The organism is Parabacteroides faecalis (assembly GCF_022809355.1).
Classification (GTDB): domain Bacteria; phylum Bacteroidota; class Bacteroidia; order Bacteroidales; family Tannerellaceae; genus Parabacteroides; species Parabacteroides faecalis.
In genome coordinates this window covers 1-41,287 of the sequence record NZ_JAKZMM010000036.1, presented here as the reverse complement: position 1 = coordinate 41,287, position 41,287 = coordinate 1, and the positions used below count along the sequence as shown (strand labels likewise).

Genomic DNA, 41,287 nt, shown 5'->3' with positions numbered 1-41,287 from the left:
AAAGAACTTTCGTTCTCAGTTCAGAGGGGTGAAAGACAAAGCTTTCTTTCTCTTTAGACTTTGCAATATTTATGCTTAAATTTCTAATCCCTCATATTTTTACGTTGATCCCCTCATATTTTTACGTTGATCCTCTGTGTGTTGTGCAATTGTTGTGTAAGTAGATAAAAGAAAAAACGTGAATAACTTTGTTTCAGTTATTCACGTCTATATTTGAGTGATCGGGCTGGGATTCGAACCCAGGACCCACAGCTTAGAAGGCTGTTGCTCTATCCAGCTGAGCTACCTGACCATCCTTGTCAAATGCGTTGCAAAGGTACGCATTTTATTTGAATAAGCAAATATTTGTTCTACTTTTTTATTGATGCTTGATAAATAATTGATGAATCGTTTGTTTGTCAAGGAGATTTCTCGATTGCTCAAAAAGAGGAAACTTGACGATTTCTCTTAAAGATCATTTACTCTTAATACATTATAAGAAATATGTTCATCAAATACATCGCTACCATCTACTTTCTTAATGTAACGGACGATACAGATAGTAATAGGAAGAATGATAACTTCGTATAAAGATTTTAGTACGGCTTGAGTCATAATCATGATCAATAACTCATTCCCAGGTATTAATCCACCAAATGCGATGGGAAAGAAAATTAATGAATCTGCACTTTCGCCCACTAAGGTAGAAAGAACAGCTCGTAAGGAGAAGTTTTTCCCTTGAGATGCCAATTTCATTTTACTCATTACGTAGGCATTAAGAAAAGAACCTACCAAAAAGGCAAGTAAACTGGCTATCGCAATACGAGGAGCTAAACCAAATACGAAATTGAAGGCTTCTTCGCCATTCCAATACGGAGCTGCAGGTAAAGCTGTTGCAATTTGAGCGAAAGCAATAACCAAAAAATTGGAAGCAAAGCCACTCCAAATAATTAAGCGGGCTTTCTTAAATCCCCAGACTTCTGCAATACAATCGTTGATAATATAAGATACGGGAAAGACAATCAGACCGGCAGTCGCTGTAACTCCTGCGAATTGAATTACTTTTGTCTCTAAAAGATTGGCTGCAACTAGGCAGACATTAAAAAGAATGCCCAATAACATGAAGGGCACACTAACTGTTGTTCTTTGCATATATTCTTGTTTTTAACGAGGTTTATCAAGCACTCGACTGCAAAGATACGGGGTTTTATTCATACGTGCAAGAAATTTCTTCTCAGGGGAAGAATGTTGGCCGGCAGATAAAAATAATTCCGTATTTTTGTCCACTAGTTAATGCAAAAGATAAATGACGATGAAGAAGACTCTTTTATTTTCGTTGGCGATGCTGCCAATAGTGAATGGAATGGCTCAAGAGCAAGAAAAGAAACCGAACATCATTCTTTTCTTGGTGGATGACATGGGATGGCAGGATACGTCGCTTCCGTTTTGGAATCAGAAGACAATGTACAACGAGCGGTATGAAACTCCGAATATGGAGCGGCTGGCCCGACAGGGGATGATGTTTACGCAGGCTTATGCTTGTAGCATTAGTTCGCCTACTCGGTGTAGTTTGATGACAGGTTGTAACGCTGCCCGGCATCGGGTCACTAACTGGACTTTGGAGAAGGACAAGAGTACGGATGGAGAAACAGAGGTATTGAATCTTCCCGTATGGAATATTAATGGGATTGCGCAGGTGTCAGGGACAGAACATACTTTTGTCGGGACTTCTTTCGTTGAGTTGTTGAGGGAGAATGGTTATCATACGATTCATTGCGGAAAGGCGCACTGGGGAGCTATTGACACACCAGGAGAAAATCCTTGTCACTTTGGTTTTGAAACGAATATCTGTGGACATGCAGCCGGTGGTTTGGCTACTTATTTGAGTGAACGGAATTATGGTCATGATGAGAAAGGAAATCCTACTTCATTGATGGCAATACCGGGACTGGAGCATTATTGGCAGACGGGTACTTTCGCTACGGAAGCCTTGACTCAAGAGGCGTTGAAGGCCCTTGATAAAGCGAAGGCTTATAATCAGCCGTTCTATTTGTATATGTCGCATTATGCAATCCATATCCCGATTGACAAGGATATGCGGTACTATGAAAAGTACAAGCAAAAAGGGTTGTCGGATAAAGAAGCGGCTTATGCTTCTTTGATTGAAGGAATGGACAAAAGCCTGGGTGACATCATGGATTGGTTAGAGAAGAATGGCGAGGCTGATAACACGATCATTCTGTTTATGGGTGATAATGGTGGCTATGCCAGTGGATCTGGTTGGCGGGATGAGCCTTTGTTTACCCAAAACTATCCGTTGACAGCGGGGAAAGGTTCTGCTTATGAAGGAGGAATTCGTGAACCGATGATTGTGGCTTGGCCGAAGGTGGTGAAGCCAGGAACTCGATGCGATAAGTACCTGATGATTGAAGATTATTACCCGACGATTCTCGAGATGGCAGGTATTACAGACTATCAGACACCGCAGCCGATTGATGGTGTCAGTTTCGTGCCGTTGTTGAAGCAAACGGGTGATCCTTCGGAAGGACGTAGCTTGTATTGGAATTTCCCGAATATTTGGGCTGGTGAACATGGACCAGGCATCGCGGCCACTTGTACTATTCGTCAAGGAGATTGGAAATTAATTTATTTCTATGAGACAGGAAAGAAAGAACTGTATAACATTCCGGAAGATATCAGCGAGAAGCATGATGTGGCGGCTTCGCATCCGGATATAGTAAAACGTTTGTCGGCTGATTTGGGTAAGTATCTGCGGTCGGTTGATGCACAGCGTCCGGCTTTCAAAGCGACGGGGAAAGCAGTGCCTTGGCCGGATGAAGTAGAATAGGAATAAAAAAAGTCCGTTGGTTGTTCGTTCCAACGGACTTTTTAGTTTTTGTATGATTCTTTATTTCATCGGGAGAACTTCAATCCAATAGTCATCTGGGTCGTTGATGAAGTAAAGCCCCATGGCTTCATTCTCGAAGCATACACATCCCATCTCTTTATGATAAGCACGGACAGCATCGTAATCTCCAGCTACTCGGAAACATAAGTGGCTTTCGTTATCACCTAATTCATAGGCTTCCTGCCGGTCTCGTAGCCAAGTCAGTTCCAGAAGGAAGTTCCCTTGGTCGTCTGCCAGATAGACTAAGATAAAGGAACCATCCGAAGCTTCTTTACGATGGTGTTCTTTCAGACCTAATGCTTTCTCATAAAAAGCGATACTACGCTGTAAGTCCAATACATTGATGTTGAAATGGTCGAATCTTGCTTTGATTTCCATATATTGTCTGTTTTTATTGTTGTTGACTCGTTTTCAAATGTCTTTTATTTATTCCTTCTGAAGAGCTTATCGATCAGGTCTCGCCGTTTCATCTTCTGTAATTCCTTCATGATCTGTTGCCGGTATTCCGGTTTGTACCAGAAGAAAAATTGACGCTGAGCTAACTTCTGCTCTTTAGTCCGTGCCGTATAGACTTTCTCCAGGGTATAAGGATGGTAGCCTGTGTAATACATCTCGGTAGCCAGAGTCATGGGTGTAGGAGTGAAGTCCTGTACCTGTTCCAACTGGAAGTGGAGACCTTTCGTGATAACAGCCAACTCTGCCATATCGAGTTCGGTACAGCCCGGATGACTGGAAATGAAGTATGGGATGAGTTGCTGGTTCAGTCCCTGCTGCTTGTTCACCCGGTCGAAGATCTTCTTGAATTGTTCGAAGAGTTTGAACGAGGGCTTACGCATCTGTTTCAATACCTCGTCTTGTGTATGTTCGGGGGCGACTTTCAAGCGACCCGAAACGTGACGGGCTATCAACTCCTCTACATACTTATGTGCCGACTGGTTGAGGGCTTCATTATCATAACGATGGAGGAGCAGGTCGTAGCGCACTCCGCTTCCGATGAAAGATTTCTTGATTCCCGGAATCTTATCTACTTCTTTATATAGTTCCAGAAGTGGGGTATGATCTGCATTCAGGTTCTTACAGACTACGGGCGAGATACACGACGGCTTCTTGCATTTGGCGCAGATCTCCGGATTCAGTCCTTTCATGCGGTACATATTGGCCGAGGGTCCGCCCAAATCACTCAAATAGCCTTTGAAGTCCGGCATCTCGGTGATCGCCTTGACTTCTTTCAGGATGGATTCTTTACTTCGGGAGGCGATGAACTTCCCCTGATGGGCGGAGATGGTACAAAAGGCACAACCGCCAAAGCATCCGCGATGGATATTGACCGAAAACTTGATCATCTCGAAGGCTGGGATCACTTTGCCCTTGTACTTCGGATGGGGCAGGCGGGTATAGGGCAGGTCGAAGCTGGCGTCTATCTCGGCTTCTGTCATGGGAGGGAAGGGAGGATTGACGACAAGGGTCTGCCTGCCACATCGCTGCAGGATGCGCTGAGCATGCTGCTTATTCGATTCTTCTTCAATATGACGGAAGTTTTTGGCCTGCTTGAGTTTGTCTTTCAGACATTCTTCGTGGGAAAAGAGAAGGATATCATCTGCTTCTGGTTGAACCTTGGCAGAGAGATAGACAGTCTGTGGAATGTCATGAATCTCGTGAAAGGGTGTTCCAGTCTGCAGACGGCGTACCAGCTCCTGTATCGGTTTTTCTCCCATGCCATAGATCAGCAAGTCTGCCGGACTGTCGATGAGGATACCCGGCCGCAACTGGTCTTGCCAGTAATCGTAGTGCGTCAGGCGGCGCATGGAGGCTTCGATACCGCCTAATACGACTGGTACGTCGGGGTAGAGTTCCTTCAGTATCTTGGTATAAACAATGCTGGGGTAATCGGGCCGCATACCGGCACGGCGGTCTGGCGTGTAAGCATCATCGCTACGCAACCGCTTGTTGGCGGTGTAGTGATTGATCATCGAATCCATCGCTCCGGCCGAAACGCCGAAGAACAGACGGGGTGCTCCCAGCTTCTTGAAGTCGCGGAAATCACCCCGCCAATCGGGTTGCGGGACGATCGCCACCCGTAGTCCCATTGCTTCCAGTGTCCGTCCGATGACGGCGGCACCAAACGACGGATGATCCACATACGCGTCTCCGCTGAACAGGATCACATCCAGGTAGTCCCAGCCACGCGCTTCTACCTCTTTTTTTGTTGTAGGCAACCATGCCTCAGGTCTATACGTTTTCATGTTGCAAAGGTAATAATTTTCTTTCTGGCAGTCAATGGAGTTATCACGACCTTTCATCCTATCCGTGTAGTAGTTGTTATTTTTCTTGGAATAATAAAATATTCTTCTTGGAATATTTATTTATCTTTCTAAGAATAAAAATATATTCTTTCTGGAATAATTCTCTATCTTTGTAAAGATATTAACTAATAATAAGCTGTACAGATGAGAAAGAAAAGAGCTGAATGGAAAATCAGACTGGTACGGTCAAACTTAAAGCCTTCAGAGGGTTGTTTGTTCCCGCAAGTCGTATTGAAGGGTGCATATACACTCGACGATATCATTGAGCGTTTGGCGAAAGACCAGGCGTGCGGATTGAATGCCGAAACACTTCGTCATGCAGCTACCGCTTTGTTTAATGAGATGGAAGACTGCCTGTTGGACGGCTCGTCGGTTCATCTGCCGTTAGGGATACTGACTCCCAGTGTGACGGGCTTGTGGGATACCAATCGCCTCCAACCCGAGGCCCGGCGTAAGAACGAGGCTACAGTTCGCTTCTCATTAAGTCCGCGTTTAAAGAAAGCGTTGGCCGACCCACTTTTGCATGAAACAGATGCAGCAGCTTCACGGTTGGCCATCTACACGGTGGAAGATGCGGGTAGCCGAACGATCAATGAGCGGATTACGCGTGGGCTGAGCATTTCATTGACCGGTTCTATGCTGTTGATGAACGGAACTTCTCCTGAGCGGGGCCTTTATCTGCTTCGGGCAGGAACCGAGGAGGTGGTTTTGCACATTCCACCCGAGTCGTTTGTCCGTTGTACGCGTCGGAATATTATCGCCTTGATACCTCGGGATCTGCCGAAGGGAGAATATAATCTGCGTGTGGTGAGCCAGTGTACGACGAGCCCAAGACCTCTGAATACACCGGCCGTTTATACAATGCCTTCGGTACTGGTTGTTGCCGATTTGCAAGAAAACAAAGAATGATCTACTTTTGTGTGGAAAAAGAAATACATAAAACAAGAATATATGAAAAAGTTTTGGATTACATTAGCTGCCTGCTTCGGTCTGGCTTCGACCGCTGAAGTGATGGCATGTACGGGTCTCCTGGTGGGGAAAAAGGCTTCTGTCGATGGCTCGGTGATGATCAGTTATGCTGCCGACTCTTACACCCTTTACGGAGAGTTGTATCACTGGCCGGCTGCTGTCTGGCCCGAAGGAGCTATGCTCGACATCACTGAATGGGATACGGGAAAACCATTGGGACAGATCCCGCAGGTGCGTCAGACTTACTCGGTTGTGGGGAATATGAATGAACACCAGGTGGCAATCACGGAAAGTACCTTTGGCGGACGGCCTGAACTGGTTGATACGACCGGTATCATGGATTATGGAAGCCTGATCTATGTAGCCCTGCAGCGTTCGAAGTCTGCACGCGAAGCTATCCAGGTGATGACCGATCTGGTCGCTAAGTATGGTTACTATAGCGGTGGCGAGTCATTCTCGATTGCTGATAAAAATGAAGCTTGGATCATGGAGATGGTAGGAAAAGGTACAGGAAATAAAGGCGCTGTATGGGTTGCCATTCGTATCCCTGATGACTGTATCGCAGCCCACGCGAACCAGTCGCGCATCCAGCAAATACCGTTCGACGACAAAGAGAACTGTATGTATTCGCCCGATGTAGTATCGTTTGCCCGCGAGAAAGGATACTTCAGCGGAAAGGATGAGGATTTCAGCTTTGCAAAAGCTTATTGTCCGTATGATTTCAGTGCTCTTCGTATCTGCGAAGCCCGTGTGTGGTCTTTCTTCAACAAGTATAACAAGGATATGGGCAAGTACCTCGGTTTTGCCAAAGGTGATGTGAACGCTGAACCAATGCCACTTTATATCAAGCCCGACCGGAAGTTGTCGGTTGCCGATGTGCGTGATATGATGCGCGATCACTACGAAGGTACCGAACTCGACATGACGAATGATCCCGGAGCTGGTCCGTACAAGGCACCGTACCGTTTCCGTCCGCTTACCTATAAAGTAGATGGCGAAACTTATACAAACGAACGTCCGATTTCAACACAGCAGAGTGGATTCGTCATCGTTCCGCAATTGCGTAGTTGGCTTCCTGATGCCATTGGTGGTGTACTGTGGTTTGCTGTCGATGATGCCAATACGACTGTTTTCACACCGATCTATTGTTCATCAACCGACGTGCCCGAATGTTATCGCCAGGGAAATGGCAGCATGATGCAATTCTCATGGACATCTGCTTTCTGGATTCGTAACTGGGTGGCTAATATGGTATACGGACGCTATAACCAGATGATTGGAGACCTTCGCAAAGTACAGTCTGAGTTGGAAAACGGTTATCTGGACATGCAACCCGCCATCGACAAGGCTGCTTCCGAACTCTATCAGAAAGATCCGAAAGAAGCGGCGAAGTTCCTGACCTGGTACAGCACTACAACAGCCGATGAATCCGTTGACCGCTGGAAGAAATTAGGAGAATTCCTGATCGTGAAATATTCAGACGGTGTGGCTCGTAAAGAGAAAGACGGTAAGTTCCTCGACAATGGTTATGGTTTGGGTGCAGCACCCGATTCACCGGGATACAGCGAAGATTTTTATCGTGCTATCGTAAAATCAGCCGGCGAACGCTTGAAAGTGAAATAAAAGTCGTATATTAGGGCCTATTATTCATTAAAATAACTGCGATATGAAAAAGTTATTTCTTGTATTAAGTATGATTTGCCTGAGTTTAACCGTATTTGCTCAGGCGGATAAGGGCCGTTCTTCATTCGGCTTTAATTTAGGGTATGCATTCGATAGCGAACAAGCCACCTTAGGATTGGATTACCGGTATTGTCTGACTGACGAAGTACGATTGAATCCGGGGTTGACCTATCTGGTAAAGAACCATGGCGTGAGTGCCTGGATGATTGACGTGAATGCTCACTATGTGTTTAAACTGAGTAGTATGTTCGGATTCTATCCGTTGGCTGGTGTCAGCATGTCGTTCTGGGATTGGGATGGTCATCATGATGGCGTTACCCGTTTCGGTGCAAATATCGGTTTGGGTGGAGAAGTCTATGCAACTCCTGAATTTTCATTAGGACTGGAAGCAAAATACAATATCATCAAGGATTTGGATCAGGCGTTTATCGCTTTGCGTGCCGCTTATTGTTTCTAATCATTGAGTATTTGTTATAAAGATAAAAAAGGGAGCTTTTAGCTCCCTTTTTTGTTGGTATTAATCCATCTTCAATAGATCACTTTCACTAAGATATTCCATATTCTGCCGGCGGATTACTTCGCGCGCTGCCTCGCGGTTGTTGGTTCGCAGGATCAGAATGGATTTGTCTTTGATAGAGAAGCAGTACATATATTCAATGCTCAGTCCTGCTTTTGTAAATGCCTGAAGCGTTTGGGCAAATCCGGCAGCTTCAGAGTGAGTGACAATGGCCAGTACGTCCGTCAGATTGGCACTGACGTTATTCTCCTTTAGAATCTTGAATGCCCGCTGCGGATCATTTACGATGATACGAAGAATACCATATTCGGAGGTATCAGCTACAGTAGCTGCAATGATCCGGATCTTGGCTTCGGCGAGTAACATCAGTATTTCAGACAACTTGCCGTACTTGTTTTCCAAGAAAATTGATATTTGATTGACTGTCATAACGGATAGTATTTAGGATTGATACGAATGAACAATTTAACATAGCTTTCTTAAATCTTTTACGCGGACAGCTTTTCCACCTTCGGCAGAAGGTAATGAGCCTTTTCCTACAAGCTTAACGCGTGGTGTCAACAATAATTCATCTTTTAACTGACGGGTTACTTCCTTAGCCAAGCGCTGCAATGCACTGTAATCATCCGTGAACAGGTCGCTCAATTCTACTTCGATCAGCATCTCGTCGTTATAACCTACTGTCTCGATTGTAATCAGATAATTACTTCCCAGTTCTTTGAAGTTCATCAAGATCTTCTCAATCTGGATCGGGAAGATATTGACACCCTTCAGAATGATCATATCATCACTTCTACCGACGAAGCGGGCCAGACGGCGATGTGTTCTACCGCATGGACATTCACCCGGAATGAATCGGGTCAGGTCTCGTGTCCGATAGCGGAGCAATGGCATGGCTTCCCGATTAATCGTAGTTAAAACCAATTCGCCGATCTCACCTTCCGGAACGGGTTCCAAGGTCTGCGGATTAATGATTTCAGGAATAACATAATCTTCCCAAATGTGAAGACCGTTTTGTTCCGGACATTCGAATGCTACTCCCGGACCGTTCATTTCCGACATACCGAAACAGTTGTAAGCCTTTACACCCAGCAATTGCTCGATACGTTTCCGTTGTTCTTCCGAGTGCGGTTCGGCTCCGATACATACGGTATGCAGTTTGGTGTCGCGGCGTGGATCAATTCCCATCTCGTACATCACTTCTGCCAGACGGGTAGCGTAACTGGGAATGATATGAAGGCAAGTCGTACCAAAGTCGGTAATGAACTTGATCTGCCGTTTGGTATTTCCTGCTGCAGCCGGAACGGTCAAGGCTCCTAAACGTTCAGCTCCGTACTGGAATCCCAATCCTCCTGTAAACATACCATAACCGGATGTGTTCTGGAAAACATCAGTATCCCGTAGTCCGACCATATACATACAGCGAGCTACCTGGTTTGCCCATTGATCCAAATCCTTGGCAGAGTGAAGTACTACTGTCGGGTTTCCGGTCGTACCACTTGAAGAATGGATACGAACACACTTCTGAATAGGTATGGCTGCCATTCCAAACGGATAATGGCTGCGTAAATCATTTTTGGTAGTAAATGGAATCTTCCGTAAATCATCCAGTGTCTGGATAGAATCGGGTGTGATTCCGTTCTTCTCAAATACTTCCTTGTAGAAAGGAGAGTTGGCCGCATGTTTTACGGTCTCTTTCAGACGCGTCAGTTGAAGTTCCTGCAACTGATCGCGTCCCATCGTTTCGATGTCTTTTTGCCAGTATTCCATATATGCGATTATTTTTGTTTTACAATTCAGGTAATTTCCAAGGAGCTCTGTAATAAGCCTTCGATAGGGCAGTAGCTTCTTCGTCATTGATGAAGAGATGTTTCTCATCATCCCATCTAACTTCTCTGCCAAGCCGGCAAGAGATGTTGGCCAAGTGAGCCATCTTGGCTACGCGGGCACCGATTGCGATATCAGCGTTGGGTAATTCCCTGCTTTTGATGCAGGACAACATATTACCTACATGGTTATACAAACCTTTCCCTTCACCTTTCTTGAATGGAATGGCTTCCATGCGGGCTTCTTTATTGGCTACAACCGAGATTACTTCCCAACCGGCGCGGTCAAGAACTAATGTTCCGTTCTCGCCAAAGAAAGCCAGTCCTTCACGGCGGTCGTATAAGCCATGGTTAATGCCGCAGGCATGATCCCAAATGATATTGAAATCTTTATAGGTATAAGTTGCCATCAGGGTATCGGGCGTTTCCATTGCATCATTCGGATAAGCGAATTTCCCTCCACTGCCATATACATGACTGGGCAGGTCTGCATGCATACCTTCCAAAGCATAGTCCAGTAAATGCACGCCCCAATCGGACATCAATCCGCCGGCGTAATCCCAGAAAAAGCGGAAGTTATAATGGAAACGATACGGATTGAACGGACGCTTGGGTGCCGGACCTAACCACATATCATAATCGACTCCGGCAGGAGGCGGACAATCCGGTTTTACCGGTAAAGTTGGTTTCCCGTCTTGGTAAGCCCATACTTTAACGGTTCTGATACGACCTATTCCTCCTTTCTTCAGGAAATTGGCGGCTTCATCCCAGTGCGGATCGCTACGTTGCCACTGACCGACTTGTACAATGCGATTATATTTACGGGCTGCCTTTACCATCAGATCACATTCTTCGATGGTATTCGAAAGCGGCTTTTCGACATAAACATCCTTTCCTGCTTGGCAAGCCTCGATTGTCGGGAGACAATGCCAATGATCGGGCGTACCGATGATGACCAGATCCACATCTTTGTTGTCAATGACTTTACGCCAGTCTTTATAGAGGTTAGGGACTTTCTTCCCTGTTTTCTTCTCTACGTCACCGGCTCTCTTCTGCAGCCATTCATCATCTACATCACACAGGGCGACACATTCCACTTCCGGATATTGGAGAAATGTATTTAAGTCTGCAAATCCCATGCTTCTGCAACCGATAAGGGCTACTTTTACCTTGTTACTGGGAGCAGTAGCTCCGTATATAGATGAGTAGGAAGAACTGATGATCGGTCCTAAACCTAGACCTACAGCCGATAAAGCTGTCTTCTGTATAAAGTTTCGTCTGTTCATGGTAATAGTAAAAAGTGTTTATTACGTTGCAATGTTACAAAAAATAATTCTACTTTGATGTGTATTTGTCATAAAATCGTGAATTTCTCTTTTCTTTTCGGAATTGAGACGTTTTTCCGGGGTCGAAAACCGGTTATTTTGAATCGGAGTGTTACCTTTGTGGCTGGGAAGAAAGAAAAACAGAAAGCAATGCAACAGACAGAAGTAGATAATCAGAAATGGTATGTTCTATATACTGCTCCACGAGCCGAGAAACAAGTGGAAAGCCGTATCCAGGGGATGGGTGTGATTTGCTGGCTTCCGTTACATAAATCGCCTCGGGTATGGTCGGATCGGGTAAAAATTGTGGATATTCCTTTATTCCCTTCTTATATATTTGTGAAATGCGCCGAAACAGATCTGTATAAGTTATTACGCATTCCCGGCGTTTCCCGTATTGTATATTATAATGGTAAGCCGGCTGTTGTCCGTGAAAAGGAACTGGATTCTATTCGTACTTTCTTGGAAGAAGCAGCCAATCACCCTCTGATGGAAGGTGAAGAGGCTGAAATTGTTTGTGGGGTGATGAAGCATGTCTCCGGGAAAATCCGGCGTATCCGTAAGAAATACTTGTTGCTTTATCTGGCACAGCTGGGCGCTCACGTATGCGTGTCGCTCGAGAAAGTCTATCCTGTCAATCGGATTCGCTGACGGCTGCCGTACGGTAGATGTAATCCAGATCCGAGTGTTGGCGTACCCAATCAGCTAGTTTATCATATTGTTCTTCCTTGAATGCTGCATAATCAAAATGAGCAGTTCCTTGGGCTGTATCAAAACCTGCTGCCAGACTATCTAATACTTCCGGATTGTCTAAGATACCATGCAGGTAACTTCCCCAACAACGATCGTTCAGATAATACCCATCCAGGCGACCGTCTTCCAACAATGCAACAGGTCGTGGTTGAGCATCGCCCATCGTTTCTGTTTTTCCCATGTGGATTTCGTATCCTTTGCACGACAAGACCGGTTGTTTTCCTTTCATCTCTTGCAAGAAGGCAAAATGGCTTTGCTTGGTTACCTTCTCTTGTTCGATCGTGGTGATTTGAGGTAATAAACCCAATCCCGGGACAGCCTTTAAGCTTCCTTCCATTCCTTCCGGATCTTCCAGGCGTACACCCATCATTTGATATCCTCCGCAGATGCCAATCACCTTTTTCCCGTTTTTGTAAGCTCTGACAATGGCTTCGGCTGTACCGTTGGCCCGGATACTTTGCAAGTCGGCCAATGTGTTTTTGGTGCCGGGAAGCAGGATTATATCTGCTTTTTCTATTTCTTCTACATTATTAGTATAGTAGGCATTGAAGCGGCTGTCCATTTCCAGAACGTCAAAGTCGGTGAAGTTAGACATCCGTTTAAGCAGAATGATTGCTACGTTGATTTTCCCGTCCTGATAGGTATTTGTTTTCATTTCGAGCGCAACAGAATCCTCTTCTTCGATCTTGATATTCCGGAAATAAGGAATAATACCTACAACAGGAATACCCGTCAGCTTCTCAATAATCTTCCGTCCTTCCTCGAACAGCGAGATATCTCCCCTGAATTTATTGATGATAATACCTTTGACCAACTTTCGCTCTTCGGGTTTCAGCAAAGCAATGGTTCCATAAACCGAGCCAAACACGCCGCCCCGGTCAATATCGGCAACCAGATACGTATCGGCTTGGGCGTATATAGCCATCCGCATATTGGTAATATCCCGATCGCGCAAATTGATTTCGGAGATACTTCCGGCACCTTCCAGCACAATCGGATTGTATTGGCTTTTAAGCCGGTCGAAGGCCGCCTGCGCTTCTTTGAACAAATCTTCTTTCTGGAGTTTCATCCCAAAGTAATCATGAGCCGACATATTCCCGATAGGGCGTCCGTTCAAAATTACCTGCGAACCTTTATCACTGGTTGGTTTGAGCAATACCGGATTCATATCCGTGTGAGGCGCAATGCCGCAAGCCTCGGCTTGTACGACTTGAGCCCGTCCCATTTCGCCTCCTTCGGGTGTGGAAAACGAGTTAAGTGACATGTTCTGAGCCTTGAAAGGTGCAGGAGAATAACCATCTTGTTTGAAGATTCGGCAAAAGGCCGCATTGATTACGCTTTTACCGGCATCCGAACAAGTCCCTACAAACATGATTGGTTTTAATATCTTATGATTCTTCATGTGTCGTTTCTTTATTTTTTTTGCGGAGACAAACCTACAAAAAACTTTACTAAGCCGAAGGATTCCGCCGGATATTTTTGCAAAAATCGCTATTCATTTTGTCGGAGGTAACCGGAGAAAGATATAAATCCGGTTACAAATTCTTTAGTTCACGGCGTGAACTAAGTAATCCACGTCGAGAACTACTTAAACCACGGCGTGAACTAAGTAATTCTCGACGTGAACTAAAGAATATACGGCGGGTGAAATATTTAAAATGAAGAGCTTCCCTAAAAAAGTGTATGTAAAGAATCTTTATTCTATTCTGCAAACTTTTGTACGCTATTGCATGAAAAAAGAAAAACTCTTATATTTGCATGGTTTTACAAAAGAAGAGCGATATAAAGTTTTTATTATCATTAATATAATAAATTAGCGATTATGATTTATTCACATGAAGTTCAACACATGTGTGTTGTTAAGAAGGGCGCTAATCACCCTTGCGCTCCGATTCCAGAAGAAGGAAAATGGGTTAGAGCAACTCAGATCTCAGACATCTCAGGTTTGACTCACGGTATCGGTTGGTGTGCTCCAAAGCAGGGTGCATGTAAACTGACTCTGAACATTAAGGAAGGAATCATTCAGGAAGCTTTGGTTGAAACAATCGGTTGCTCAGGTATGACTCACTCTGCTGCTATGGCATCAGAAATTCTGCCGGGTAAGACATTGTTGGAAGCTTTGAATACAGACTTGGTTTGTGATGCAATCAATACAGCAATGCGCGAATTGTTCTTGCAGATCGTTTACGGTCGTACACAGTCTGCTTTCTCAGAAGGTGGTCTGCCTATCGGCGCAGGTTTGGAAGACCTGGGTAAAGGTTTGCGTAGCCAGGTAGGTACAATGTTCGGAACATTGGCTAAAGGAACTCGTTACTTGGAAATGGCAGAAGGTTATTGTACTCGCATGGCTTTGGATGCTAACGACGAAGTAATCGGTTACGAATTCGTACACCTGGGCAAGTTCATGGATATGGTTAAGAAAGGCATGGATGCCAATGAAGCTTTGGAAAAAGCAAAAGGTTCATACGGCCGCTTCAAAGATGCAGTAAAATATATCGATCCTCGTAATGAATAAGAAAACATTAACACGTGTCCTCATCGGGCTTATTATTCTGACGGCTGTTGGTTTTTCCATAGCCTACTTTGTCTTGAAAGGTGAGAAGCCTTGGTTGGCTTTCTTCGTAGCTTGTTGTGGTGGCGTGCTTGTTTTCAATTTTCTGATTTCATTATTTTTCGTAAACAAGAATTTTAAAAAGTAAAACAATATGGCTTTATTTGAAAGTTACGACCGCAGAATCGATCATATCAATGCGGTTTTGAAAGAATACGGTATCAATGGCATCGAAGAAGCAAAAGAAATTTGCGCAGCTAAAGGCCTTGATCCATACACAATGTGTAAAGAAACTCAGCCTATCTGCTTCGAAAACGCATGTTGGGCTTATGTAGTAGGTGCTGCTATCGCTATTAAGAAAGGCTGCACAAACGCTGCTGATGCTGCTGAAGCAATCGGTATCGGTTTGCAGGCATTCTGTATCAAAGGTTCTGTTGCTGATGATCGTAAAGTAGGTATCGGTCATGGTAACTTGGCAGCTCGTCTGTTGCGCGAAGAAACTCAGTGCTTCGCATTTTTGGCAGGTCACGAATCATTTGCTGCTGCTGAAGGTGCTATCAAGATTGCTGAAATGGCAAACAAAGTACGTAAATCTCCGTTGCGCGTTATCTTGAACGGTCTGGGTAAAGATGCGGCTAAGATCATTTCTCGTATCAACGGCTTTACATATGTTCAGACTCAGTTCGACTATATGACAGGTGAAGTAAACGTAATCGAAGAAATTCCTTATTCAGATGGTTTACGTTCAAAAGTAAAATGTTATGGTGCTGACGATGTACGCGAAGGTGTTGCTATCATGTGGAAAGAAGATGTAGATGTATCTATCACTGGTAACTCTACAAACCCAACTCGTTTCCAGCATCCGGTAGCAGGTACTTACAAGAAAGAACGTACATTGGCTGGTAAGCCTTACTTCTCAGTAGCTTCAGGTGGTGGTACAGGTCGTACTTTGCATCCGGATAACATGGCTGCTGGTCCTGCTTCTTATGGTATGACTGATACTATGGGTCGTATGCACTCAGACGCTCAGTTCGCTGGTTCTTCTTCAGTTCCTGCTCACGTTGAAATGATGGGCTTCTTGGGTATGGGTAACAACCCGATGGTAGGTGCTACAGTTGCTGTTGCCGTTGCTATCGAAGAAGCAATGAAGAAGTAATATAAGTTATTACTGATATATAAACTCCTGTAATCGTTATGGTTGCAGGAGTTTTTTTATTTGTATTATGGTATAATGTAAAACTTAACTATGAATATAGAGTTTTGATAAGATTTCACATATGGCAGGTGTCTAGACAATAAACTTTTAGGCCTCTGAATTGGTTATATTAATATAGAAACGCTTCAGGAAAATGTACATCTGTTTTCCAAACGTTCCTGACTGATTGTTGAACGTAAAAAGAGAAGAGCCATGGGAACAAAAAAGAATTTTGTACTTGACACGAATGTCATCCTGCATGATTACAAGTGCATTGAGAATTTTCAAGAAAACGATATTTACTTGCCAATTGTAGTACTGGAAGAGTTGGATCGCTTCAAGAAGGGAAGTGAACAAATTAATTATAATGCACGTGAGTTTGTGCGTGAGTTGGATACAATCACAACCAATGATCTGTTCACGAAAGGAGCTTCTTTAGGTCCGAATTTAGGCATGTTGCATGTAGTAACAGGAGAGCCGTATCAGAAAGAAGTGGCAAATGCCTTTTCGGAGAAAAATGCAGATCATCGGATCTTGTCGTGTACCTTGTATGTAGCACAACAGCATCCGGATATGCAAACCATTTTGGTAACAAAAGATATCAATCTGCGGATGAAGGCTCGTTCGTTAGGTATCAAGGTGGAAGACTATATTACCGACAAAGTAACGAATGTAGATATCTTTGAGCGTTCACAGGAAACGTATGAAGGAATCGACCCGGAACTGATCGATCAGATTTATGCAAATCCTGCTGGTATTGATGCCGACAAGCTTGATATTAGTGTTAAATTTTCGCCCAATGATTGTTTTATCCTGAAGAGTGAACGAAATTCAGTCTTAGCCCGTTTTAATCCATTTTCGCATAAGATTAAGCGTGTAGATAAAAGTACAAACTACGGTATCCAACCCCGGAATGCCGAGCAAAGTTTTGCTTTTGAAGTGTTAAATGACCCGGAAATCAAGTTAGTGGCATTGACAGGAAAAGCCGGGACAGGAAAGACTTTACTGGCTTTGGCATCGGCATTGAAACAGGCCGATTTATATAAACAAGTCTTGTTGGCTCGTCCTATTGTTGCTTTGGCCAATAAAGATTTGGGCTTTTTACCGGGAGATGAGAAGCAGAAAGTGGCTCCATATATGCAACCTTTGTTTGATAATTTGAATGTGATCAAAGGCCAGATACCAGTTAACGGAGCAGAAGCCCGTAAATTGGAAGAAATGCAGAAGAGTAACCAGCTGGTGATTGAAGCATTAGCGTTTATACGTGGTAGAAGCCTTTCTGAAACCTACTTTATTGTAGATGAAGCTCAGAATCTGACTCCTCATGAGATCAAGACGATTATCACACGGGCAGGCGAAGGAACCAAAATGGTTTTTACAGGTGATATCCAACAGATAGATTCTCCATATTTGGATGCCCAAAGTAATGGTTTGGCTTATATGGTTGACAAGATGAAAGGGCAGGATTTGTTTGCCCACATTAATTTAGTGAAGGGAGAACGTAGTCAGTTATCAGAGTTGGCTTCCAACCTGTTATAAAGAAAGAGTAGCAATGTATAAGCAAACAGCATAGGTAACTGGCGAATTTTGTGTACATTTGCTGTAAATAAGCCTATATAAATGGTATGAAAACAGATATTGAAATTGCAAGAGAGACACCTCTGAAAAAGATCAAAGAAGTAGCGACTCAGTTGGGAATTCCCCGGGAAGAAGTTCAGAATTATGGGAAATACATGGCTAAGATTCCGATTCATCTGATCGATGAAGCCATGGTTAAGGAACATAATCTGATCTTAGTTACGGCCATTACACCGAATAAGGCAGGAGTAGGAAAGACTACTGTTTCAATTGGATTGGCTTTAGGTTTAAACCGTTTAGGAAAGAAAGCTGTAGTGGCTTTGCGGGAACCGTCATTGGGTCCGTGTTTCGGTATGAAAGGTGGTGCTGCGGGAGGCGGTTATTCACAGGTATTGCCGATGGAGAATATTAATCTACATTTTACAGGCGATTTCCATGCTGTCACATCGGCTCACAATATGATTACAGCTCTGCTTGATAATTATATTTATCAGAATCGGAATAATTGTGCCGGTTTGAAGGAAATCAAGTGGAAGCGTGTATTGGATGTGAACGACCGTAGTCTTCGTAATGTAGTTACCGGATTGGGCGGAAGTGCAAATGGAGTTCCGACAGAAACCGGATTCGATATTACTCCTGCTTCTGAGATTATGGCTATTTTGTGTTTGGCAACGGATATCGACGATTTGAAGCGTCGTATAGGAAATATTCTGTTAGGCTACACCTACGAGAACAAACCTTTTACGGTACGTGATCTGGGAGTTGCAGGTGCGATTACGGTGTTATTGAAAGACGCTTTACTGCCCAACTTGGTACAAACAACGGAAAATACAGCTGCTTTTGTACATGGTGGTCCTTTTGCTAATATTGCACATGGTTGTAATTCGGTATTAGCCACTAAAATGGGCTTGACCTTTAGCGACTATACGATTACAGAAGCTGGTTTCGGTGCTGATCTGGGTGCTGAAAAGTTCTTTAATATAAAATGCCGTAAGGCTGGTCTATCGCCTAAAGTAACAATTCTTGTAGCTACGGCGCAGAGTCTCAAATTGCATGGCGGAGTGGCTGAAGCTGATATCAAACAACAGAATCTGGAAGGATTAAAGAATGGTCTGAAGAATTTAGATCGTCACATTGATAATTTACGTAGTTTTGGTCAGCAGGTAATTGTTACTTTCAATCGTTTTGCTACAGATACAGATGAAGAAATTGCATTAGTAGCCGAGCATTGTCGCGAGAAAGGTGTAGGATTTGCTTTGAACACTGTTTTTGCTGAGGGCGGAAAAGGAGGAGAAGAATTAGCCCGTTTGGTAATTGACACGATAGAAAAGCAACCTTCTGCTCCATTGAAGTTCACTTATGAAGATTCAGATTCTGTTCGTACGAAGATTGAGAAAGTAGCTAAAGGTATTTATCAGGCTGGATTGGTAACTTATACGACACTTGCTGAGAAGAAGATGAAACAAATCGATGAGTTAGGTATCAGTCACTATCCGATTTGTATTGCAAAGACACAATATTCTTTCTCTTCTGATCCTAAAGCATACGGAGATGTAAAGGACTTCGAATTAAAAGTACGTGATGTCATTATCAATAATGGTGCTGAGATGATTGTTGTGGTGATGGGTGAAATTATGCGTATGCCAGGTTTGCCTAAAGAACCACAAGCTAAACATATTGATTTAGTGGATGGTCTGATTGAAGGACTTAGCTAAATACGAGTGGTTTTGTTATAATGAGTGCAGAGGCGCGGATACACATTTTGCTGAATAGTAATTGTGTTTCCGGGCCTCTGTTTGTATAGTTAGGAAGCACTTTTCTGATTTTGGGATTTACGTGACGGACGTTTACGACTTTTGCTAGACGTATTTCCTCCTTTCTGTGACCGACCTTTCTTTCTGCTTCTGGTGACAGGCTTATATTCTGGAGTTTCTCCAAATGAAGGATCGATGGGTATTTTATAGACTTGTTTTCCCAAAAAGTCTTCGATTCGTTTGAATCCGGATTGTTCTTCGGGTGAGACAAAGGTGATTGCTAAGCCTTCTCCGTTTGTACCACGAGCTGTACGTCCGATGCGATGCACATAATCTTCTGGATCATGAGGTATATCAAAGTTAACAACCAGACGAATATCATTGATATCTATACCGCGAGCCACGACATCGGTTGCTACAAGGATATCTATTTTCCCGTTCTTGAAGTCTTTCATGACTTCTTCCCGTTGCGCTTGTTCCAAGTCCGAGTGCATTTGTGCTACGTTAAAGTTCATCCGACTCAATGTATTCGCCAGTTCTTTCACCTTAACTTTAGCAGAAGCAAAAATGATTACTCGTTGTGGGCGAGCTTTGCTGAACAGATCTTCGAGAATTTTGATCTTTTGGGCATCATAACAGATATAAGCTGTCTGCATAATAGTTTCCGGAGGACGGGAAATAGCCAGTTGAATTTCTTCCGGATTCTTTAGAATTGTTTCTGCAAGTGTCCGGATCTTCGGTGGCATCGTCGCCGAAAACATGATGATCTGACAAGTTGGAGGTAGTTGTTTGTAGATTTGCATGATGTCGTCATAGAAACCCATATCAAGCATTCTATCTGCTTCGTCAAGTACAAAATAAGAGACTTGTGAGAGATCGACTGTGCCAAGCTTAATGTATGAAAGCAATCGTCCTGGCGTTGCAATCACAATGTCTGCGCCCATTTCAAGTCCGCGTCGTTGTTGTTCCCAAGCAACGCCGTCTGTTCCTCCATAAATAGCGACAGCAGAGATCGGAACGAAATATGTAAAGCCCGCAATCTGTTGATCAATTTGTTGTGCTAACTCACGAGTTGGAGCCATAATAACGGCATTAACTGCATTTTCTGAGAATCCACCTTTGCTCAACTCGTTAATGATCGGCAATACATAGGCCGCAGTCTTTCCTGTGCCGGTTTGTGCACAAGCTATAATATCTTTCTTAGCTAAAATAACTGGAATCGTTTGTTCTTGTACCGGAGTCGCCTCTTGAAAGTTCATGGCGTCGAGTCCGTCCAAAATAGCATCTTCTAAATTTAATTCGTCAAATCTCATATCCGTACTTAAATGCGTTCAAAGATACATCATTTATTTCTGATTGTAGTACTGATTATAGATTTTCTTGTAAGTTCCATTGGCTTTGAGTTGCTCTAACCAATGATTGAGGCTATCACGCAAGATAGGAGAATCATTGCGCATAACCCATGATTCAAGTTGAGTAAAGCTAATATCTGTTTGGATATCTATTTCGGGATATTGGCTGAGCAGTTGCTCTGCATTTTGCTGGTTACAGACAGCATAGTCTATGTCTCCTTTGGCGACCAGAATAATAAGTTGCTCATCAGAATACAACTCGTCTTCGTGGATATAAATTGTATCACCGATCTCATGCTCTAGGTTTCGGATCCGTAATAAAGCAGGAGAGTTCTTGGGAAGATACAATTCTTTCTTTCCCAAATGTAACTGGTTTCGGATTGGTTTGATACCCTGATTAGCTTCTGCTGTACGCTGTACCAAGACTTGACGGTTAAGAATGATCGGATCTGTAAACAGGTAGTGTTCCTTTACTTCCGTCGTGATAGGAATGTTACGGGCTATGATATCAACTGTTTGTTGGTTCAATAGATCGAAACTTTTATCGAGTGTCATTTCAAGCTGCATCTGAACTTCTAATCCGGATATGAGAGCAATGGCCTGGCATAATTCGTATTGAAAGCCAAGTATTGTATCGCCGTCCACAAAGTATCCCGTAGGGTTATATTCTGTTACGACACGCAAGATTCCTTCATTGCAGATCTCCGGATAGTCCCGTGGTTGTAACGGTTGTTTTTTCTCCCGGTATGGCCATAATGAGATCATTGTGGCAACGACAAGCACAAGAAGAATACAATAAACAACTAGGATTTTCCGTGTCTTTTTCATTCCCATCAGTTATTGAATCGTACGGCAACTCCCATCTTCAATACCATCGGATTCAGCGGATAGTGTGCCAGTGAGAAATAATTGGGGGCAACAAACTTACTGCTCAGGTTGTAGGCAGTGACGAAGAAACGTGCTTGCTTCAAATGGAAATTGACATAGGCATTGATAAGTGGATAATTACCCACTTTCACTTCGTCCTGTACCTGAAACTGTTGGGTGGCTGCCTCATAATAAGGCGCATAATAAGCCGTGTTGTAGTGCATATCTGCTCCGATCTGAACACTCAAAACCTTGGCCAGTTTGAACTTCAGGTATAAGTTGGTATATACACTTAAGTCGGGCAGCGGAAGAACACTTTGGTTACTACTGATCTGATAAGCCAGTTCGTTTTCCCAACCTAAAGCCCGAAAATGGAAATCTTGCTTGAGACGGGCAGTGATTACCTGAATGTTACTATCGTGTTGTTCCGGTTCTCCATTCTTTCCGAAGTAAACATAATTCTGAATACTTTCGACTCCTGCAGAGATACGTGTTTCTGTCGAAGCTAAATTGATTTCACCTCCGGCATAAAACTGTTGTATATTGTTCAAGTCTTTATCCCACCAGAAATAGCGCGAATGATAATGCCGCTGGAAGAATGCCGGCGTTGTATTCTTAATATACGCATTCGCTTTGATATACGCATCTTTCTTGAAGAGCTTGAATGAAGTCTGTAATTCACCATTGGCACGAAATTCACCTACATCATCACCCACTACACAGAGTTCGCCTCTGGCGTTGTAGGTGAGGAGTTTACCTTGTCGTTTGTAAAGTTCTGCTCCAATGAAGGTCGAGAATTCATCGTAGGTGGCAATACTTGATCCTTGTATAAAAGGAGAAGAGAAGGAACTTTGGCTGGAATTCCCTTCTTGTGTGTAATCTCGTTTGCCATCCTGCATCTGGTAACGACGTTTTTCAAGGTCTATGAAAGCTGTCAGTCCGAATTTAACCCAGTTTTGGAATCCTTCCCGCAGCGACAAAGCAAATGTATTCTTCATTTGCCAGTAATAGGTAAGGTCATTGAGGTTCTCATCATAATTAAATGGCATACCTTGATTATAGAGAGTGTCGATACCTGTGCTGTTGGGTGCCGTAAACTGCCGGTTCATGTCTTCATACTGAAAGGTATGAATGATACTTGAGACCGGAACGAATACTTCTTTGGCATAACCTTCTTCGTCCGTTTCATCGAGTTCGCGGATAAAACCGAGATTATAACGATGAGTCAGGAATAGTTCTTTTCCCTGGATACGGTTGAAAACATCGGTGTATTTGACCGGAAAGTCTTTCGACATCATCTGTTTTTTCCCTTCGGCATAATCATCCGGATTTGTCAATACGGCATCGTTTGTCAAGCCACCGTTTTCGTGTGTTACATAATTGAGCCCTCTGAAGTAAGCATTTAATTCATAACGGTCAGAACGATAACTGCCGAAAACGCGGTAATTGACGAGTTTGTTTCCGTTGGAATTATAATGACCACGGCCATAGATATAGTCGAAATCTCCACCCACGTTGATTTTCTTCCCAAAGTTGATGGCTAATGTACCGACCAATTGCTCTTCCTTGTTGGTACTGCTTCCACCCGTTGTGTACATAATGTCGGTGAAAGGCGTTTTAGTATCATAGAAGCGGGCATTTTCGGGTGTTGTGATATAGTAATCGTAAGCATCGGCAAAGATAAAGTCGCGTGCTTCCTTCCGTTCTGAGAAGATACGTGTCTGAGCTGCCGATCCAAGATTCGCCAGATAACCGATCGCCAGCCCTTTCCCTTCTACTAAAGTACTGTTGGCTGTATTGAGGATACTGGTATCCATAGGAGCCATATAAGAATCACCCAACAATGGTGTCAGGCGATAAGCAATAACTTTCTTACTTTTAAGTTCAGTACTATCGGCAATCAGCAAACTATCCGGAACCTTATTGCTTCCTTTGGATAAGTTTGATAGAGAAAATCCACCTTTGCCTCCTCGCGGAGCTTGCGCAAGAAGACATGTGGGTATAAGAGTCAATATGAATAAATACAAACTGCGTTTCATCGGGGCAAAGATATAAAAAAGGCGTTTCTCTCGAAAGAAACGCCTTATCTTTATCATTTTTTGTCGAACTCAGACTTTCTGAATGATCTCCATGCCTTTGAGGATGGCTGCTTCGTTCATCGGAATCAGGTTATGATGCCGTTCGGGTAATGATTTCTTCAAACCTAACAGTACATTTTCCATCTTTACCATCGGAACAACTTTCAGCAGACCACCTAAGATCAGCATGTTGAAAGCTTTTGCATTATTCATTTCGGCTGCTGCATCCATGGCATCTACGCGATAGACCTGAATGTCTTTGCGTTTGATTTCTGAGTGAATGCCGTAGCCGTCATAAATCAGGATACCGCCCGGCTTTACTTTGCTTTCGAACTTATCGAGTGAGGGCTGGTTCAGAATGATGGCGATATCGTATTCGTTCAGAATCGGAGAACTGATCGGATCATCGCTCAAAATCACGGTTACATTGGCTGTTCCACCGCGTTGTTCGGGTCCGTAAGAAGGCATCCAGGTTACTTCTTTGCCTTCCATTAGTCCGGAATAAGCCAGAATCTTACCCATTGACAAGACTCCCTGACCACCAAATCCTGCTATAATTATTTCGTGTTTCATCTCTTTTTCCGTTTATTATTCCACATTCTTTAAATCACCCAGCGGATAGAAGGGGAACATGTTTTCTTCCATCCATTTGTTGGCTTGTTCGGGCGACATCTTCCAACCAGAAGAACAAGTCGAAACAAATTCGACTACCGAAGTTCCTTTTCCAGCCATAGAGTTTTCGAATGCCTTGCGTAACATTTTCTTGGCTTTCCGTACGGCAGCCGCGTTGTGTACGCTTTGACGAGTTACCAGACAAGTACCTTCGAGTTCGGCCAACAGGTTGCTGATCTTCAAAGGATAGCCATTAAGTGCTACGTTACGGCCGTAAGGACAAGTGGCAGTCTTCATGCCAACCAAGGTTGTCGGAGCCATTTGTCCGCCAGTCATACCATAGATGGCGTTGTTGACGAAGATAATTACAATATTCTCTCCGCGGTTAGCTGCGTGGATCGTTTCTGCTGTACCGATAGCAGCCAAGTCGCCGTCGCCCTGATAAGTGAATACCATCTTCGACGGATTCAGTCTTTTGATGGCTGTTGCAATGGCTGGCGCACGTCCGTGGGCTGCTTCTTCCCAGTCAATATCTATATAATTGTAGGCAAACACTGCGCAGCCTACCGGAGACACACCTATAGTCTTGTCTTCCATTCCCATTTCGGCAATCACCTCAGCAATAAGCTTGTGGATGACACCATGACTGCAACCGGGGCAGTAGTGCATCGGATTGTCGTTCATTAACTTGGGCTTTTCATATACCAAGTTTTCCGGTTTTATGATTTCGTTTATTTCCATAATCAATCCAGCTTCTTCTTTAATAAAAATATCTTAGTATGTATTGTGCGATCCGGATCACCACAGCGATACCTCCGATAACAAGTACTTCGGTCCGATAGGCTGCGCCCAGAAAGAAACATACAACCGTCCCTATTGCCAAAAGCATGAACAACAGAGTCAGTATTTCATCTAATTTGCTTCCTCGCATCATGGCTTTTATCCGATGATTTTCTCTTTCAAAGCATCTAATACTTCATTCGGAGTGAATACGATTCCACCCAAGCGACCGAAGTGTTCTACTTTCACACGACATTCAACGGCCAGACGAACATCTTCTACCATTTGTCCGGCGTTCAGCTCAACAGATAGCATACCTTTTACCTGATCTGCATAACGGGCAATTTGCTTTGTCGGGAACGGCCACAAGGTGATCGGACGAAGTAATCCGAGTTTGATACCTTCAGCGCGGGCCAATTCAACAGCCTTTTGGCAGATACGAGCCGACGAACCAAAGGCGATCAGCAGATATTCGGCATCTTCGCACATGAATTCTTCGTAACGGACTTCGTTTTCTTCTATCTGACGGTATTTAGCCTGGAAACGGATGTTGTTTTCTTCCATGCGAGCCGGATCTAATTCCAAAGAAGTGATGATGTTCGGCTTGCGGTTTGCCTTTTTACCTTGTACTGCCCATGGACATTCTGCAATGATTTCTTCTTCGGTACGGCGCGGATGGAAAGGAGGAAGTACTACTTTTTCCATCATCTGCCCAACGATTCCGTCGGCCAGAATAATAGCCGGATTCCGATACTTGAATGCTAATTCAAAACCAAGGCCTACGAAGTCTGCCATTTCCTGTACGGATGAAGGAGCCAAAGCGATTAACCGGTAATCTCCGTGTCCGCCACCTTTTACAGTCTGGAAATAATCGGCCTGACTGGGCTGAATGGTTCCTAAACCCGGACCTCCACGCATGACGTTTACAATCAGACAAGGAAGTTCGGCACCTGCCAGGTAAGAAATACCTTCTTGCTTCAGACTGACGCCCGGACTTGACGAAGATGTCATGACTCTTTTACCGGTTCCGGCTCCGCCATATACCATATTAATAGCTGCTACTTCACTCTCTGCCTGCAAAACCACCATACCAGTTGTTTCCCACGGCATTTCAGCCATGAGTGTTTCCAGGACTTCCGACTGTGGAGTGATAGGATAACCGAAATATCCGTCCACACCATAGCGGATAGCTGCACGGGCGATTGCCTCGTTGCCCTTCATAAGTTTTATCTCTTCAGCCATAGGTCAATCAATTTTCTTTTTATAGATCGTTAAACATCCGTCCGGACATACTAATCCACAACTTGCACACCCGATGCAGTTGTCGGGATGCTTCATATATACATAATGGTAACCTTTGTTGTTTACTTCCCGCGGGTGTAGTTCCAATACATCGGCCGGACAGGCTACTACGCAAAGATTACAGCCTTTACACCGCTCTGTATTGACTACGACGGCGCCTCTGAATTTTGCCATATACCTTTATGATTAAACGATTGTAACACTTTTATTCGGTTGCCAAAGGTAATAAAAACTTTGAATACTGTTTTCTTTTTCTCCTTTTTTAGTGAAAAATACTTCAAGATGTCTGCAAGAAAAGTTTATTCGCCCTTGTTGAATATATGTTCACCCTAGGCGAATATGTATTCGCTAGTGCAGTTTATATATTCGCCCTGGGCGAATAAAGATTTCCATAAGAAAATCTCAAAAAGATGTCATGACATCCATTTCTTTACTTGGGGGCTGGCGAAGGATAATAAGGTGTATGGCAGAGCCGGAACAGCCTTGCGGAAGTACGATTTTTCTTAATTTTCGAGAATTAGGATGGGACGATGGTGCGTGAAGCCTGGAAAAAATGTATCTTTACGGGTCAAAATAGAAATGAGCTAATCTGTTATTTTAACGTATGGCGATAGACAAGGATGCATTAGAGACAGGTAAAATTTCCGTTTGGGGAGCTAGGGTTCACAATCTGAAGAATATAGACGTTGAGATTCCGCGTAATACACTGACGGTGATTACGGGAATGAGTGGCAGCGGAAAGTCTTCGTTGGCTTTCGATACGCTTTTTGCCGAAGGTCAGCGGCGCTATGTGGAAACCTTTTCGGCTTATGCCCGGAATTTCCTGGGAAATATGGAACGCCCGGATGTGGATAAAGTCACCGGGTTGAGCCCTGTCATCTCAATTGAGCAGAAAACTACCAATAAGAACCCGCGTTCGACCGTGGGAACAACGACAGAAATATACGATTTCCTGCGCTTGTTGTATGCCCGTGCCGGCGAAGCCTGGTCGTACCTGAGCGGAGAGAAGATGGTTAAATATACCGAAGAGCAGGTTTTGCACCTGATTCTCGAACGTTATAAGGGGAAACGTACCTATATCCTGGCACCTGTTGTGCGCAACCGTAAGGGACATTATAAGGAATTGTTCGAACAGTTGCGGAAGAAAGGGTATCTGAATGTGCGGGTGGATGGCGAAATGCGTGAGATTATCCACGGGATGAAGCTCGACCGGTACAAGATGCACAACGTAGAAGTGGTGATCGACAAGTTGATTGTTTCCGACAGTGACGAGCGGCGTCTGAAGGAAAGTCTGCAAGTGGCGATGAAGCAAGGCGACGGACTTATTCTCGTCTTGGATGCCGACTCGGGCGAGGCGCGTCATTACAGTAAGCGATTGATGGACCCGGTAACGGGACTTTCATACAGTGAGTCGGCGCCGCATAACTTCTCGTTTAATTCGCCACAAGGAGCTTGTCCGAAGTGTAAAGGGCTGGGACAAGTCAATCTGTTGGATATGGAGAAAATCGTGCCTGATCCGTCGGTAAGCATCTATAATGGTGGTATCGTGGCGTTGGGTAAATATAAAAATACACTGATCTTCTGGCAGATTGAAGCTATATGTCAGAAATACGGACTAACGCTTAAGACGCCTATTCAGGAGATTCCGGAAGAAGCAATGGATGAAATCATGAACGGAACCGACGAGCCGTTACAAATCAAAGGAGAACTGCTGGATACGTCGCGTTATTTCCTTTCGTATGAAGGGGTGGCCAAGTATATCATGATGCAACAGGAGATGGATGCATCGGCTTCTGCCCAGAAGTGGGCGGGACAGTTTATCAAGATGACGGTCTGTCCGGAGTGTAAGGGGCAACGCCTGAATCAAGAGGCTTTGCACTATCGCATCGCCGGCAAGAACATTGCCGAGCTGGCTGCCATGGATATTTCGGAATTGAAGGAATGGCTCGACGGACTGGAAGATAAACTGGATGGAAAACAACGGACGATCGCAGTCGAAATCCTGAAAGAAATCCGTTCGCGTTTGAATTTCCTCCTCGAAGTAGGACTGGATTATTTGTCACTGAACCGTTCGTCGGGGAGTTTGTCGGGCGGAGAAAGTCAGCGTATCCGGTTGGCAACGCAAATCGGGAGTCAGCTGGTGAATGTGCTTTATATCCTCGACGAGCCCAGTATCGGATTGCACCAGCGGGATAACATCCGTTTGATTCATTCGTTGAAGCAGCTTCGCGACTTGGGTAATTCGGTGATTGTGGTGGAGCACGACAAAGACATGATGCTGAATGCCGATTATATCATTGATATGGGACCACGGGCCGGACGTTTGGGTGGTGAAGTCGTCTTTGCCGGAACTCCGGCAGAGATGTTGAAGTCGGATACCTTGACTTCGGCTTACCTGAACGGGAAGTCGGAAATAGCCGTACCGGAGACACGCCGTCCGGGTAATGGGAAATTCCTGAAGATTATCGGGGCAAGCGGAAATAACCTGAAGCATGTTACGGCATCTTTCCCCTTGGGAACCTTTATTTGTGTGACCGGTGTGTCGGGAAGTGGTAAATCTTCTTTGATCAACCGGACCTTGCAACCGATCTTGAGCCAGCATTTCTATCGTTCACTGGAAGATCCGTTGCCTTACGAAGCCATTGAAGGATTGGAATACGTGGATAAGATCGTGAATGTTGACCAGTCGCCGATCGGTCGGTCGCCACGAAGCAATCCGGCTACTTATACCGGTGTCTTCTCCGATATCCGCAATCTCTTCGTTGAGTTGCCCGAAGCTAAGATGCGTGGTTACAAACCAGGGCGTTTCTCGTTCAATGTATCTGGCGGACGTTGTGAAACCTGTAAAGGGAATGGCTACAAGACAATCGAAATGAATTTCCTTCCGGATGTTTTGGTTCCTTGCGAAGATTGTCAGGGAAAGCGTTATAACCGGGAAACATTGGAAGTCCGTTTCCGAGGAAAGTCAATTGCCGACGTATTGGATATGACCATCAATATGGCCGTTGAATTCTTTGAGAATATACCTTCCATCTTGTCGAAGATAAAGGTGCTGCAAGATGTAGGATTAGGATATATCAAGTTGGGGCAGCCATCTACGACACTTTCCGGTGGAGAAAGTCAACGCGTAAAACTGGCTACCGAACTGGCCAAGAAAGATACCGGTAATACTTTATATGTATTGGATGAACCGACAACCGGATTGCATTTCGAAGACATCCGTGTATTGTTGGGAGTCTTGAATAAGCTGGTAGAGAAAGGCAATACCGTCGTTGTGATCGAGCATAATCTTGACGTAATCAAGTCGGCCGATTATATCATTGACCTGGGACCGGAAGGCGGACGGCGCGGAGGAGAAATCCTGTTTGCCGGAACACCCGAAATGCTGGCAGCGCAGCAAGTAGGTTTTACGGCACCTTATCTGAAAGAAGAACTGGAATGGTCGAACAAACATAAACAGAAATGACATGAAGAATCCGATACAGATGATTAAGCAGTGTGTAGAGAAAGACGAACCCTATTTCGTCCTTCGCGGACAAGACCGCTGTGCACTGGCTGCCATCGAAGCCTATTATAACGAAGTAAAGGAACAAGTCAAGAATCCTTATTTTGTGGAAGAGATAGAAGAGATCATGAAAGACTTCCGGGCTTATCGGGAAGAAGTGGAACGTACCAAAATACCGGATTGATATGGCAGAAGATACTTATAAAACGATTACAGGTTTGGCGGAAGGCTATTATACGGAAAAGCGAAGCCGTTTTATCTCGTATGCTATTCCGGTCAGAACCGTTGACGAAGTAAAAGCAGAATTGGTGAAATACCGGAAGGAATATTATGATGCCCGCCATGTGTGTTGGGCTTATATGCTGGGTTCCGACCGGAAAACCTTTCGGGCAAACGATGATGGCGAGCCTTCATCTACGGCAGGAAAGCCGATCTTGGGACAGATCAATTCGAATGAGCTGACGGATATTCTGGTAATTGTCATCCGTTATTTTGGAGGAATCGAATTAGGTACAAGCGGACTGATTGTTGCTTACCGGACAGCCGCCGCCGAAGCCATTGCGGCTGCAACCATCGAAGAACGAACCGTGGATGAAGACATTACCGTTGTATTCGAATATCCTTATCTGAATCAGATCATGCGGATTGTAAAGGAAGATGGTCCGACTATTATTTCCCAGCAGTTTGATATGGACTGTGTGATGACCTTACGCATCCGGAAAGGAGAAGCCGAACGCCTGCGAAACCGTTTGCAAAAGGTAGAAACAGCATATCTGAAAGAAGACGAATAAAGAACCAAAACAGAATAATGATGGAAAAGGAAGAAGACGATATATTGCGGAAATACCAACATTCCTTCAGAAACATGAAGGGAAAGATTCATATACTGGAACAACAGGTGCCGGTAGAAGAACAGATGCGTTATTTCCGTGCTTCCGAACGGTGGAAGAAGAATGCGGGTGGTTTGCTGCCGGCATACGATGAAGAATGTAATCATTGGTTTCGGAAACTGACGGATCAGGAAGAGATAAAGTCGGTAGAGGAGAAGAAAGAGCTTTTACTCAATCTGGCTAACTCAAAGAATCCTGTTTCATTCCGGTTGTTGAAGCAGTATGTCGCCGACGGACCGGATCCGGAAGTGGCCAATTGGGCATATCTGGCGTTGATGGAAATTCAGATAGCCCTTGAGTCTGATTATTCTGAAGAACGGCAGATTTATATTTCTACCGGAATGGGCGGCAAAGGGACGAAGCTTCGTTTCTATGTTTTGCTGGTTTCAGCTGGGCGGAAACCGTTCGAATCCTATCAGCGACAGGTAATCGAGCGGGAGTTCACGTATGCTTTCTCACAAGCTGGTTGGGAAACTGAAACTTTGCATGTGGCAGAAAACTATGTGGAATTACTGTTACTGATTCCGATTGCCGGAAATATCAAGAAAGTAATGGGTGATACCATCCGGGAATGTAATGAATACGGTCATTTTCTGTCTGACCGGTATACAATTACCAACGTGAAACCATTGTCAGAACAGGAGATTCAGGAGATATTGGAAAAGGCAGATGAAAACAGTCAGACAAGCGATTAAATATGGTATTGTAGGAGTCAGTAATACCTTGATCACGGCTTTGGTGATTTGGGTAATGATGAAAGGATTGCATTGCTCGGATGTATTGTCGAATGTGGTAGGTTACATTGCCGGAGTCGTCAATAGTTTTATCTGGAATAAGCAATGGACATTCCAAAGTCAGGTGGGTTGGGTGAAGAGTGCCGTTCGTTTCGGATTGGTATTCGGTATCTGTTATTTCCTGCAATTGGGATGTCTGTTCCTGCTGAATGCTTGGCTTCCCATTGATCCGTATTATAATCAATTAATAGCAATGGCGTTTTATACAGTCATTAATTTTATCTTTAACAAAGTCTATACATTTAAAGAGTAATAAGCAACGAGAGATATGGCAGAACAAATACGTAAAACAACAGGTCGTTCGCAACAGAAGACAGTCGTTGTTCCGGAAATGGGACGATTGCAGCCGCAGGCGCCTGAATTGGAAGAAGCAGTTTTGGGTGCTTTAATGCTGGAAAAGGATGCGTATTCGATTGTCAGTGAAATATTAAAGCCGGAATGCTTTTACGAGAAAGCGCATGAACTGATTTATGCAGCCATCGTTGATCTGGCTGTTCAGCAGCTTCCGATAGATATGATGACCGTGACGGAACAACTTCGGAAGCGGGGAGACTTGGATCAGGTGGGCGGTCCTTATTATATAGCTCAACTGACAAGTAAAGTAGCAAGTAGCGCGCATATCGAATACCATGCCCGGATCATTGCCCAGAAATACCTGGCACGCGAACTGATTTCTTTCTCTTCGCAAATTCAGTCAAAAGCATTCGATGAGACCACTGATGTGGATGATCTGATGCAGGAAGCCGAAGGAAAGTTGTTTGAGATTTCGCAGCGAAACGTAAAGAAAGACGTGACGCAGATTAATCCGGTTATCAAGGAAGCCTTGAAGATGCTGGAAAATGCAGCCAATCAGAAAGAAGGTTTGAGTGGTTTGCGTACAGGCTTTGACGGACTTGACAAGATTACTTCCGGTTGGCAAAATTCAGACTTGGTTATTATTGCTGCCCGTCCGGCTATGGGTAAAACGGCTTTCGTCCTTTCGATGGCCAAGAACATGGCTGTCAACTTCAATACGCCGGTAGCTTTGTTCTCGTTGGAAATGAGTAACGTCCAGCTCGTAAATCGTCTTATTGTGAATGTCTGTGAGATTCCGGGTGAGAAGATCAAGAGCGGACGGTTGGAGAAATACGAATGGGAACAGATGGACTATAAGATTAAGGAACTTTATGATGCTCCGATTTATGTAGATGATACACCAAGTTTGTCGGTCTTCGAGTTGAGAACCAAGGCGCGTCGTCTGGTTCGTGAGCATGATATCAAGTGTATCATCATCGACTATTTGCAGCTGATGAATGCAAGTGGTATGAGTTTCGGTAGCCGTGAGCAGGAAGTCAGTATGATTTCCCGATCATTGAAAGGACTGGCGAAGGAACTGAATATTCCGATCATTGCTCTTTCGCAGTTGAACCGTGGTGTGGAAAACCGTCAGGGAGCAGAAGGAAAGCGTCCGCAGCTAGCAGACTTGCGTGAATCCGGAGCCATCGAGCAGGATGCCGATATGGTTTGTTTCATCCATCGTCCGGAATACTATAAGATCACAGAAGACGAACGCGGTAATTCATTGGTTGGACTGGCGGAAATTATCATCGCCAAGCATCGTAATGGTGCGACGGGAGATGTCCGTTTGCGATTTAAGAGTGAGTTTGCCAAGTTCATGAATATTGAAGATGATATTCCAGTGCAGGAGTTCCGTTCCGGAAATCAGTTGCCACCTGATACGACAGGAGCACAGGAACAAGCTTTGCCGCCAACAGAATTGCTGACGAGTTCAGGAAACAACGATTTTCCATTTTAGTGTAATACGCCGAAAACGAATGGATATATGAAGCCTTTTTTATATCAGGTAGCTACCTTGTTTTATCAGCAGTACGGAGCAGAGATTCATCGGTTGGCATTTGTCTTTCCCAATCGCCGAGCCGGTCTGTTCTTCCAGAAGTATTTGTCGGAAATTTCAGAGAAACCTTTGTTTTCTCCTTCAATCCTCACGATAAATGACCTCTTCATGCAGCTCTCGGGTAAGCATCCGGCGGATAAGATTCAGATGCTGTTTCGACTTTATGAGCTTTATAAGCAGCGAAGTGGTTCTTCCGAGTCGTTCGATGAGTTTATCTATTGGGGAGAAATGTTGCTCAACGACTTTGATGACATTGATAAATATATGGTAGATGCCCGGATGTTATTCCGGAATGTTTCCGACCTGAAGAGCTTGGATGACGACTTCAATTATTTGTCTCCCGAACAAGTGCAGGCAATCCGTTCGTTTTGGTCCTCTTTTTATCCGAAAGGTGATTCACCGAATCAGCAACATTTCCTGGAATTATGGGAAATCTTATATGATCTGTATGCCGGTCTGCGTACATCGCTGGTGAAAGATGGTTGTGGTTACGACGGAATGATCTTTCGGGAAGTTGTGGAACAGCTGGAGAAAGAATCGATGTCCGATTTCCCGTTTGACCAAGTGGTGTTTGTCGGACTAAATGCTCTTTCGGTCTCGGAAGAACGGTTATTACTGGCGTTGCAGAAGAAAGGTGTGGCAGATTTCTATTGGGATTATGTAGGACCATGGGTAACAGATCCGGATAATAAGGCTTCGTTTTTCCTGGAACGAAACCTGAGACTTTTCCCTTCCCGTATGGAGTTACCGGCAACCGAACCGGTTCAGGCGGAGATTCGGGTGATGGGTGTTCCATCGGCTATCGGACAAGCCAAGCAAGTTTATCCTATCCTCCAGGCTCTTGCAGATGAGCAACAGCTAACTGATGAATCGGCTTTACGGACAGCAATTGTCTTGCCGGATGAACATCTACTTGTTCCGGTATTAAATGCGATTCCGGAAGCTATCCAACATATTAATGTGACAATGGGTTATCCGCTGACAGGAACGCCGGTGGCTGCCTTGATGGAATATATCCTGACATTGCAGAAGAACATACGTTATATTGATCGTGTTCCGGTTTTCTACTTCCGGGATGTATTACCAATCTTGAATCATCAGTATGTGATGGCGGCTGCACCTGAAGAAGTATCGCAGCTGGTGAAAGATATGACAGCCGGAAATCGGATTTATGTTCATGCGGCTGATCTGAACAGGCATGAGCTGTTGTCAATTCTTTTTACTCCGGTACAAAATACGGAAGAATTGTCGGACTATCTGATTCATGTACTCGAAGCCTTAAATGCCTGTTTGCGTAATAATCGTCCGAATCCGGATGATGAGGAGATGATTTCCAACAGTACTCAAACAACTGCGGACATTGAGCAGGAATTTATCTTCCATTACTTTGCTACCGTGAATCGGATGAAGGAGGTTATGCGTGAAGCCAAGATTGAAATGCGTCTGGATACGTATTTCCGCTTATTGAAACGAATGACTGATCTGATCATGATTCCGTTTGAAGGCGAGCCGTTGTCGGGACTTCAGGTCATGGGTGTGCTGGAAACGCGTGCTCTTGATTTTGATCGGTTGATTATTCTCTCCATGAATGAAGGTATTTTCCCACTGAAGAAAGCTGCCAACTCGTTTATTCCATATAACTTGCGCCGTGGATTTGGCTTGCCTACGTATGAACATCAGGACAGCGTGTGGGCTTATCATTTCTACCGACTGATCCGGCGGGCTAAACAAGTTACGTTATTATATGATACGCGGACGACCGGATTACAAACGGGCGAAGTAAGTCGCTTTGTGCATCAGCTTCGTTATCATTATCAATCTCCGCTGATAGATGAACTGGTAGTTTATGATGTCGCTTCATCGGCTGTTCCTCCGATTTCCGTACAGAAGACAGCTGAAGTAGAGAAGTTATTGTCTGACTTCCTGTCTGGTGGACCGCGAGCTTTATCTGCCAGTGCAATCAATACGTATCTGGATTGTCCGCTGAAGTTCTATTTCTCAGTACTTGAACAGATTCAGGAGGAAGATGAAATTACCGAAACAGTCGAGCGTGATGTCTTTGGTAGTATCTTGCATAAAGTGATGGAAGATTTGTATGCTCCGTTCAAAGGAAAGTTGGTGACAGCAGATTTATTGAAGTTGTTGCGTAAAGACCAGCCATTACTTACAGGAACAATAGCAAGGGCTTTTGCGGAATTGTTCTTCAAGTCGCCTGTTGTCCGTCCTTTGGAAGGTGAGAATTTCCTGACAGGTGAGATGATCCGTAAGTATGCTGAGAAGATTCTGGAACAAGATGCCCGTTTCACGCCATTTCATTATATAGAGTCGGAGAAAAAGGTTCGGGCAACGATAACTTTGAGTGATAAAAGAGTCGTTCAGCTAAAGGGTTTCATTGACCGGGTAGATTCATTGGATCGGGTATTGCGTATTGTAGATTATAAGACGGGTAGCGGCAAGCTGGAGTTTGAATCGGTGGAAGGCTTATTCGACAAAGAGGCAAAAGATCGTCCTAAAGCTGTTATGCAAGTTTTCCTTTATGCTTGGATGTATCAGCAATTGCCTGAATATACCGGAATGCTGATCCAACCGGCCATTTATTATCTGCGGACATTATTTCAGCGTTCGTTTAATCCTGTTGTGGAACAGAAAAAAGGTCGGGGAAAAGCAGATAAAGTAAATTCATTTCAAGACTTTGCATCTGACTTTGAAGACAAGCTTCGCCAATGTCTGGACGAAATATTCAATCTGGATATTCCTTTTACTCAAACGGAAACAGGAAAAGCATGCGCTTATTGTTCTTTCCGTGGATTGTGCGGTAAGTAAAAAGATAGATGCCGGATTAGAAAATCATTCCTAAGGAGAAACTCAAGGCATTGCGCCGCTGTTGGATCGAAAGTGTTCCTGCCCGATCTTGTGTCAGACATTGATAAGCGTATGTAGATTGCGTCTTGTGCAGTTCGAATTCGTAAGAGAAATCGAGAAAGAGACGACCGATTGTGACACCAACTGCCGTTACGAAGTCAATGGCATAGTTGATATTATCGTCCTGATGCGTGATAACGGCTTGCGGACCTGAGCCGGTTTGTTGTTTCTTGTAATGATAGATACCTTTGGGTCCTAACTTAATGTTTAATCCGTAAGGTCCTTCTTTTACCAGGTGATAACCAACCAATACCGGTACAGCCACCGAATTGTATTCAGCATCCAGTTTATGATCGTATTGGATAGTATTTCCTGACGGATAAATCTCATCTGTTTGAGGCCAGGCAAATTGAATCTCTGTGCTGCATCTTTCCCAATTCACGGCTGGTTGGATGAAGAACTGATTCATATTGACACTGAAAGAGACGGAAGCCATATAACCTACTTTATAATGTAGGCGGAAATGATCGATAGGTTGGTCGTCAAGCATGAACGAATGGATCACTGGAAAGGTAGAATTGAATCCGACACGCACGCCAACACTACATGGTTTGTCATAGACTTCCATGATACTTTGTGCTGGTGCTGCCCATGAAGCCAGAGCCAGACAACTTCCTATGAGCCATTTGCCGTATTTCATATTTACTTCTTCTTTTGGACAGACCAGCCGAATTTACCTATAAACTCACCTAGTTCATAATATTTCCCATGTGAGTAGGCCATCAGATTGGCTTTCTGCATATCGAAAGCTCCTGTTTCCGGATTCAGGTATTTGTCGTCGGCCAAAACGTTGACAACATCTGCAATGAACATATCATGACTACCGAGTGCAATGATTTCTTTCACCCGACATTCGATGCAAAGCGGCGACTCCTCAATGATAGGAGCATTTACCATGCCTGCCTTTCCGGGCGTCAGCTTCATTTCATCGAATTTATGATGATCTTTGCCTGAATTGACACCACACCAATCGGTTGCATAAGCCAGATCTTTCGTTGTCAGGTTAATCACAAACTCCATGTTCTTCTTGAGAATCGGGTAGGAGAAACGTTCCGGTCGGACAGAAATATAACACATGGGCGGATTGGTACAGATGGTTCCCACCCAGGCAACGGTTATGATGTTGTATTCTTCGGGACAACTTCCGCAACTGATCATGACGGCCGGAAGCGGATAAATCATGGTTCCCGGTTTCCAGGACTGTTTCATACAATGGAATATAAAAAGAAAACAGAGAAAAAATGTACAGGCCTTTGCTGTTGCTTACGCAAGGCTTCGGCCTGTACCATTCGAATGAGTAATAACTTATTTGATAATGATGTCGTCTTTATTGATCTTGCGTTCGCAATAATGACATTTGATCGTACCAGCTTCCTTGTCGATGACTTCGAAGCGAGTCGGCATCGGTTCGTTGTTGGTGATACACTTCGGGTTGTTGCATTTCACCAGTCCGATAATTTCGTCTGGCAAGGCTACCCGTTTCTTTTCTACCACTTCGTAATTGCGGATGATATTCAGAATTACATTTGGGGCTACCAGAGCGATGCGGCTGATCTCGTCATCGTTGAAAAACTTGTCTGATATCTTGATCATTCCCTTGAATCCGCATTTCTTGCTCGGCAGATTATTGGCAATCGTAATGGTGTTTCCTTCCATCTTGTCCAGTTCCAGCAAGGAAGCTACCTTGAATAACTGGTTAGAAGGAATATGATCTATGACTGTACCGTTTTCGATAGCGGCCACCTGCAATTCTTTATTATTTTTAGCTGCTGACATAATGATTTTCTTGTTTAATCGATAGAAATACCCAATACTTCACAAATGATAGCCTGACGTGCGAATAGGCCGTTACGTGCCTGCTGGATGTAGTAGGCTTTTGGATTATCGTCCACATCATATGCAATCTCGTTGACACGTGGCAGCGGATGCAGGATACGCAAGTTGTCTTTGCTGTTAGCCAGCATAGCATTCTTTAGAATATACACATTCTTTACACGTTCATACTCTTCCAGGTCTGTAAAGCGTTCGCGTTGTACGCGGGTCATGTACAGAATATCACTTTGGTTAATGATATCTTCAGTGAAGTCGGTATGTTCGTAATATTTCAGTCCGTGCTTGTCACAGAAGTTCTTTTGTTCATCGGGCATGCGCAATTCATCCGGTGCAACAAAATGGAATGTCGGATTGAAGTGAGACATACCAACGATTAATGAATGAACCGTTCGGCCGTATTTCAAGTCGCCAACCATGGTGATGGTCAGGTTTTCCAGCTTTCCTTGTGTCTTCCGGATTGAATACAAGTCGAGCATGGTTTGTGACGGGTGCTGGTTAGCTCCGTCTCCGGCATTAATAATAGGAATTTGGGTGACTTCAGAGGCATAGCGGGCAGCTCCTTCCAGATAGTGACGCATGATGATCAGGTCTGCATAATTACTAACCATCAGAATGGTGTCTTTTAATGTTTCACCTTTGGAAGAACTGGTCGTTGAAGCATCTTGGAAGCCTATGACACGTCCGCCTAAACGATTGACAGCTGTTTCAAAACTTAATCGGGTACGCGTAGAAGGTTCGAAGAATAAAGTGGCGGCTACTTTCCCTTCCAGCAGACGCCGGTTCGGGTTTTCTTCAAACTTGGCTGCGTTGTCCAGAATACGAAGAATGTCTTCTTTAGAACATTGATCGATTGATACTAAACTTTTACTTTTCATAGATTTGTGTATATTCTGTCTTTTATACTATGCAAACTTACATAAACATTTCCGAAAGTGGATGCTTTTTGTATTTGAAAATACATATCTGCCTGTTATTTTTTTTCTTGGTACGAATGGAGTGAAATATCCTCGCAAAAATACGATAGTCTGATTAAAATCTATTATCTTTGAAAAATCAATATGTCGTTTGCTTTCGATTAGCAGGCAACAAGGACGTTTGTTTTTGAAAGAAAGGGTTACGTTATGATTATAAATGAAAGAGATATAAGACATCAATTGGTGCTGGAAGCTGTTCATCGGATGATGGTTGCTGCCCGGACAGCTCCGAAAGGAAAAGGAATAGATATTGTGGAAGTGGCCTTGGCTACTGATGATGACATCGAACGCCTGTCGGTCGAAATGGTTCGTATTGCCGAAGAGACCGGACTGAAATTCTTTTTACGCGACGCCGAGAATATAAAGAGCGCCGAAGCAATCGTTTTATTAGGTACGCGCCAGCAAGTACAGGGATTGAATTGTGCGCATTGTGGTTTCGCTACTTGTGCAGAGAAACCGGAAGCCGTTCCGTGCGCCATTAATGCCATTGATTTGGGTATTGCCATAGGTTCGGCCTGTGCCATGGCTGCCGATCTTCGTTTGGATACGCGGGTTATGTTCAGTGCTGGTCTGGCCGCTCAGCATTTGCATTACCTGGGCAAAGAAAGTAAATGTGTGATGGCAATTCCGGTAAGTGCTTCTTCCAAGAATCCTTTCTTCGACCGGAAACCGAAAGAAAACAAATAACCCTGTCTATTACAGAAAAGCATTGGTATGAAATTCTTGAATAAACTTGAATTGCGATACGTTTTCAACGAGAAGTCTAATTATATGGATGCCGTGATCCGGAATCGTTGTGAGAAGGAGATTCTGACGATGGTCCGTGCGTTGGCGGATATGTTGGATGTCCGTCTGATGGTCTATAATGAACCGGTGGCAGCTGCTCCGGACAGTTACCGGGAAATTTGGGCTGTAGCAGGTGAGGACGCTCGTTGTATCTCTGTCATCTTGAATCTGATGATGCAGGTGTTGGTCCGGAAAACTTTATCGGTGGGTGGACAGCCACTGAGTGAACGCTCGGCAGATGATGACGTTTTGTTGCAGCGAGAGACAGCTTTGTTCCGTAAAGACCTGAAGTTGCGGGCTCAAGGTGTTCCACATAAGCTGGTAGAATTGCTGAGTTCTTCCCCTCGCTTCTGCAAATATAAATCGAACTTCTTCGAAGCTATCAAAGGATTCCCGAAGATTTCCAAAATTGTGGTGCGCGAATTGAATGAAAACAACCGTATCCGTTCCGGATCGCTTGAGGTGAAACGGGATCAGTTTGACTATTATATTCTTCGTACCGACGAATTGACTCCAGTAGTTGACCAAAAGGCAACGATCGAGATTATATCACCGGTTTTGAGCGATGCCCGCTATCGTTGGAAAGGTATTTATAATAAAGGTGGAATCACCATCGATTTTTATATGCAGGACGAAGACTTCAAACGGCAGATGATTGACGATAAAATCGCCTTTGCCAGCGGTATGTGTATCGATTGTGTGTTGGAGATTTCCCGTCGTTTGTCTGAATTGGGTGAAGTGGTTAATACTTGTTATGCCGTTAAAACCGTAGTTCGTACGCGGGTAGACAAGATGGAAATCGTTACTCCGCAAGGAAAGAAACATCTGCGAAAGCTTCAGGCAGAACGGGAACAACTTACATTGGATTTATTTGGATAACTTTTATACGTCTCCAACGGTTTATCAATTTGTCAATAATAACAAAATGTCATTTTAACCCCTTTCAGATTCGTCTATTTCGGATCCCATTACAGCAGTGACGAAAATATTCGAGTTTTAAAGGGGTTAAAATATACTGATTGGACTCTTAATGCATTGCTGAACAGCGTTCTAAGGGGATTGAAAAGTGATAAAATCGGGTTGTGTTTATAGTCATAAAAAGTGTTAAAATGCCTCTCTGAACCTCTGAAAAACGAAATTCTCGGCTTCAAAAACCTCTTCAACGGTACCTTTTGGTGAAAATACCCAGTCTTTTTATCAAAACACGCCAGCTTTTCTTACAAAAGTAACGAGCTTTTTCGTAAAATATGTCATGCTACAGATTTACTTTACACCCATTTAACAAAAAAAGAGAAAGCAATGGGAAAGAAAGGAATCAGTCATCGCAAATTCAGTATTGAGTTCAAATTGTCCGTTT

The 41,287-nt window shown here is 44.1% G+C and carries 38 protein-coding genes and 1 tRNA gene; 19 read left to right on the top strand and 20 right to left on the bottom strand.

The features are described 5' to 3' along the window. Window positions 1-218: 218 nt before the first annotated feature. Both MUN53_RS13235 and MUN53_RS13230 read right to left on the bottom strand, forming a co-directional pair. Window positions 219-292, bottom strand: a tRNA-Arg gene (locus MUN53_RS13235). 155 nt (window positions 293-447) lie between these two features. Beyond that, on the bottom strand, window positions 448-1,131 hold the full coding sequence (locus tag MUN53_RS13230; protein WP_243325953.1) for a queuosine precursor transporter: 684 nt from the start codon (window positions 1,129-1,131) through the stop codon (window positions 448-450). Window positions 1,132-1,291: 160 nt separating this feature from the next. Here MUN53_RS13230 and MUN53_RS13225 point away from each other — a divergent pair, with 160 nt between their 5' ends. Beyond that, window positions 1,292-2,827: a sulfatase gene (locus MUN53_RS13225; protein ID WP_243325952.1), complete on the top strand. Its 1,536-nt coding sequence runs from the start codon at window positions 1,292-1,294 to the stop codon at window positions 2,825-2,827. Window positions 2,828-2,887: 60 nt separating this feature from the next. Here MUN53_RS13225 and MUN53_RS13220 read toward each other — a convergent pair whose 3' ends face one another. Further along, on the bottom strand, window positions 2,888-3,265 hold the full coding sequence (locus MUN53_RS13220) for a VOC family protein (RefSeq protein ID WP_243325951.1): 378 nt from the start codon (window positions 3,263-3,265) through the stop codon (window positions 2,888-2,890). A 44-nt stretch (window positions 3,266-3,309) separates the two neighbouring features. Continuing rightward, a complete protein-coding gene (locus tag MUN53_RS13215; RefSeq protein WP_243325950.1) occupies window positions 3,310-5,130 on the bottom strand; it encodes a YgiQ family radical SAM protein in 1,821 nt (606 codons plus the stop codon). A 204-nt stretch (window positions 5,131-5,334) separates the two neighbouring features. On the opposite strand from MUN53_RS13215, the gene MUN53_RS13210 reads away from it, so the two are divergent. The 3 genes from MUN53_RS13210 to MUN53_RS13200 are packed head-to-tail and all read left to right on the top strand — an operon-like array spanning window position 5,335 to window position 8,299. Continuing rightward, window positions 5,335-6,099, top strand: a complete 765-nt coding sequence (locus MUN53_RS13210; RefSeq protein ID WP_243325949.1) for an HU family DNA-binding protein — start codon at window positions 5,335-5,337, stop codon at window positions 6,097-6,099. A gap of 42 nt (window positions 6,100-6,141) precedes the next feature. Continuing rightward, a complete protein-coding gene (locus MUN53_RS13205; RefSeq protein WP_243325948.1) occupies window positions 6,142-7,782 on the top strand; it encodes a dipeptidase in 1,641 nt (546 codons plus the stop codon). Between the two features lie 43 nt (window positions 7,783-7,825). Then, window positions 7,826-8,299 carry an outer membrane beta-barrel protein gene (locus MUN53_RS13200; protein WP_243325947.1) on the top strand — a complete coding sequence of 158 codons (474 nt, stop codon included), beginning with the start codon at window positions 7,826-7,828 and terminating at the stop codon, window positions 8,297-8,299. Window positions 8,300-8,359: 60 nt separating this feature from the next. On the opposite strand, the gene MUN53_RS13195 is transcribed toward MUN53_RS13200, so the two are convergent. Genes MUN53_RS13195 through MUN53_RS13185 form a run of 3 tightly spaced genes read right to left on the bottom strand, consistent with a single transcriptional unit; the run spans window position 8,360 to window position 11,471 of the window. Continuing rightward, window positions 8,360-8,788 (bottom strand): acetolactate synthase, encoded by a 429-nt coding sequence (locus tag MUN53_RS13195; protein ID WP_243325946.1) that lies wholly within the window; start codon window positions 8,786-8,788, stop codon window positions 8,360-8,362. 36 nt (window positions 8,789-8,824) lie between these two features. Continuing rightward, window positions 8,825-10,129, bottom strand: coding sequence for a phenylacetate--CoA ligase family protein (locus tag MUN53_RS13190; RefSeq protein WP_243325945.1), 1,305 nt, complete (start codon window positions 10,127-10,129; stop codon window positions 8,825-8,827). Window positions 10,130-10,148: 19 nt separating this feature from the next. Beyond that, window positions 10,149-11,471: a Gfo/Idh/MocA family protein gene (locus MUN53_RS13185; protein ID WP_243325944.1), complete on the bottom strand. Its 1,323-nt coding sequence runs from the start codon at window positions 11,469-11,471 to the stop codon at window positions 10,149-10,151. Between the two features lie 138 nt (window positions 11,472-11,609). Between MUN53_RS13185 and MUN53_RS13180 the strand changes: the two genes are divergently transcribed. Continuing rightward, a complete protein-coding gene (locus MUN53_RS13180; protein ID WP_243325943.1) occupies window positions 11,610-12,161 on the top strand; it encodes a UpxY family transcription antiterminator in 552 nt (183 codons plus the stop codon). Here MUN53_RS13180 and MUN53_RS13175 read toward each other — a convergent pair. Then, entirely contained in the window at window positions 12,145-13,665 is a 1,521-nt protein-coding gene (locus MUN53_RS13175) for a cobyric acid synthase (protein WP_243325941.1), read from the bottom strand. The genes MUN53_RS13180 and MUN53_RS13175 overlap by 17 nt on opposite strands. A gap of 420 nt (window positions 13,666-14,085) precedes the next feature. Between MUN53_RS13175 and MUN53_RS13170 the strand changes: the two genes are divergently transcribed. The 5 genes from MUN53_RS13170 to MUN53_RS13150 all read left to right on the top strand — a co-directional run bounded on the left by MUN53_RS13170 (window position 14,086) and on the right by MUN53_RS13150 (window position 19,302). After that, on the top strand, window positions 14,086-14,778 hold the full coding sequence (locus MUN53_RS13170; RefSeq protein ID WP_022454917.1) for an iron-sulfur cluster assembly scaffold protein: 693 nt from the start codon (window positions 14,086-14,088) through the stop codon (window positions 14,776-14,778). Beyond that, window positions 14,771-14,962: a hypothetical protein gene (locus MUN53_RS13165; protein WP_243325939.1), complete on the top strand. Its 192-nt coding sequence runs from the start codon at window positions 14,771-14,773 to the stop codon at window positions 14,960-14,962. The genes MUN53_RS13170 and MUN53_RS13165 overlap by 8 nt, the downstream gene beginning before the upstream one ends. Window positions 14,963-14,968: 6 nt before the next feature. Continuing rightward, complete coding sequence (locus MUN53_RS13160; RefSeq protein ID WP_022454918.1) at window positions 14,969-15,970, top strand: GGGtGRT protein; 1,002 nt, start codon at window positions 14,969-14,971, stop codon at window positions 15,968-15,970. Between the two features lie 252 nt (window positions 15,971-16,222). Beyond that, window positions 16,223-17,548: a PhoH family protein gene (locus MUN53_RS13155; RefSeq protein ID WP_022454919.1), complete on the top strand. Its 1,326-nt coding sequence runs from the start codon at window positions 16,223-16,225 to the stop codon at window positions 17,546-17,548. An 86-nt stretch (window positions 17,549-17,634) separates the two neighbouring features. Continuing rightward, window positions 17,635-19,302, top strand: a complete 1,668-nt coding sequence (locus tag MUN53_RS13150; protein ID WP_243325937.1) for a formate--tetrahydrofolate ligase — start codon at window positions 17,635-17,637, stop codon at window positions 19,300-19,302. Window positions 19,303-19,391: 89 nt separating this feature from the next. Here MUN53_RS13150 and MUN53_RS13145 read toward each other — a convergent pair whose 3' ends face one another. From MUN53_RS13145 to MUN53_RS13110, 8 genes are all read right to left on the bottom strand, one after another. Continuing rightward, window positions 19,392-20,654 carry a DEAD/DEAH box helicase gene (locus tag MUN53_RS13145; protein WP_243325935.1) on the bottom strand — a complete coding sequence of 421 codons (1,263 nt, stop codon included), beginning with the start codon at window positions 20,652-20,654 and terminating at the stop codon, window positions 19,392-19,394. Between the two features lie 33 nt (window positions 20,655-20,687). Then, window positions 20,688-21,521: a transporter substrate-binding domain-containing protein gene (locus MUN53_RS13140; protein ID WP_243325933.1), complete on the bottom strand. Its 834-nt coding sequence runs from the start codon at window positions 21,519-21,521 to the stop codon at window positions 20,688-20,690. Between the two features lie 5 nt (window positions 21,522-21,526). After that, entirely contained in the window at window positions 21,527-23,599 is a 2,073-nt protein-coding gene (locus tag MUN53_RS13135) for a putative porin (protein WP_243325931.1), read from the bottom strand. Between the two features lie 69 nt (window positions 23,600-23,668). Continuing rightward, complete coding sequence (locus tag MUN53_RS13130) at window positions 23,669-24,211, bottom strand: 2-oxoacid:acceptor oxidoreductase family protein (RefSeq protein WP_022454924.1); 543 nt, start codon at window positions 24,209-24,211, stop codon at window positions 23,669-23,671. Between the two features lie 15 nt (window positions 24,212-24,226). Then, window positions 24,227-24,991 carry a thiamine pyrophosphate-dependent enzyme gene (locus MUN53_RS13125; protein WP_243325928.1) on the bottom strand — a complete coding sequence of 255 codons (765 nt, stop codon included), beginning with the start codon at window positions 24,989-24,991 and terminating at the stop codon, window positions 24,227-24,229. Between the two features lie 19 nt (window positions 24,992-25,010). Then, window positions 25,011-25,184: a hypothetical protein gene (locus tag MUN53_RS13120; protein ID WP_022454926.1), complete on the bottom strand. Its 174-nt coding sequence runs from the start codon at window positions 25,182-25,184 to the stop codon at window positions 25,011-25,013. A gap of 5 nt (window positions 25,185-25,189) precedes the next feature. Further along, window positions 25,190-26,272 carry a 3-methyl-2-oxobutanoate dehydrogenase subunit VorB gene (locus MUN53_RS13115; protein WP_022454927.1) on the bottom strand — a complete coding sequence of 361 codons (1,083 nt, stop codon included), beginning with the start codon at window positions 26,270-26,272 and terminating at the stop codon, window positions 25,190-25,192. A gap of 3 nt (window positions 26,273-26,275) precedes the next feature. After that, window positions 26,276-26,506 (bottom strand): 4Fe-4S dicluster domain-containing protein, encoded by a 231-nt coding sequence (locus tag MUN53_RS13110; RefSeq protein WP_022454928.1) that lies wholly within the window; start codon window positions 26,504-26,506, stop codon window positions 26,276-26,278. 430 nt (window positions 26,507-26,936) lie between these two features. Between MUN53_RS13110 and uvrA the strand changes: the two genes are divergently transcribed. The 7 genes from uvrA to MUN53_RS13075 are packed head-to-tail and all read left to right on the top strand — an operon-like array spanning window position 26,937 to window position 36,238. Further along, the gene (gene uvrA / locus MUN53_RS13105; RefSeq protein WP_243325926.1) at window positions 26,937-29,798 is read left to right on the top strand and encodes an excinuclease ABC subunit UvrA; all 2,862 of its coding nucleotides are present in this window, start codon (window positions 26,937-26,939) and stop codon (window positions 29,796-29,798) included. Window position 29,799: 1 nt separating this feature from the next. Beyond that, window positions 29,800-30,021, top strand: coding sequence for a hypothetical protein (locus tag MUN53_RS13100; RefSeq protein ID WP_022454753.1), 222 nt, complete (start codon window positions 29,800-29,802; stop codon window positions 30,019-30,021). 1 nt (window position 30,022) lies between these two features. Next, window positions 30,023-30,628, top strand: a complete 606-nt coding sequence (locus MUN53_RS13095; protein ID WP_243325924.1) for an IMPACT family protein — start codon at window positions 30,023-30,025, stop codon at window positions 30,626-30,628. A 20-nt stretch (window positions 30,629-30,648) separates the two neighbouring features. Further along, on the top strand, window positions 30,649-31,422 hold the full coding sequence (locus tag MUN53_RS13090; protein ID WP_243325923.1) for a hypothetical protein: 774 nt from the start codon (window positions 30,649-30,651) through the stop codon (window positions 31,420-31,422). After that, window positions 31,397-31,774, top strand: coding sequence for a GtrA family protein (locus tag MUN53_RS13085; protein WP_243325921.1), 378 nt, complete (start codon window positions 31,397-31,399; stop codon window positions 31,772-31,774). Before MUN53_RS13090 ends, MUN53_RS13085 begins: the two co-directional genes overlap by 26 nt. A gap of 15 nt (window positions 31,775-31,789) precedes the next feature. Next, a complete protein-coding gene (dnaB, locus tag MUN53_RS13080; RefSeq protein WP_243325920.1) occupies window positions 31,790-33,316 on the top strand; it encodes a replicative DNA helicase in 1,527 nt (508 codons plus the stop codon). A gap of 27 nt (window positions 33,317-33,343) precedes the next feature. Further along, complete coding sequence (locus MUN53_RS13075) at window positions 33,344-36,238, top strand: PD-(D/E)XK nuclease family protein (protein WP_243325919.1); 2,895 nt, start codon at window positions 33,344-33,346, stop codon at window positions 36,236-36,238. 16 nt (window positions 36,239-36,254) lie between these two features. On the opposite strand, the gene MUN53_RS13070 is transcribed toward MUN53_RS13075, so the two are convergent. The 4 genes from MUN53_RS13070 to pyrB form a co-directional block, all read right to left on the bottom strand. Further along, a complete protein-coding gene (locus MUN53_RS13070; protein WP_243325918.1) occupies window positions 36,255-36,977 on the bottom strand; it encodes a porin family protein in 723 nt (240 codons plus the stop codon). Window positions 36,978-36,979: 2 nt separating this feature from the next. Continuing rightward, window positions 36,980-37,546 carry a flavin reductase family protein gene (locus MUN53_RS13065; RefSeq protein WP_243325916.1) on the bottom strand — a complete coding sequence of 189 codons (567 nt, stop codon included), beginning with the start codon at window positions 37,544-37,546 and terminating at the stop codon, window positions 36,980-36,982. Window positions 37,547-37,642: 96 nt separating this feature from the next. After that, the gene (gene pyrI, locus MUN53_RS13060; RefSeq protein ID WP_022454745.1) at window positions 37,643-38,113 is read right to left on the bottom strand and encodes an aspartate carbamoyltransferase regulatory subunit; all 471 of its coding nucleotides are present in this window, start codon (window positions 38,111-38,113) and stop codon (window positions 37,643-37,645) included. Between the two features lie 14 nt (window positions 38,114-38,127). Continuing rightward, on the bottom strand, window positions 38,128-39,045 hold the full coding sequence (pyrB, locus tag MUN53_RS13055; RefSeq protein WP_243325914.1) for an aspartate carbamoyltransferase: 918 nt from the start codon (window positions 39,043-39,045) through the stop codon (window positions 38,128-38,130). Between the two features lie 246 nt (window positions 39,046-39,291). Between pyrB and MUN53_RS13050 the strand changes: the two genes are divergently transcribed. Beyond that, window positions 39,292-39,831 carry a ferredoxin domain-containing protein gene (locus MUN53_RS13050; RefSeq protein ID WP_243325912.1) on the top strand — a complete coding sequence of 180 codons (540 nt, stop codon included), beginning with the start codon at window positions 39,292-39,294 and terminating at the stop codon, window positions 39,829-39,831. Window positions 39,832-39,858: 27 nt separating this feature from the next. Beyond that, on the top strand, window positions 39,859-40,809 hold the full coding sequence (locus tag MUN53_RS13045; protein WP_243325911.1) for a hypothetical protein: 951 nt from the start codon (window positions 39,859-39,861) through the stop codon (window positions 40,807-40,809). Window positions 40,810-41,287 lie beyond the last annotated feature (478 nt).

Excerpts from the sequence above, each read along its gene's own strand:
- MUN53_RS13115 (WP_022454927.1), bottom strand. The coding sequence starts at position 26,272 with ATGGCTGAAGAGATAAAACTTATGAAGGGCAACGAGGCAATCGCCCGT.
- MUN53_RS13125 (WP_243325928.1), bottom strand. The coding sequence starts at position 24,991 with ATGGAAATAAACGAAATCATAAAACCGGAAAACTTGGTATATGAAAAG.
- MUN53_RS13155 (WP_022454919.1), top strand. The coding sequence starts at position 16,223 with ATGGGAACAAAAAAGAATTTTGTACTTGACACGAATGTCATCCTGCAT.
- MUN53_RS13220 (WP_243325951.1), bottom strand. The coding sequence starts at position 3,265 with ATGGAAATCAAAGCAAGATTCGACCATTTCAACATCAATGTATTGGAC.
- dnaB (WP_243325920.1), top strand. The coding sequence starts at position 31,790 with ATGGCAGAACAAATACGTAAAACAACAGGTCGTTCGCAACAGAAGACA.
- MUN53_RS13140 (WP_243325933.1), bottom strand. The coding sequence starts at position 21,521 with ATGAAAAAGACACGGAAAATCCTAGTTGTTTATTGTATTCTTCTTGTG.
- MUN53_RS13075 (WP_243325919.1), top strand. The coding sequence starts at position 33,344 with ATGAAGCCTTTTTTATATCAGGTAGCTACCTTGTTTTATCAGCAGTAC.
- MUN53_RS13145 (WP_243325935.1), bottom strand. The coding sequence starts at position 20,654 with ATGAGATTTGACGAATTAAATTTAGAAGATGCTATTTTGGACGGACTC.
- MUN53_RS13100 (WP_022454753.1), top strand. The coding sequence starts at position 29,800 with ATGAAGAATCCGATACAGATGATTAAGCAGTGTGTAGAGAAAGACGAA.
- MUN53_RS13195 (WP_243325946.1), bottom strand. The coding sequence starts at position 8,788 with ATGACAGTCAATCAAATATCAATTTTCTTGGAAAACAAGTACGGCAAG.
- MUN53_RS13135 (WP_243325931.1), bottom strand. The coding sequence starts at position 23,599 with ATGAAACGCAGTTTGTATTTATTCATATTGACTCTTATACCCACATGT.
- MUN53_RS13150 (WP_243325937.1), top strand. The coding sequence starts at position 17,635 with ATGAAAACAGATATTGAAATTGCAAGAGAGACACCTCTGAAAAAGATC.
- MUN53_RS13205 (WP_243325948.1), top strand. The coding sequence starts at position 6,142 with ATGAAAAAGTTTTGGATTACATTAGCTGCCTGCTTCGGTCTGGCTTCG.
- pyrB (WP_243325914.1), bottom strand. The coding sequence starts at position 39,045 with ATGAAAAGTAAAAGTTTAGTATCAATCGATCAATGTTCTAAAGAAGAC.
- MUN53_RS13230 (WP_243325953.1), bottom strand. The coding sequence starts at position 1,131 with ATGCAAAGAACAACAGTTAGTGTGCCCTTCATGTTATTGGGCATTCTT.
- MUN53_RS13190 (WP_243325945.1), bottom strand. The coding sequence starts at position 10,129 with ATGGAATACTGGCAAAAAGACATCGAAACGATGGGACGCGATCAGTTG.
- MUN53_RS13085 (WP_243325921.1), top strand. The coding sequence starts at position 31,397 with ATGAAAACAGTCAGACAAGCGATTAAATATGGTATTGTAGGAGTCAGT.
- MUN53_RS13090 (WP_243325923.1), top strand. The coding sequence starts at position 30,649 with ATGGAAAAGGAAGAAGACGATATATTGCGGAAATACCAACATTCCTTC.
- MUN53_RS13110 (WP_022454928.1), bottom strand. The coding sequence starts at position 26,506 with ATGGCAAAATTCAGAGGCGCCGTCGTAGTCAATACAGAGCGGTGTAAA.
- MUN53_RS13065 (WP_243325916.1), bottom strand. The coding sequence starts at position 37,546 with ATGAAACAGTCCTGGAAACCGGGAACCATGATTTATCCGCTTCCGGCC.
- MUN53_RS13070 (WP_243325918.1), bottom strand. The coding sequence starts at position 36,977 with ATGAAATACGGCAAATGGCTCATAGGAAGTTGTCTGGCTCTGGCTTCA.
- MUN53_RS13200 (WP_243325947.1), top strand. The coding sequence starts at position 7,826 with ATGAAAAAGTTATTTCTTGTATTAAGTATGATTTGCCTGAGTTTAACC.
- MUN53_RS13175 (WP_243325941.1), bottom strand. The coding sequence starts at position 13,665 with ATGAAGAATCATAAGATATTAAAACCAATCATGTTTGTAGGGACTTGT.
- MUN53_RS13215 (WP_243325950.1), bottom strand. The coding sequence starts at position 5,130 with ATGAAAACGTATAGACCTGAGGCATGGTTGCCTACAACAAAAAAAGAG.
- MUN53_RS13225 (WP_243325952.1), top strand. The coding sequence starts at position 1,292 with ATGAAGAAGACTCTTTTATTTTCGTTGGCGATGCTGCCAATAGTGAAT.
- pyrI (WP_022454745.1), bottom strand. The coding sequence starts at position 38,113 with ATGTCAGCAGCTAAAAATAATAAAGAATTGCAGGTGGCCGCTATCGAA.
- MUN53_RS13185 (WP_243325944.1), bottom strand. The coding sequence starts at position 11,471 with ATGAACAGACGAAACTTTATACAGAAGACAGCTTTATCGGCTGTAGGT.
- MUN53_RS13095 (WP_243325924.1), top strand. The coding sequence starts at position 30,023 with ATGGCAGAAGATACTTATAAAACGATTACAGGTTTGGCGGAAGGCTAT.
- MUN53_RS13170 (WP_022454917.1), top strand. The coding sequence starts at position 14,086 with ATGATTTATTCACATGAAGTTCAACACATGTGTGTTGTTAAGAAGGGC.
- MUN53_RS13165 (WP_243325939.1), top strand. The coding sequence starts at position 14,771 with ATGAATAAGAAAACATTAACACGTGTCCTCATCGGGCTTATTATTCTG.
- MUN53_RS13130 (WP_022454924.1), bottom strand. The coding sequence starts at position 24,211 with ATGAAACACGAAATAATTATAGCAGGATTTGGTGGTCAGGGAGTCTTG.
- MUN53_RS13120 (WP_022454926.1), bottom strand. The coding sequence starts at position 25,184 with ATGATGCGAGGAAGCAAATTAGATGAAATACTGACTCTGTTGTTCATG.
- MUN53_RS13050 (WP_243325912.1), top strand. The coding sequence starts at position 39,292 with ATGATTATAAATGAAAGAGATATAAGACATCAATTGGTGCTGGAAGCT.
- MUN53_RS13210 (WP_243325949.1), top strand. The coding sequence starts at position 5,335 with ATGAGAAAGAAAAGAGCTGAATGGAAAATCAGACTGGTACGGTCAAAC.
- MUN53_RS13045 (WP_243325911.1), top strand. The coding sequence starts at position 39,859 with ATGAAATTCTTGAATAAACTTGAATTGCGATACGTTTTCAACGAGAAG.
- uvrA (WP_243325926.1), top strand. The coding sequence starts at position 26,937 with ATGGCGATAGACAAGGATGCATTAGAGACAGGTAAAATTTCCGTTTGG.
- MUN53_RS13160 (WP_022454918.1), top strand. The coding sequence starts at position 14,969 with ATGGCTTTATTTGAAAGTTACGACCGCAGAATCGATCATATCAATGCG.